At 62.2% G+C, this 56,297-nt stretch carries 59 protein-coding genes and 3 tRNA genes (2 of these 62 cut by a window edge); 35 read left to right on the plus strand and 27 right to left on the minus strand.

All coding sequences use genetic code 11. The annotated features are described in order from the left end of the window. The 4 genes in view from recO to FFI94_RS10630 are tightly spaced (at most 26 nt apart) and all read left to right on the plus strand, a layout consistent with a single transcriptional unit that may run on beyond the window. Positions 1-386, plus strand: the 3' portion of a protein-coding gene (gene recO, locus FFI94_RS10615) for a DNA repair protein RecO (RefSeq protein WP_138872912.1). 430 nt of this gene lie to the left of the window's left edge; the window shows 386 of its 816 coding nt (coding positions 431-816); its start codon lies off the left edge, out of view; its stop codon occupies positions 384-386. Next, the gene (locus FFI94_RS10620) at positions 343-1,161 is read left to right on the plus strand and encodes an isoprenyl transferase (protein WP_092808653.1); all 819 of its coding nucleotides are present in this window, start codon (positions 343-345) and stop codon (positions 1,159-1,161) included. The genes recO and FFI94_RS10620 overlap by 44 nt, the downstream gene beginning before the upstream one ends. A gap of 26 nt (positions 1,162-1,187) precedes the next feature. After that, positions 1,188-1,595 carry a YbjN domain-containing protein gene (locus FFI94_RS10625; RefSeq protein ID WP_138872913.1) on the plus strand — a complete coding sequence of 136 codons (408 nt, stop codon included), beginning with the start codon at positions 1,188-1,190 and terminating at the stop codon, positions 1,593-1,595. Then, positions 1,595-2,032 (plus strand): GNAT family N-acetyltransferase, encoded by a 438-nt coding sequence (locus FFI94_RS10630; protein WP_138872914.1) that lies wholly within the window; start codon positions 1,595-1,597, stop codon positions 2,030-2,032. Before FFI94_RS10625 ends, FFI94_RS10630 begins: the two co-directional genes overlap by 1 nt. Before the next feature lie 10 nt (positions 2,033-2,042). Here FFI94_RS10630 and FFI94_RS10635 read toward each other — a convergent pair whose 3' ends face one another. Together FFI94_RS10635 and FFI94_RS10640 are read right to left on the minus strand one after the other, a co-directional pair. Next, complete coding sequence (locus FFI94_RS10635) at positions 2,043-2,489, minus strand: Fur family transcriptional regulator (RefSeq protein WP_260683992.1); 447 nt, start codon at positions 2,487-2,489, stop codon at positions 2,043-2,045. Next, positions 2,486-2,869: a helix-turn-helix transcriptional regulator gene (locus FFI94_RS10640; protein ID WP_138872915.1), complete on the minus strand. Its 384-nt coding sequence runs from the start codon at positions 2,867-2,869 to the stop codon at positions 2,486-2,488. Before FFI94_RS10640 ends, FFI94_RS10635 begins: the two co-directional genes overlap by 4 nt. Positions 2,870-3,067: 198 nt before the next feature. Between FFI94_RS10640 and FFI94_RS10645 the strand changes: the two genes are divergently transcribed. Beyond that, the gene (locus FFI94_RS10645) at positions 3,068-4,459 is read left to right on the plus strand and encodes a glycine--tRNA ligase (RefSeq protein ID WP_138873721.1); all 1,392 of its coding nucleotides are present in this window, start codon (positions 3,068-3,070) and stop codon (positions 4,457-4,459) included. Positions 4,460-4,550: 91 nt separating this feature from the next. Continuing rightward, entirely contained in the window at positions 4,551-5,165 is a 615-nt protein-coding gene (locus FFI94_RS10650; RefSeq protein WP_138872916.1) for a dihydrofolate reductase family protein, read from the plus strand. Here the strand turns inward: FFI94_RS10650 and FFI94_RS10655 are convergent. Next, positions 5,120-5,497 carry a MepB family protein gene (locus FFI94_RS10655; RefSeq protein ID WP_260683993.1) on the minus strand — a complete coding sequence of 126 codons (378 nt, stop codon included), beginning with the start codon at positions 5,495-5,497 and terminating at the stop codon, positions 5,120-5,122. The two genes, FFI94_RS10650 and FFI94_RS10655, sit on opposite strands and share 46 nt — an antisense overlap. A gap of 80 nt (positions 5,498-5,577) precedes the next feature. Next, complete coding sequence (locus FFI94_RS10660) at positions 5,578-5,943, minus strand: nuclear transport factor 2 family protein (protein ID WP_138872918.1); 366 nt, start codon at positions 5,941-5,943, stop codon at positions 5,578-5,580. Between the two features lie 132 nt (positions 5,944-6,075). On the opposite strand from FFI94_RS10660, the gene FFI94_RS10665 reads away from it, so the two are divergent. Further along, on the plus strand, positions 6,076-6,855 hold the full coding sequence (locus FFI94_RS10665) for a helix-turn-helix domain-containing protein (RefSeq protein WP_138872919.1): 780 nt from the start codon (positions 6,076-6,078) through the stop codon (positions 6,853-6,855). Here the strand turns inward: FFI94_RS10665 and FFI94_RS10670 are convergent. Together FFI94_RS10670 and FFI94_RS10675 are read right to left on the minus strand one after the other, a co-directional pair. After that, entirely contained in the window at positions 6,847-7,584 is a 738-nt protein-coding gene (locus FFI94_RS10670; protein WP_138872920.1) for a polyprenol monophosphomannose synthase, read from the minus strand. The genes FFI94_RS10665 and FFI94_RS10670 overlap by 9 nt on opposite strands. 99 nt (positions 7,585-7,683) lie before the next feature. Continuing rightward, on the minus strand, positions 7,684-9,765 hold the full coding sequence (locus FFI94_RS10675) for a TPM domain-containing protein (protein WP_138872921.1): 2,082 nt from the start codon (positions 9,763-9,765) through the stop codon (positions 7,684-7,686). Between the two features lie 69 nt (positions 9,766-9,834). Between FFI94_RS10675 and FFI94_RS10680 the strand changes: the two genes are divergently transcribed. Beyond that, positions 9,835-10,527 carry a YdcF family protein gene (locus FFI94_RS10680; protein WP_138872922.1) on the plus strand — a complete coding sequence of 231 codons (693 nt, stop codon included), beginning with the start codon at positions 9,835-9,837 and terminating at the stop codon, positions 10,525-10,527. 11 nt (positions 10,528-10,538) lie between these two features. Then, positions 10,539-11,837 carry a deoxyguanosinetriphosphate triphosphohydrolase gene (locus tag FFI94_RS10685; RefSeq protein WP_138872923.1) on the plus strand — a complete coding sequence of 433 codons (1,299 nt, stop codon included), beginning with the start codon at positions 10,539-10,541 and terminating at the stop codon, positions 11,835-11,837. A 4-nt stretch (positions 11,838-11,841) separates the two neighbouring features. Here FFI94_RS10685 and FFI94_RS10690 read toward each other — a convergent pair whose 3' ends face one another. Further along, complete coding sequence (locus FFI94_RS10690) at positions 11,842-12,357, minus strand: glyoxalase/bleomycin resistance/extradiol dioxygenase family protein (RefSeq protein ID WP_138872924.1); 516 nt, start codon at positions 12,355-12,357, stop codon at positions 11,842-11,844. 73 nt (positions 12,358-12,430) lie between these two features. Here FFI94_RS10690 and FFI94_RS10695 point away from each other — a divergent pair, with 73 nt between their 5' ends. Together FFI94_RS10695 and dnaG are read left to right on the plus strand one after the other, a co-directional pair. Continuing rightward, the gene (locus FFI94_RS10695; RefSeq protein ID WP_138872925.1) at positions 12,431-13,219 is read left to right on the plus strand and encodes a helix-turn-helix domain-containing protein; all 789 of its coding nucleotides are present in this window, start codon (positions 12,431-12,433) and stop codon (positions 13,217-13,219) included. Positions 13,220-13,268: 49 nt separating this feature from the next. Continuing rightward, positions 13,269-15,188 (plus strand): DNA primase, encoded by a 1,920-nt coding sequence (dnaG, locus tag FFI94_RS10700; protein WP_138872926.1) that lies wholly within the window; start codon positions 13,269-13,271, stop codon positions 15,186-15,188. Between the two features lies 1 nt (position 15,189). Here dnaG and FFI94_RS10705 read toward each other — a convergent pair whose 3' ends face one another. Then, complete coding sequence (locus FFI94_RS10705; RefSeq protein ID WP_033233058.1) at positions 15,190-15,441, minus strand: hypothetical protein; 252 nt, start codon at positions 15,439-15,441, stop codon at positions 15,190-15,192. A gap of 136 nt (positions 15,442-15,577) precedes the next feature. Between FFI94_RS10705 and FFI94_RS10710 the strand changes: the two genes are divergently transcribed. Both FFI94_RS10710 and FFI94_RS10715 read left to right on the plus strand, forming a co-directional pair. Then, positions 15,578-15,650 (plus strand) — tRNA-Asn (locus FFI94_RS10710). Positions 15,651-15,917: 267 nt separating this feature from the next. Further along, positions 15,918-16,181 carry a cyclic-phosphate processing receiver domain-containing protein gene (locus FFI94_RS10715; RefSeq protein WP_138872927.1) on the plus strand — a complete coding sequence of 88 codons (264 nt, stop codon included), beginning with the start codon at positions 15,918-15,920 and terminating at the stop codon, positions 16,179-16,181. A 308-nt stretch (positions 16,182-16,489) separates the two neighbouring features. On the opposite strand, the gene FFI94_RS33620 is transcribed toward FFI94_RS10715, so the two are convergent. The 3 genes from FFI94_RS33620 to FFI94_RS34170 all read right to left on the minus strand — a co-directional run bounded on the left by FFI94_RS33620 (position 16,490) and on the right by FFI94_RS34170 (position 17,891). Then, positions 16,490-16,651, minus strand: coding sequence for a hypothetical protein (locus tag FFI94_RS33620; protein WP_185993174.1), 162 nt, complete (start codon positions 16,649-16,651; stop codon positions 16,490-16,492). Between the two features lie 726 nt (positions 16,652-17,377). Beyond that, on the minus strand, positions 17,378-17,590 hold the full coding sequence (locus FFI94_RS10720; RefSeq protein WP_138872929.1) for a transcriptional regulator: 213 nt from the start codon (positions 17,588-17,590) through the stop codon (positions 17,378-17,380). Between the two features lie 103 nt (positions 17,591-17,693). Further along, positions 17,694-17,891: a hypothetical protein gene (locus FFI94_RS34170; protein ID WP_258957221.1), complete on the minus strand. Its 198-nt coding sequence runs from the start codon at positions 17,889-17,891 to the stop codon at positions 17,694-17,696. 178 nt (positions 17,892-18,069) lie between these two features. On the opposite strand from FFI94_RS34170, the gene FFI94_RS10730 reads away from it, so the two are divergent. Then, positions 18,070-18,143: transfer RNA gene (locus tag FFI94_RS10730), tRNA-Ile, on the plus strand. Between the two features lie 1,392 nt (positions 18,144-19,535). Beyond that, positions 19,536-20,054 carry a DinB family protein gene (locus tag FFI94_RS10740; RefSeq protein WP_138872930.1) on the plus strand — a complete coding sequence of 173 codons (519 nt, stop codon included), beginning with the start codon at positions 19,536-19,538 and terminating at the stop codon, positions 20,052-20,054. Here FFI94_RS10740 and FFI94_RS10745 read toward each other — a convergent pair whose 3' ends face one another. Together FFI94_RS10745 and FFI94_RS10750 are read right to left on the minus strand one after the other, a co-directional pair. After that, positions 20,055-21,527 carry a mannitol dehydrogenase family protein gene (locus FFI94_RS10745; protein WP_138872931.1) on the minus strand — a complete coding sequence of 491 codons (1,473 nt, stop codon included), beginning with the start codon at positions 21,525-21,527 and terminating at the stop codon, positions 20,055-20,057. It abuts the gene before it with no gap. Between the two features lie 7 nt (positions 21,528-21,534). Further along, a complete protein-coding gene (locus FFI94_RS10750; RefSeq protein ID WP_138873723.1) occupies positions 21,535-22,545 on the minus strand; it encodes an NAD(P)-dependent alcohol dehydrogenase in 1,011 nt (336 codons plus the stop codon). 143 nt (positions 22,546-22,688) lie between these two features. Here FFI94_RS10750 and FFI94_RS10755 point away from each other — a divergent pair, with 143 nt between their 5' ends. The 9 genes from FFI94_RS10755 to FFI94_RS10795 all read left to right on the plus strand — a co-directional run bounded on the left by FFI94_RS10755 (position 22,689) and on the right by FFI94_RS10795 (position 31,848). Then, a complete protein-coding gene (locus FFI94_RS10755; protein WP_138872932.1) occupies positions 22,689-23,687 on the plus strand; it encodes a sugar-binding transcriptional regulator in 999 nt (332 codons plus the stop codon). A gap of 64 nt (positions 23,688-23,751) precedes the next feature. After that, complete coding sequence (locus FFI94_RS10760; RefSeq protein ID WP_138872933.1) at positions 23,752-25,104, plus strand: sugar ABC transporter substrate-binding protein; 1,353 nt, start codon at positions 23,752-23,754, stop codon at positions 25,102-25,104. After that, positions 25,101-26,051, plus strand: coding sequence for a carbohydrate ABC transporter permease (locus FFI94_RS10765; protein ID WP_138872934.1), 951 nt, complete (start codon positions 25,101-25,103; stop codon positions 26,049-26,051). The genes FFI94_RS10760 and FFI94_RS10765 overlap by 4 nt, the downstream gene beginning before the upstream one ends. Continuing rightward, positions 26,051-26,908 carry a carbohydrate ABC transporter permease gene (locus FFI94_RS10770; RefSeq protein WP_138872935.1) on the plus strand — a complete coding sequence of 286 codons (858 nt, stop codon included), beginning with the start codon at positions 26,051-26,053 and terminating at the stop codon, positions 26,906-26,908. Before FFI94_RS10765 ends, FFI94_RS10770 begins: the two co-directional genes overlap by 1 nt. 45 nt (positions 26,909-26,953) lie before the next feature. Continuing rightward, positions 26,954-28,048: an ABC transporter ATP-binding protein gene (locus tag FFI94_RS10775; protein WP_138872936.1), complete on the plus strand. Its 1,095-nt coding sequence runs from the start codon at positions 26,954-26,956 to the stop codon at positions 28,046-28,048. Between the two features lie 91 nt (positions 28,049-28,139). After that, positions 28,140-29,051, plus strand: a complete 912-nt coding sequence (locus FFI94_RS10780; protein ID WP_138872937.1) for a carbohydrate kinase — start codon at positions 28,140-28,142, stop codon at positions 29,049-29,051. A 175-nt stretch (positions 29,052-29,226) separates the two neighbouring features. Further along, positions 29,227-30,354, plus strand: a complete 1,128-nt coding sequence (locus tag FFI94_RS10785) for an NDMA-dependent alcohol dehydrogenase (protein ID WP_138872938.1) — start codon at positions 29,227-29,229, stop codon at positions 30,352-30,354. A 36-nt stretch (positions 30,355-30,390) separates the two neighbouring features. Next, entirely contained in the window at positions 30,391-31,218 is an 828-nt protein-coding gene (locus FFI94_RS10790) for a serine hydrolase (protein ID WP_138872939.1), read from the plus strand. Positions 31,219-31,341: 123 nt separating this feature from the next. After that, a complete protein-coding gene (locus FFI94_RS10795; protein WP_138872940.1) occupies positions 31,342-31,848 on the plus strand; it encodes a DUF3145 domain-containing protein in 507 nt (168 codons plus the stop codon). A gap of 70 nt (positions 31,849-31,918) precedes the next feature. Here FFI94_RS10795 and FFI94_RS10800 read toward each other — a convergent pair whose 3' ends face one another. The 6 genes from FFI94_RS10800 to aceE all read right to left on the minus strand — a co-directional run bounded on the left by FFI94_RS10800 (position 31,919) and on the right by aceE (position 40,379). Continuing rightward, on the minus strand, positions 31,919-33,352 hold the full coding sequence (locus FFI94_RS10800) for an acyl-CoA carboxylase subunit beta (protein WP_138872941.1): 1,434 nt from the start codon (positions 33,350-33,352) through the stop codon (positions 31,919-31,921). 108 nt (positions 33,353-33,460) lie between these two features. Further along, positions 33,461-34,711, minus strand: coding sequence for a KasA/KasB family beta-ketoacyl-ACP synthase (locus FFI94_RS10805; protein WP_138872942.1), 1,251 nt, complete (start codon positions 34,709-34,711; stop codon positions 33,461-33,463). Between the two features lie 7 nt (positions 34,712-34,718). After that, on the minus strand, positions 34,719-34,994 hold the full coding sequence (gene acpM / locus FFI94_RS10810; RefSeq protein WP_033233096.1) for a meromycolate extension acyl carrier protein AcpM: 276 nt from the start codon (positions 34,992-34,994) through the stop codon (positions 34,719-34,721). Between the two features lie 83 nt (positions 34,995-35,077). Continuing rightward, entirely contained in the window at positions 35,078-35,986 is a 909-nt protein-coding gene (locus FFI94_RS10815; protein WP_138872943.1) for an ACP S-malonyltransferase, read from the minus strand. 142 nt (positions 35,987-36,128) lie between these two features. Further along, a complete protein-coding gene (locus FFI94_RS10820) occupies positions 36,129-37,457 on the minus strand; it encodes a CdaR family transcriptional regulator (RefSeq protein WP_138872944.1) in 1,329 nt (442 codons plus the stop codon). 81 nt (positions 37,458-37,538) lie between these two features. Beyond that, positions 37,539-40,379, minus strand: coding sequence for a pyruvate dehydrogenase (acetyl-transferring), homodimeric type (gene aceE / locus FFI94_RS10830; RefSeq protein WP_138872946.1), 2,841 nt, complete (start codon positions 40,377-40,379; stop codon positions 37,539-37,541). Between the two features lie 232 nt (positions 40,380-40,611). Here aceE and FFI94_RS34175 point away from each other — a divergent pair, with 232 nt between their 5' ends. From FFI94_RS34175 to FFI94_RS10850, 4 genes are all read left to right on the plus strand, one after another. Further along, complete coding sequence (locus FFI94_RS34175; protein WP_260683995.1) at positions 40,612-41,172, plus strand: hypothetical protein; 561 nt, start codon at positions 40,612-40,614, stop codon at positions 41,170-41,172. A gap of 177 nt (positions 41,173-41,349) precedes the next feature. Beyond that, on the plus strand, positions 41,350-41,775 hold the full coding sequence (locus FFI94_RS10840) for a DUF3052 domain-containing protein (protein WP_033233108.1): 426 nt from the start codon (positions 41,350-41,352) through the stop codon (positions 41,773-41,775). A gap of 105 nt (positions 41,776-41,880) precedes the next feature. Then, a complete protein-coding gene (locus FFI94_RS10845; RefSeq protein WP_138872947.1) occupies positions 41,881-42,345 on the plus strand; it encodes a peroxiredoxin in 465 nt (154 codons plus the stop codon). Between the two features lie 32 nt (positions 42,346-42,377). Next, positions 42,378-42,449: transfer RNA gene (locus FFI94_RS10850), tRNA-Val, on the plus strand. Between the two features lie 55 nt (positions 42,450-42,504). Here the strand turns inward: FFI94_RS10850 and FFI94_RS10855 are convergent. Continuing rightward, the gene (locus tag FFI94_RS10855) at positions 42,505-42,825 is read right to left on the minus strand and encodes a hypothetical protein (protein ID WP_138872948.1); all 321 of its coding nucleotides are present in this window, start codon (positions 42,823-42,825) and stop codon (positions 42,505-42,507) included. 152 nt (positions 42,826-42,977) lie between these two features. On the opposite strand from FFI94_RS10855, the gene FFI94_RS10860 reads away from it, so the two are divergent. Next, the gene (locus FFI94_RS10860) at positions 42,978-44,540 is read left to right on the plus strand and encodes a bifunctional 3-(3-hydroxy-phenyl)propionate/3-hydroxycinnamic acid hydroxylase (protein ID WP_138872949.1); all 1,563 of its coding nucleotides are present in this window, start codon (positions 42,978-42,980) and stop codon (positions 44,538-44,540) included. Here the strand turns inward: FFI94_RS10860 and FFI94_RS10865 are convergent. Further along, positions 44,513-45,190 (minus strand): YceI family protein, encoded by a 678-nt coding sequence (locus FFI94_RS10865; protein ID WP_138872950.1) that lies wholly within the window; start codon positions 45,188-45,190, stop codon positions 44,513-44,515. The two genes, FFI94_RS10860 and FFI94_RS10865, sit on opposite strands and share 28 nt — an antisense overlap. 11 nt (positions 45,191-45,201) lie before the next feature. Next, on the minus strand, positions 45,202-46,515 hold the full coding sequence (locus FFI94_RS10870; RefSeq protein WP_138872951.1) for a glycosyltransferase: 1,314 nt from the start codon (positions 46,513-46,515) through the stop codon (positions 45,202-45,204). A 151-nt stretch (positions 46,516-46,666) separates the two neighbouring features. Here FFI94_RS10870 and FFI94_RS10875 point away from each other — a divergent pair, with 151 nt between their 5' ends. Both FFI94_RS10875 and FFI94_RS10880 read left to right on the plus strand, forming a co-directional pair. Further along, on the plus strand, positions 46,667-47,722 hold the full coding sequence (locus FFI94_RS10875; RefSeq protein ID WP_138872952.1) for a type III polyketide synthase: 1,056 nt from the start codon (positions 46,667-46,669) through the stop codon (positions 47,720-47,722). Between the two features lie 34 nt (positions 47,723-47,756). Beyond that, positions 47,757-48,761, plus strand: a complete 1,005-nt coding sequence (locus tag FFI94_RS10880) for a cobalamin biosynthesis protein (protein WP_138872953.1) — start codon at positions 47,757-47,759, stop codon at positions 48,759-48,761. On the opposite strand, the gene FFI94_RS10885 is transcribed toward FFI94_RS10880, so the two are convergent. From FFI94_RS10885 to FFI94_RS10895, 3 genes are read right to left on the minus strand one after another with little or no spacing between them, the layout of a single operon-like run. Further along, a complete protein-coding gene (locus FFI94_RS10885; protein WP_138872954.1) occupies positions 48,702-49,607 on the minus strand; it encodes an SURF1 family protein in 906 nt (301 codons plus the stop codon). The two genes, FFI94_RS10880 and FFI94_RS10885, sit on opposite strands and share 60 nt — an antisense overlap. Before the next feature lie 50 nt (positions 49,608-49,657). After that, positions 49,658-50,137 (minus strand): low molecular weight protein-tyrosine-phosphatase, encoded by a 480-nt coding sequence (locus FFI94_RS10890; RefSeq protein WP_138872955.1) that lies wholly within the window; start codon positions 50,135-50,137, stop codon positions 49,658-49,660. Further along, entirely contained in the window at positions 50,124-50,810 is a 687-nt protein-coding gene (locus FFI94_RS10895) for an HAD-IA family hydrolase (RefSeq protein ID WP_138872956.1), read from the minus strand. The genes FFI94_RS10890 and FFI94_RS10895 overlap by 14 nt, the downstream gene beginning before the upstream one ends. Before the next feature lie 56 nt (positions 50,811-50,866). Between FFI94_RS10895 and cobC the strand changes: the two genes are divergently transcribed. From cobC to FFI94_RS10915, 4 genes are all read left to right on the plus strand, one after another. Then, on the plus strand, positions 50,867-51,901 hold the full coding sequence (gene cobC, locus FFI94_RS10900; protein ID WP_138872957.1) for an Rv2231c family pyridoxal phosphate-dependent protein CobC: 1,035 nt from the start codon (positions 50,867-50,869) through the stop codon (positions 51,899-51,901). Next, positions 51,898-53,028 (plus strand): Nif3-like dinuclear metal center hexameric protein, encoded by a 1,131-nt coding sequence (locus FFI94_RS10905; RefSeq protein ID WP_138872958.1) that lies wholly within the window; start codon positions 51,898-51,900, stop codon positions 53,026-53,028. Before cobC ends, FFI94_RS10905 begins: the two co-directional genes overlap by 4 nt. A gap of 80 nt (positions 53,029-53,108) precedes the next feature. Then, positions 53,109-53,846 (plus strand): zinc ribbon domain-containing protein, encoded by a 738-nt coding sequence (locus FFI94_RS10910; RefSeq protein WP_138872959.1) that lies wholly within the window; start codon positions 53,109-53,111, stop codon positions 53,844-53,846. Continuing rightward, on the plus strand, positions 53,843-54,976 hold the full coding sequence (locus tag FFI94_RS10915) for a bifunctional RNase H/acid phosphatase (protein WP_138872960.1): 1,134 nt from the start codon (positions 53,843-53,845) through the stop codon (positions 54,974-54,976). The genes FFI94_RS10910 and FFI94_RS10915 overlap by 4 nt, the downstream gene beginning before the upstream one ends. Here FFI94_RS10915 and FFI94_RS10920 read toward each other — a convergent pair whose 3' ends face one another. After that, the gene (locus tag FFI94_RS10920; RefSeq protein ID WP_138872961.1) at positions 54,977-56,206 is read right to left on the minus strand and encodes an SLC13 family permease; all 1,230 of its coding nucleotides are present in this window, start codon (positions 56,204-56,206) and stop codon (positions 54,977-54,979) included. Next, positions 56,203-56,297, minus strand: the end of a protein-coding gene (locus tag FFI94_RS10925) for a DUF1697 domain-containing protein (RefSeq protein WP_138872962.1). The gene runs 433 nt beyond the window's last position; 95 of the gene's 528 nt are visible here — the last part of the coding sequence; its start codon lies beyond the right edge, outside the window; the stop codon is at positions 56,203-56,205. The genes FFI94_RS10920 and FFI94_RS10925 overlap by 4 nt, the downstream gene beginning before the upstream one ends.

Consider the following 56,297-nt stretch of genomic DNA (forward strand, 5'->3'; position numbering starts at 1 on the left):
TGGGTTACGCGGGTTGGGCGCCCGCACTCGGGGAATGCGCCAAGTGTTCGTCTCCCGGTCCGCATCGCGCTTTCCATGTCGCAGCCGGCGGGGCGGTCTGTACGTACTGCCGCCCGCCCGGATCTGCGACGCCGTCACCGGGTGTCCTGGATCTGATGGAAGCGTTGCTGCGGGGCGAGTGGGAAGGTACCGACGTGGTGCCGACCACTCTGCGCGCTCAGGCAAGTGGCCTGGTGGCAGCGCATTTGCAGTGGCATCTCGAGCGGCAATTGCGCACGCTACCGCTCATCGAACGGTCAAGGCCGCATGCGGTCGTCGAGGTCGCTGCTGCGGTGGGGCAGGATGGAACGCGTGATTCGACGACGCGAACCGCGCACCCCGCTTGACTCTGCTGCAGATCGGGTGATCCGGCCACCGGACCCCCACCCGTCCGGAGCAAAACCGCCGATCCTGCAAACCGAACTGATCCCGCGCCACGTTGCGCTGGTGATGGACGGCAACGGACGCTGGGCTCAGGAGCGTGGACTGCCGCGCACAGCCGGTCACGAGCGCGGCGAAGCCGTACTGATGGACACGGTGTGCGGCTGCATCGAAATGGGCGTCGAGTGGCTCTCCGCGTACGCATTCTCCACCGAGAACTGGAAGCGCAGCCCGGACGAGGTGCGCTTCCTCATGGGCTTCAACCGTGACGTGATTCGTCGTCGACGCGACGAGATGAACGAGATGGGCGTGCGGGTTCGCTGGGCCGGCCGGAAGCCCCGATTGTGGGCGAGTGTCATCAAGGAACTCGAGATCGCCGAGGAACTCACCAAGAACAACACGGTGATGAACCTGACGATGTGCGTCAACTACGGTGGGCGCGCCGAAATTGCGGATGCGGTCAAGGAAATTGCCAAGCGCGTTGCCGCCGGCGAGATCAATCCAGACAAGATCACCGAGGCGACCGTTGCCAAGTACCTCGACGAACCCGACATGCCGGACGTCGACTTGTTCCTGCGTCCGTCGGGGGAGCAGCGTACGTCCAACTTCTTGATCTGGCAGTCCGCGTACGCCGAAATGGTGTACCAGGAGAAGCTGTTTCCCGATTTCGACCGTCGTGACCTGTGGGCCGCGTGCGTCGAGTACGCCTCACGCGACCGCCGATTTGGCGGAGTGAAATGACAGAGCGTGAAACGACAGGTGAAAATATGACCGAGACCACCGACAACGCCGCGCGACTGCAAGAGCGTGCTGCCGAAGCGCTGGCACATTTTGTGACCGTCGACGTGGCCGAGGACGGTTCACTGGGCTTCCAGTACGCCGGGGCACTGTGCTCGGTTCAGGCGATGAATCTCTCCGAAGGTCTCGACGTTCTGTCGATGACGTGTGTGCTGGCGTGGGACCGTCCGGTCAGCGCCGCGCTGCACCGCAAGGTTGCCGAGCGCAACCGCACCATCCAGTTCGGATCCATTGCGGTGTTCGGGCACGGCAGTCTCGCGGATGTCATTCTGCGATACACGTTTCCGGCGGCGGGACTGGAAGACGAAGCGCTCACCACGATGCTGCTGCTGGCGCTCACCGGAGCCGATACGGCCAGGCAGGGACTACTTCCCTGATGGCGCTCGAGATCCACGAGGCCTCCGAAGTTACAGACGAGCTGATCGACGCCTGCGCGAGACTCATTCCGCAGCTGTCGAAGTCGGCACCACCAGTCACCGCGGCAATGCTCGAGACGGTGGTGGCCTGCACGACGAACACACTCTTCGTGGCCAGGCTCGACGGTCACATCGTCGGAATGTTGACTCTGGTCGTCTTTCCCACTCCGACCGGCCACCGAGCGTGGATCGAGGATGTCGTGGTCGACTCGGCGGCTCAGGGCAGGCAGGTCGGATCTGCGCTGACGACGGCAGCACTCGCCCGCGCCGGCGAACTCGGTGCCCGCACTGTGGATCTGACCTCTCGGAGCTCGCGGGTAGCCGCGAACAAGCTCTACCGGAAACTCGGCTTCGAGCCGCGCGAATCCAATCTGCTTCGGTACTCGATCGCCGACTGAACCGGGCCGACTAGACGGCCGCTGCGCAATCGCGGCAGGTACCGAAGATCTCCACGGTGTGGCTGACCTCGGTGAAACCGTTGTCGTCCGCAATGGTCTGCGACCACTGCTCGACCATCGCACCCTCCACCTCTACGGTGTATCCGCAATTGCGGCACACGAGGTGGTGATGATGGCCGGAAGAGCAACGGCGATAGACGGATTCACCGGTGTCGGTGCGCAGGACGTCGATGGTTCCGGCGTCGGCAAGAGCTTGCAAGGTGCGGTAGACGGTGGTCAGACCGATTGCTTCACCACGCTTGCGTAGTTCGTCGTGCAGCTCTTGCGCCGACTTGAACTCGCCGATGTCGTCGAGCAGCGCGGAAATCGCGCTGCGCTGTTTGGTCGACCGAATGCCGACAGTGGCGCTGCGTTTGAATGCAGACTGACCGGTGGTGTTCATGTTGGTGGTGATCATCCTTCTTCTGCGTGGGCGACAGCGTCCACGACTATGTGGGCTAGATGGTCGTCGGCCAGCCGATAGAGAACTTCGCGTCCGTGGCGTTCGCCGCGTACGACGCCCGCCGCCTTCAGGACACGAAGGTGCTGGCTGATGAGCGGTTGGGTGACGCCCAGGGCGCCGACAAGTTCGTGGACGCACCGCTGTGACTGGTGGAGTTGGAGCACGATCGCGATGCGGACCGGTGCGGCGAGTGCGCGCAGGATCTCGCCGGCCGCGGCCAGGGTTTCCTTGGGCGGAACCACCGCCGGGGGGACGGGTTCGAACGGGTCGTGGGTGTGATCGAGATCAGCGTGATCGTGGTGGTTGTGGAGATCGCCGGTATCCGCAATGCTCACAGCGAGGCTCCTTCGAGGGATCTGTCACAACGTTCCTGCGTAGCCATCTGACCACACTATTGCAAATCACATTCATTTTGATATGCACAAGTACGCATGTCAACCGTGGCGCGAAGTCCACTTCCGGGGCCGGTTAGTCTGGACATGCAAAAAGCGCAGGAAAACCGTGCATCTATTACCCAGATGGAGAGCAATCCAGTGGCACCCAAGTCCAAGATCGAAGCCGTCGTCAATCTCGCCAAGCGGCGAGGCCTGGTCTACCCGTGCGGTGAGATCTACGGAGGAACCAAGTCCGCATGGGACTACGGCCCATTGGGTGTCGAGCTCAAGGAGAACATCAAGCGTCAGTGGTGGCGGAACATGGTCACCAGCCGCGAGGACGTTGTCGGCCTCGACTCCTCGGTGATTCTGCCCCGCGAGGTGTGGGTTGCATCCGGACACGTCGGCGTCTTCAACGACCCGCTGGTCGAGTGCCTCAACTGTCACAAGCGTCACCGTCAGGATCACCTGCAGGAGGCGTACGCGGAGAAGAAGAAGCTCGACAACCCGGACGACGTCACGATGGACCTCATCGGTTGCCCCGACTGCGGCACCGTCGGCCAGTGGACCGAACCGCGCGACTTCAACATGATGCTCAAGACGTACCTCGGCCCCGTCGAGAGCGAAGAGGGCATGCACTACCTGCGTCCCGAAACCGCGCAGGGCATCTTCGTGAACTTCGCGAACGTACTCACCACGTCGCGTAAGAAGCCGCCGTTCGGCATCGGCCAGATCGGCAAGAGCTTCCGCAACGAGATCACACCGGGCAACTTCATCTTCCGCACCCGCGAGTTCGAGCAGATGGAGATGGAATTCTTCGTCAAGCCCGGCGAGGACGACGCGTGGCACAAGTACTGGATCGACTACCGCCTGGACTGGTACACCGGCCTCGGTATCAACAAGGACAACCTTCGCCTGTACGAGCACGCGAAGGAAAAGCTCTCGCACTACTCCAAGGGCACCACGGACATCGAGTACCGCTTCCACTTCCAGGGCAGTGAATGGGGTGAGCTCGAGGGCATCGCGAACCGCACCGACTTCGACCTCTCGACGCACTCCAAGCACTCGGGCACCGAGCTGAACTACTTCGACCAGACAACCGGCGAGCGCTACACGCCGTACGTCATCGAGCCCGCAGCCGGCCTCACCCGTTCGCTCATGGCCTTCCTCGTCGACGCCTACACCGAAGACGAAGCCCCCAACGCCAAGGGTGGTGTCGACAAGCGCACAGTGCTGCGCCTCGACCGTCGTCTGGCTCCGGTCAAGGCTGCTGTGCTGCCGCTCTCGCGTAATGCGGATCTCACGCCCAAGGCAAAGGATCTTGCAGCGCAACTGCGTCAGAACTGGAATGTCGAATTCGACGACGCCGGCGCCATCGGTCGTCGCTACCGTCGTCAGGACGAGATCGGCACCCCGTTCTGCATCACCGTCGACTTCGACACCCTCGAAGACCAGGCAGTCACCGTGCGCGAGCGCGACTCCATGGCGCAGGAACGTGTCGCACTCGACCAGGTCGAGGGCTACCTTGCCGCGCGCCTGATCGGTTCGTAAGCCGAATCTGTCACGGGCGGCCTTCCTCGATAACGGGGGAGGCCGCCCGTTTCTCTGTTCCCGAGCGCGTTCGAGGCGTAGGAACAGAGATATGAGAAACCTCAGCGTGACCAACAGCGTGACCCTCGACGGTGTCATGCAGGCACCGGGTGGGCCGGACGAAGACCGTCGCGGCGGCTTCGAACACGGTGGATGGGCGGCGCCGTTCAGCGACTCGGTCATGGCGCGAAAAATGGGGGAGGGGATGGCTGCGAGATCGCAGCTTCTCTTCGGGCGACGGACGTACGAGAGTTTTGCGTCGTACTGGCCGCACCAGACCGACAATCCCTTTACCGAAGTGCTCGACAACACGCAGAAATACGTTGCGTCACGGACATTGGCCGAGCCACTGCCGTGGAAGAACTCGACCCTGCTCCGCGGTGACGCCGCCGACGCGGTTGCGGAGTTGAAGGACTCCGAGGGGCCGGACCTGGTCATTCTCGGTAGCGGGGAACTGATCAATTCGCTGGCGAGGCGCCGATTGATCGACACCTACATTCTGCTCGTTCACCCTGTGGTCCTCGGCACGGGACGCAGATTGTTTCCCGACGGTGCCACACTCTCCCGGTTCACGCTCGCCGAAACAGTATCCACCACAACGGGAGTCATCATCGCGACGTATCAGTTGCAGAGAGTGGGGCGGAAAAATTCCAGTTGCCAGCTCTGAGTTTTCAGTGCCTGGGCGCTGGTCGGCGTCACCCACGGCGGGTAGACGCGAATGGCACGTTTACCGCCTGCGAAATCAGTAGACACGACGCCGCGTCGAACCAGGGCGTCGACGGGAAAAATGAAGTGCCCCAGCTGTTCTTCGTTGTATACCTCCACGACGAACAATTCGACGCCGTCGGAAACATCGAATGGGCGGATGGGCCCGGCATCCGAGCGTTGCCACAATGTCACGAACTGCCCGAGTTTGGTGGGCGTCGTTTTTGCGCGCCGGTACACGGTGCCCTCGGGTTCGGGAATCGGTGTGGACCAGGTACATCCGTCAGCGTTCATCGGCAACGATGATGACACAGGCCACCGACAGCGCTGACGGTGCAGCGCTGTCGGTCGGCCCGAGATTCAGGCTGGGGGTTTCAAGCAGAGGGCACCTTGTCGAGGAACCCGAGAACAAGCGTCAACCGGCCGTCGTCATTGCGCTCGATCACGTCGAATCCGTCGATGAGGGAGTCCGCGCCGGCCGGACCGAGTTTCCAGCCGAAACGAGCTTGACTGTGGTGTGCGTCCACCGGTCCGGCAAGGGTGAAGATCATGCCCGGAAACTGCTGCTGCACAGCGCTGATCATCGCGTCGATCTGGCTGTGTCCGGTCACGTCTGCCAGCGGATCGGTGTACCGGCCGTTGGGCGCGAACAACTGCTCGATTCGTTCCTGACGTGCTGAGGCATCGGTTTCGTTCCACAGATCGATGTAAGCGTGTGCGATTGCGTCGAAGTCACTCATGACAGATCCTCCTGGTTGTCGAGGTCCGGGGGTCGGTTTCCCGGCTGAGATCACTGTGCCAAGAGGATGTGACGTCAGTCGATTACCTCGGAGGTCATGGCGCTGGTTACACCGTGTCGCTACGTTGAGTGGATGACCCAGAGCGCGCAGGTGGGAGCCCAACTGAAATCGTGGCGTGAGAGGCGGCGGCTCACTCAGATGGGGCTTTCGTCAGCTGCGGGAGTCTCGACGAGGCACCTGAGTTTCATCGAAACCGGTCGATCGAAACCCAGCAAGGACATGATCATCCTCTTGTCGGAGTGTTTGGAAGTGCCACTGCGGCAGCGGAATACGCTGTTGTTGGCGGGCGGTCACGCGCCGGCCTATTCGGAAAGTGCGTTAGCGGAAACGCCGATGTCCGCGGTCAGTGACGCCATCAACCGCATCGTCGACGCCCATGACCCGTACCCGGCTGTGGTGGTCGATCACCAGTGGGATCTGATCGTCGGCAATCGGGCGGTAAGCATTCTGACGGAAGGGTCAGCGGCGTTTCTTCTGGAACCGCCGGTCAACGTGCTGCGACTGAGTCTGCACCCCGAAGGTATGGCGCCGCGCATCGCGAACTTGGCGCAGTGGCGAACTCACGTGATCGCCCGGTTGCGCCGCGAAGTCGAGGTAACCGCCGACGCGCAATTGGGCGCTCTGCTGGAAGAACTGCGGACATACCCCAGTGGCGGGGAGTGGCACGAGGACGAAACGAGTTCTCTGTTGGTGCCCTTGCGGATTCGCGCGGGCGAGACCGAACTGGCGATGTTCAGTACCACCACCGTGTTCGGTACGCCGCGCGATGTCACCTTGGCCGAGATCGCGATCGAATGTTTTTATCCGTCCGACCGCGAGACTGCGGAGTTCTTCCGAGCGAAATTACAGTGACTTCTTGCCGAACTTCAGCTTCCAGGGAACCAGGGCCGATTCCAGTTGAACGGACAGGCTCATCTTCGAGACGCCGTCGGTGCGCTCCTCGAAACGGATCGGGGTTTCGGCAATCTTCATGCCGCGCTGCACAACTCGGTAGTTCATCTCGACCTGGAAGGCGTAACCGTTGCTCTGCACCGATTCGACGTCGATGGCGCGCAACGTCTTTGCGTGCCACGCCTTGAATCCGGCGGTGGCGTCCTTGACGTGCAGCCGCAGGATTGCGTTGACGTAGAAGTTGGCCCACGCCGACAGTGCCTTGCGGTGCCACGGCCAGTCGCCGGCCACGGCGCCGCCCTCGACGTAACGCGAACCGAGCACCACCGCGGCATCGGTTGTGGTGAGGATCTCGATCATGGCGGGGATCACTTCGGACGGGTGGGAGAGATCCGCGTCCATCTGAATGACGATGTCGGCATTCTCGGCGAGGGCCCGCGTCATACCGGCGACGTACGCGCGGCCGAGTCCGTCCTTGGCGGTGCGATGCAGAACACCCACCGGGATGGGGCCGTCGATGCCGAGTTTGTCCGCGACCTCGCCGGTTCCGTCGGGGGAGTTGTCGTCGACGACCAGGACAGCCAGGTTCGGGATCTTCAACGCGGCGAGACGATCGACGAGCTTGGGCAGGTTTTCACGCTCGTTGTACGTGGGTACCACGACGGTAATCTGCGGAGCGACGTTGTTCATAACACCTTCGTATGATCTGTGATCCCGACTTGCCGGATGAAGCGTACGACGAGGTCGGTCGCGAACAAAGTCAGAATTTTACTACCTCGGGTAGTTGACTCAGAACCGGCCGCCGCCGCCACCTCCGCGACTGCCGCGGCCTCCGCCGCCGCCACCGAACCCGCCGCCGCCGAATCCGCCGCCCCGTCCGCTGCTGCTCGGACCGCCGTACGAGCGCGGTCCACCGCCGCCGCCACGGAGAACACTGTTGATCAGGATGCCGCCGAGAATGGCGCCGGCCGCATTGTTGCCACCACCGCCACCGCCGCGGGGACGCTGGTTTGCCTCCCATGTGCTGACGTCGCTCTGCGCCGCCCGCAGAGCATGGGTGGCCAGCGTTGTTGCGGCTTGCGCGTGTTGCAGGGCCGTCGACGGATCGGTGCCCTGCAACTGCTGAGCGGCCTGCAGATGGCGCTGGGCTTCGGCGTAGCGAGTGCGAGCCTCGGCGCCGATGACGCCACGTCGGGTATTGAGGAAGTCGCCGGCAGCGGTGACCTGTGCCTGGGCCGCCAGAATGTCCTGCGCGAGGCGTTGCTGCGCCCGTTCGAGCTGTTGCTTCTGCTCCTGAGCCTCCGCGAGCAACGCGTCGAGCTGTGCGTCGGCGGCCACGATCTGATTGAACGCGCCGAGAGGATCGCTGTCCTTCGATGTCTGCGCGTGAGCCAACGCGGCTTGCGCGCCGGCCTTGGCTGCGGCCAATCGATCGCCGCCCTGGGCCAGGTAGGCGTCGGCAGCGGTGATGCCCTGCTGAACGTCGTCCATCGCGGCGGGGAGGGTAGCGATGGCGTTGCGGATATCGTCTGCCGCGTGATCCACGGCGTCGAGAAGTTTGCGAGCCTGATCGAGTGCGGCCTCGGCGGTTCGAATCGCTGTGACGGCGGCGCCCTGCTTGCCGGCGGGCAAGGCAACTGCGTCGCGGCCCTGCTCGATGGACTGCTCGGCCAGTGTCAACCGTTCACCGGCCATCGTGACGTTGCCTGCCACCGGCGCCAACGTCGGAGCGGGGAACTGGTTCTTCAGCTCGTTGAGGATTTTCTCGGACTCCGGCAGGCGGACGCTGACAGCCACAACGGCCTGCGTCAGAGCATCGAGGCGGGCAGGCGCATTGATGAGAAGGTCACGCATATTGTCGAACTCTTCGACTCGCGCTTCCAGTTCCTGATCGGCACGGCCGCACGAGGAAATGATGTCGATGAGCATCTGGCGTCGCTGCTCGGGTGACTCCGGGATGGCGTCGTCGAGCTTCTGCCTGATGCCGAAGGCGCCGGCGAGCGTCGCCTTGGCCTTGTCGAAGGCCTGGGCAAACGGCGCGACTGCCGCATCGCCGAATTCGCTTCGCGCGAGTTCGAGTTCTTCCTGGCTCGACGCGATTGCGTTGTCGGTCTCGACGAGAATGGCCTGAGCTCGATCGTCGAGCGTCGGCAACGGAAGTGCATTCAGACCGGCGATGTCGTCGGGTGCGATGTTCTTTGCGGCCTCGAGGCTGGCCTTGTCCCGATCGCTCTTCCGTTTGCGTGAATACAGAACCACTCCGCCGGTTCCGACGATGACCGCGCCGCCGCCGATGAGGAGTGTGCTCACCGACATACCGCCACTCTTGGCGTTTGCGTCACCGAGCGCGCCGGCAGTAGCAATCGCGGCCCCTGCCCAATCGCCGTCGGCGAGAGCTGGTTCCGTCGCGTCGGACTTGATGGAGTCGATGTCGGACTGTGTGATGTTGGTCAGTCCGGGCGGCACGTCGAGGTAGTAAGCCTCCTCCGTGGTCGCGACGGCAAGCAGGACGTCGGTGCCGCTGAGTGTCGACTTCGTTGCCGTCTGATCGGCCCACGCTTGGCCGCCCATCTCGTTGAAGTCGGGGACAAACGCAACCCACAGATCGATCTGATGGTCTTCTTTGAGTTGGTCGAGCGCGGCTTGAATGTCGTCCTTCTGTCCATTGCTCAGAACGCCCGACGTATCGGTGATCTGGTTGGGAAGGACCAACGGCGGATCCGCCGACGCTGCGGCGGGGCTGAAGATCAATGCCAGGATCGCGAGGATCGCCGCTACGGCGCTCGCGCTTCCCCAACGCCGGATCAGCCGGACGGATGCGCGGCCGTGGTCTGCTGGAGACGACTGCTCGATGTGTGCTGCGAAGGCCATGACGCAAATCTAACCGCTAGGGCGCGTCGGCAGCGCGGGGGAGCGATCCGGGCTGGCACAATTGCGGGAGTGAAACCAGCTTTCGGCAACCGCTCCCGCAACTCTGCGCCCTCCGGGGCTGGTGGCGGCTTCGGCGAAGGTCTGGCGCGATGGACCCGACGGTTTATCGCCGGGGCTCTACTGATGACATTCGTCTTGATCGGCGGAACGGCGGTCCGGGTCTGGCAGGTTGCGCGGATCGACGACACGACACCCGCCGACGCGATTGTGGTTCTCGGCGCTGCTCAGTACTCGGGAACTCCGTCGTCGGTATTCGAGGCGAGGCTCGAGCAGGCGTACAAGCTGTACAAGCGCGGGGTGGCGCCGCAGATCATCACGGTCGGCGGCAAGCAAGAAGGTGACGAGTACACCGAAGCCGCGTCGGGAAAGATGTATCTCACCGACCGCGGGATTCCGTCGAGTGCGATCACTGCCGTCGAAACCGGTTCGGACACCCTGCTGAGCATTGATGCTGTCAGTGACGAAATGGCCTCGCAGGGAATTAATTCCGCAGTTCTGGTCAGTGACCCGTGGCATTCCCTGCGCACCCGAACCATGGCCCGCGACACCGGCCTCGAAGCCTGGACTGCGCCCACTAGGCAAGGGCCGGCGGTGTTCACCCGCGAGTCCCAACTTCATGGCATCGCCCGTGAAACCGGCGCTCTGCTCTGGTACCAACTGACACACTTTTCCGCTGACTTCCCCTACACGGCAGGGCAATAGGAACAACCGAGATGACGGCACACACCACGTACGGCGGCGGAACCTACTCCGAGCACGATCTGGAGCGCTTTGTTGTCGAGGCGCCCAAGCGAGCGGGATTGCCGGGTACACAAATTGCCGCCGCCCAACATCGGTCCGACTTTTCGCGGGATCGTGCTCGCGTGCAGCACTCCGCGGCGCTACGACGCCTCGCCGACAAAACCCAGGTAGTCGGTCCTCGCGACGGCGACACCCCGCGTACTCGGCTCACACACTCGATGGAAGTTGCGCAGATCGGTCGCGGTATCGCCGACGGCCTCGGCTGTGATCCCGATCTCGTGGACCTTGCCGGCCTCGCCCACGACATCGGGCATCCCCCATACGGTCACAACGGCGAGAAAGCTCTCGACGAAGTCGCGAAGGACTGCGGTGGATTCGAAGGCAACGCCCAGAACCTTCGTATCCTCACCAGCCTCGAACCCAAAATTCTTGGTCCGGACGGCCGCAGCGCCGGGCTCAACCTGACCCGAGCTTCCCTCGACGCCGCAATCAAGTACCCGTGGACCCGGCCGGAACCTGGAGCCAAGTTCGGAGCCTACGACGACGACGCCGATGTGCTGGCCTGGGTCCGCGACGGTGCGCCAGGGCGTCGGCAAGCGTTGGAAGCTCAGGTCATGGACTGGGCCGACGACGTCGCCTACTCGGTACACGACGTCGAGGACGGCGTGATCGCCGGCCGGATCGACCTGCGGTCACTGGCCGACCCGAGTGAGCAGCGCGCACTCGCCGAGTTGGGGGCCTCGGAGTTCCGTGGCCTGGTGATCGATGATCTGATCGACGCGGCGCAGCGGTTGTCTGAACTGCCCGTAGTTCAGGGCGTCGGCAGCTACGACGGGACGCTGAACAGTTCCGTGGCGCTGAAGAACCTGACCAGTGAATTGGTCGGACGCTTTGCGACGGCAGCTATCGCCCGCACCCGACTGACCAACGGCGACCGGCCGCTCTCGCGATACCAAGCAGACCTCGACATCCCCGAAGCTGTGGCGTCCGAAGTCGCGCTGCTCAAAACCGTTGCGCTGTATTACGTGATGTCCGACACCGGGCACAAAGCGCGCCAAGATCGTCAACGTGACCGAGTTCATCGCGTCGCGGAATGGCTGCTCGCAACGGCGCCCGCCGGATTGGACCCCATTCTGCTGCCGGCCTGGGAGCGAGCGGAAAACGACGCGGCCCGCACCCGCGTCGTCGTGGATCAGATCGCGTCGTACACCGAGAGTCGCCTTGAGCGGGTCGACAAAGCGAGCCTCGGCGCGCAGGCCAGTTGGGGCTGACTGTTCAACTCGAGGGCGTTTGCGTCAGCGCCCATTCTGCGACGCGCCGCGCACTCTCGGCTTCGCTGAGGTCTTCGACACGCGTCATGATGGACCAACGCACGCCGAAGGGATCGCGGATCGAGGCAAACCGGTCGCCCGAGACGAACGTGCTCACCGATTCACGAACGGTCGCGCCGGCTTTTACTGCTCGCTCGACGACCGCGTCGACATCCGAGCAGTACAGCCCCATCGAGTAGGAGTCGGCATCGCCGGCAGGTGCCTCGACGAGGCCGTAATCGGCGTTGGGTTCGCCGAGTTGGAGCCGACCGTTTCCGAAATCGAGGTCGGCGTGGACGACGACGCCGCTGAACTCGGTTATGTCGACCACGCGTGCGCCGTATACAGACCGGTAAAATTCAATCGCGTCGGCGGCTCCCTTGATCGCCAGAAACGGGGTCAGGCTGGTCGAGCCGTGTGGGATGCCGTCTGTTGTGTGTTCGCCGGTCACACCCTGCTGGGAAATGCTGTCTGGGTTCATGAACCGAAGGTAACGCCGTCAGCTGGGTCGTGGCTTGAAGATTCGCGACGAATGAGGAGGACGACAGTTGGTCATGCCCGGTGACAGTCGTGGGATTCTGTACCCCACCAAGCTCCCGACGTTCCACCGCGAACCGGCCGACGCCTCGTTGGAAGGGCGCATCCGCTGGTTCTGGATTCCGCGATGGCAGCTGGCGCCCGGCCGAACGGTTCGCCAGGAAGTGCTGCCGTTCCCCGCTTCCAATCTGGTGGTCGAACCCGGCGGAGTGTCTCTGGTCGGCCCGTCGACGGGGGCGTCATACCGTGACCTGTGCGGTAGTGGATGGGCGGTGGGCGCGCTGCTGCGGCCGGCGGGCCTCGCGTCGTTGCGAGCTGATCCGCAGACCATCCAGAACACCGAAGTGCGTATCTCCGCGCCGGACTTGCATGAGGCAGTCATGTCGGCGATGGGTGAGGCTGACCATGAGGTGGGAAGGCAGCGTGCGATTGCGGTTTTCTCCGAGTGGGCGGCCGAGCACATTGCGCCGGACGACGAGACTGGTCGACTGGCAAATGCCATGGAAGACCTGATCGCTTCGGATCGGACAGTGATCCGTGTCGGTGATATCGCCGAACTTCTGGGCACCTCCATGCGTGGTGTCCAGCGCCTCGCCCAGCGATACGTCGGATTGCCGCCCTTGGCGATCATTCGACGCTACCGACTTCAGGAAGCCGCGCAGCGACTACGCGAGGATCCGTCGGTGAAGATCGCGCAGGTGGCGGCCGATCTCGGTTACGCAGACCACGCCCACCTGTCCGCCGACTTCCGCAACGTCCTCGGTTTCACGCCGAACTCCTACCGCCGACATCCAGACCGCCCGTGACGAACTTGCCGTGTCAGGCGCAGTTCGTGGACCGCCTAGACTGACATACGTGGCGGGCCGAATTTCTGACAGAGACATCGCGGCCATTCGCGAACGCACACGCATCGAAGACATCGTCGGTGAGTACGTCTCGCTCAAGCGCGCGGGTGGCGACTCCATCAAGGGGCTGTGCCCGTTCCACGACGAGAAGTCGCCGTCGTTCCACGTTCGCCCCAACCACGGGCTGTATCACTGCTTCGGTTGCGGTGAGGGCGGCGACGTCTACTCCTTCCTGCAGAAGATGGACCACATCAGTTTCGTCGAGGCCGTCGAACAGTTGGCCGACCGGCTGAACTACTCGATTTCCTACGAGGGCGGGGGCCCCTCGGTACAGCGGGATCGTGGCACGCGAGCGCGCTTGATCGCGGCCAACGCGGCTGCGCAGGAGTTCTATGCGGCGCGCCTGCGGGAGCCAGACGCCCAAGCTGCGCGCGACTACCTCACCGAGCGCAATTTCGACGGCGCTGCGGCATTGCAGTTCGGCTGCGGCTACGCCCCCGAAGGCTGGGACACACTCACAAAGCACTTGATGGCCAAGGGATTCGAGTTCAAGGAACTCGAAGCTGCCGGCCTGTCCAAGGAGGGTCGACGCGGCCCGATCGACCGTTTTCATCGTCGACTCCTGTGGCCCATCCGGAGCGTCGCCGGTGACGTGATCGGCTTCGGCGCCCGCAAACTTTTCGACGACGACACCATGCCGGGCAAGTACGTCAACACCCCGGAAACCATCCTGTACAAGAAGTCTCAGGTTCTGTTCGGGCTCGATCTCGCGAAACGCGATATCGCCAAGGGACATCAGGCCGTGGTGGTCGAGGGATACACCGACGTCATGGCGATGCATCTGGCCGGCGTCAAAACTGCCGTCGCGTCGTGCGGCACCGCATTCGGTGAGGAACACCTCGCGATGCTGCGCCGACTCCTGATGGACGACAGCTACTTTCGCGGCGAGATCATCTACACCTTCGACGGTGACGCCGCGGGGCAAGCCGCCGCGATGAAGGCTTTCGAAGGTGACCAGAAGATGGCCGGACAGACGTTTGTTGCCGTCGCACCCGACGGCATGGACCCGTGCGACCTGAGGCTGGCATCGGGCGATGCCGCAGTCCGCGACCTCGTGGCCCGTCGAACTCCGATGTTCGAGTTCGTGGTCAAGTCGATACTCACCGAGCACGATCTCGACACCGCGGAAGGCCGCGTCGAGGCCTTGCGCCGAACCGTCCCCGTCGTCGCGCAGATCAAGGAATCGACTCTGCGTGACAGCTACGCGAACCTGCTGTGTGGGTGGGTCGGTTGGGACGACCTCCCGTCCGTGCGTCGACGCGTCCGTGACGAAGCTCGCAAACGTGCCTCCACCCGAGGTTCCTCACCGGCGCCGAAGCGTCGTCAGGTCATTCCAGAGCCGAGCGACGACGCGCTTGCACTGCCGATCGGCATCTCACGGCCCCGGCCCAACGACCCAGGGCTGTCCACGCAGCGAGCAGTGCTCAAAGCGGCCCTGCAGTACCCAGGGATCGCGGGAACGGTCTTCGACTCACTGCCGGTCGAGACGTTCACCCATCCCGCCTACGTGGCAATCAGGCAGTCGATGTCCGACGCCGGAGGCACAAGCAAGGGCTACGGCGGCGCCGAATGGATCGAGGTCGTGACCAAGGGCGTCGAAGATGTGACAGTCGCCTCAGTGATCTCCGAACTGGCCGTCGAACCGATGCCGTGCGACGAGGACACAGTTCCTCGCTACATCAGTGGCGTGCTCGCGCGGCTGCAGGAGGCATGGGTCGGCGAGCAGGTCGCAGACCTCAAATCGAAACTGCAGCGCATCTCACCCGCCGCAGCACCCGAGGAGTACAACTCGCTGTTCGGTGACCTCGTAGCGCTAGAGCAGTACCGCCGACAGCTGCGTGAGCAAGCCGTCGGCGACAACAGCGTCTGACCTAGCGGTTCTTCTTCAACTGGTCATGGGGGATCAGGATCGTGGTTTCCTCGTTGATCGGCTTCATGGGCTCGAGTTTCGGTTGCGTGCTGAGCGAGTCGGCCAGCTTCTGGCGTGACGCGTCGAGCACCTTCTTCGTGGCAGGACTGGTCGCCACCGCCTTCGCGGCCCGACTGATCTGTTCGTACCGGGCGCGGCCTGCCTTCGTCCCCAGGACGTACCCAGCGGCAACACCGATCAACAAACGCATCATTCCTGCTTCCCTCCAGCACCGATCGTCCTGCCTCCATCCTGCCTGATGACTCGCTGGGCAGGCGATTTGGTACTTCGGCGGTGGATTCGCTACAGTTTCTCAGGCAACGCCGGAACGGGCGAAGCGAGCAAGACAATCCCCTGTAGCTCAATTGGCAGAGCTTCCGACTGTTAATCGGACGGTTGCTGGTTCGAGTCCAGCCGGGGGAGCGTTCAGAGAAGTCCCTGATCCGCAACAGCGGGTCAGGGACTTTTTTGTTTCAAGACAATTCGATCCCGAACTTGGCAGAAGCGCAGGTTCTGTCACTCGGCCAAGCTGACTGTCCTACTCGTCCGAATTGCTCACATTAGGACCGAACGTCCTCCCCGGGGTGGACTAACTGCTTCCGAGGGGCGAGACTGACATAACTTGAGCGGGACCGTTCGGTCCAGAAGTGCTCACCGGAAGACCGAGTTGAACGAACAAAGGACTTGAGCATGAACCTTTGGGTCGACAACTCATGCAGGCCGCCCGATGGCTGGGTATGGGCGCAGACGAGCTCAGGGGCTATCGACGCACTCTGTTTCGGCATGGTGGAACGCCTCTCGCTCGGTGACGAATTGGGCGGAGGTGACACCACGCGTCCAATTATCCGCTGGATGCGTGAAAACAGTGTGTGGCCAAAAGATATTCGAGTACATTGCGCCAGCCGAGTAGGTGCCGAGTGGCTCACCGGAATGATCGACCGATACCGCAAGTAACCTGCCAGGAATTGCCGTGATGCCCCGCCCCCGACGAATCGGGGACGGGACACGCCAGCCGGCACGTCAACATCCCGGAGGCGTCAACAGCCCGTTGCTGGACGTACTGGCAGAGCCGCGCTCAGTCCTTCACAACAATTATGTAACCAATGGGTCCGAAATCGAAACCCTCATTGCGGACAATCAGGCCATAGTCGACGGATTCGTTCCGGACCGCCGGTCGATGAAAAACGACGGTGTGCTGATTGTGGCGCGCTCTCGGTCCGTAGCCCGTTGATCGCCGGCCTTTGTATTGGGCTGTTCCAGCACTATTCGTGGAGATGATTCGTCTGCTGTTCGTGCCTCTCTGCACGTCGCAGTTCGGCGGCGGATTCCTCGAGTTCGGTGTGGCTGATTGCTTGTCCGATCCAGAGTGCGGCAAACATGGCCACGAGGATCCAGATAGCGACAATTCCGGCAATCCACCACATAGCTGAAAGTGTGCCACAGCGAGGACGGAGGTCTAGGCACAGTCGTTGGGTTACCTCAGATTTCACCCATCCGGAATTGCTCACGTGTGGTTGGTGGGCGAGGCTGCCTATGTCTCGTTTCGATCACGACCAGGTGGGTACACGGTTCGCAGGCCGCGACGGTCGGGGTAAGCATGCGGTCTCGCAACCTTGCGGTTCAGGTTCTTGTCGGTTGAGCACACAGCCCTCGAGAGCCGCTGTCGTTTTGGGACTTCCTCTTCGGATTACCTCCCGCAAGATGAACGACGCCCCCGCTCTCATCGCTGAGAGTGGGGGCCTTTGTCGTCATCCACGTTGAGCACACAACGCGGGGACCCTCTATCCGTGCCGAGCTGACCCCTCATGTCTGGCCGCATGTCCACCGTAGGCCTGCGCCCACAATCGTGTCAGCTTTCTGCGCAAGATCATTGGACCGAACGACAGTCTCAGGCTCTCGTTGCCGGCCGAAGTCTTCAGCGCGAGAAGCGCTCCTCCAGTTCGGCGTTGTTGATGGCGCGGCCGAGCCAGATCGCAACATAGGCGCCGGCAGCAGTCCACCCGACAATAATTTCGGCTATCCACCACATGGCAGGAGCTTCGCACGTAACGTGCTGACGCACTGGACTTTTGTCCCGCGATGCGTGAATGAAAGGTCCCTGCAACGCAATTGTGACCCCACCTACACGGGTCGAATTGGCCGACTGCAGGCTACTCGAATTGCGCGCCAGGGCCGTGGGTTTGGTTGATGTCGAGCGTGACCTCGACATCCTCGGCGGGCACACCCGCGAGAAGGTGCACGGCGTCTGCGACCATTTCGGGAATCTGATCGAGACGGCGCGCTTGGGTGAATACTCCCTCGACCTCGGGCACTTCGACGGCCCACCAATCGCCGGATCTTGTGACTTCGGCGGTGACCTTCATGGAATGCCTTTCTGGTCGGTCGTCGTTCGAAGCTGATGGTTGTTCGAAACGAAAGCCCGGCGCAGGATTCTGCGCCGGGCCTCGGTGTTCGTGGTGCGAGCGACTACTTCGCTGCGCGGTCCGAAGGCTCGAACAGGCGAACGATGTGGGCCGGGTTGATGTAGTAGACCCCATTGGGGGAGTTGAGAACCAACGTGTCCTCGGTGAAGTCTTTGACGGTGCCGTTGAGCTTCGCGCCGTCGGACATGATGATCCGGATCGTGGCCTTGGAGTTCTTGAATTCAGAGAGTGCAAGCTTCATGTGATGATCCTGTTCAGTGGGGTGTGCTCTCCAACGTTATCGGGTTCCGGCACCCGTGCGAACCAAGTCGAGCTACCTGCTTCGATATGAGTTGAACCAGTCACACCCTGCCCGGTTGTGATTCGCGTCAGCGGTGCCGGTAACATTCGGACTCGCCGAGATGTCATGCAACTCGGATGGGGCGGTAGCTCAGTCGGTTAGAGCCGTGGACTCATAATCCATTGGTCGCGGGTTCGAGCCCCGCCCGCCCCACGTCAGATGCCCTGTCTCGTAGGTCGAGGCAGGGTCTTCATCGTTTATGGCAACGGCTTTGTCCAGCAAGTCCGCGACTTCGGAGTACCGACCGCGTGTCTCCGATCGTAGAAGAGCGTGGCCACTAGCTTTCGGAACGCGTGAGTCGTGCTGGTCGCTACGCCCAGTCCCTCGAAGACCTTGCCCCATATGTTTACCAAAACTGTTCGGGTCGCTCAGCGTCCAATCATTAAACGATTTGGTCAGAGCCTTCAGGAAATTCGAAAGGCCGGCGGCGCAATGCCTTTCGGGCTCTTTTGAGGGGTTAATATTGAATTGCCTGACTTTTGCCAAATGTGCTCCAGCTGGATCTGGTATTCAAAAGTGGAAGCTACCACCCTCTAATTCGACCGCATGGGATCATCTCGGCATGAGAACAGGACTTATGCCCGCTGTCGCTGTCATTACAATATCGGCATTGTCATTGATCGGATGCAGTAGCGATGCTGATCCATCCATATCTGCGTCGACTTCAACCGCCTCGGTAGTTACCAAACCGCCGACATCTGCCCCTTCGGTTCCTCCCGTCGCAGTCAAGACATCGATAACCTCAGTAGTTGCGCCTGACATTCCAGGCAAGATTGTTGTGCGAGAAGACGCCAGTTCGTGCGTCAATCCCAGTCCAGCTTCGCCCGTTTCTCTGGTCTCTACATCGACCGAAGTGGGAGTCGCGGGGTATGCAGGGAACGCAGTTCGAGTCACCTGGACCTACTCTGGTGATTTGCCGGCTGCTGGCACGGTCTTATTCTCTCTGACTGGCGCCAATCAAGCGGGTACCGTTGTCAAGCAATTGGGATACAAGACGTTGGACGGACAGCAGATTGCATACTTTGTATTCGATTCGTCGAGTAAACAGCTCAACTTGGCTGGCTTTCCAGACACAAGCGTTCCCGGCGAGATATCAGCTGTCATGCCCAGCGCTGCAGTCGACGCGCTAGGGCAGAATTGGCATTGGTCATCTTCGCTCAATGTAAACGGCCATGATGTGGACATCTGCCCGAATTAGGCACTCACGATCACTTGTCAAGATGTAAATCCTTCTGGCCTGAACGTGTGCGTGCGCTGCTAAGTCGCTTCGCTGGCACCTCCGATCTTGAGCAGCTGGCGGCGCAGGCTGGATAGGGATTTTTCGAGATCGCAATTGTTTCTCGGCATCGCTGTTGCCTCTTGTGAGTAGGGGTACCTCTTTGGACTGCCGGTCAGCCTCTGGTTTTCGTGAATCGCCTCAGGCTTTCGCCTTGCGTCGTGATCGATCGCGGAGCGGTCTGCCTAAGCTGCCCAGTCATCTCTGTCTAGGAAAGGTCTCCACAAAGAGTTGCGAACGTTCAATCCGGTTGGCACTACTGTCGAACTATGCCGATCACGCCGGACACGAAGAACTGGACCTGGGTGCTTGAACGCCCCTGCGCGGAGTGTGGGTTCGACTCGAGCACCATCACCTTCGCAGATGTTCCCGACCTGGTCCGCAGGAATGCGGCGGCCTGGGGTGAGGTGCTTCAGCGCGAGGACGTGACGATACGGCCGAACAGCGAAACCTGGTCCGCGTTGGAGTATGCCGCCCACGTACGTGACGTGTTCAGGATCTTCAAGGTTCGGCTCGAACAGATGCTTGAATTCGACGATCCGCATTTCGAGAACTGGGACCAGGATGCGACAGCAATTGCCGATCGCTACAACGAGCAGGATCCGGGAAAAGTCGCTTCGGAATTGGCTGAGGCAGCCGAAGCCGTCGCGAGCGCATTCGAATCAGTTGCCGACGACCAGCTGGATAGGCGTGGGCTCCGCAGTGACGGATCGGCGTTCACCGTCGAATCGTTGGCGATGTACTTCGTCCATGACCCGATCCATCACTTGCACGACGTTTCGGAGTAGTCAGAGCCCGCGCACCTCCTCGAGAGTTTTCCGGGCACCGACGGAGTGCAAGGAGTCGAGTGTTGTTCGGAAGCTCGCGACAAATCGTCGATTGTCGACCAGGTCGCCGAAAACGGCGCGGTTGCCGATGAAGGCGAGTGGGTCGACCGACTGCTTCTGAGCAAGTGGCACCAGCGTGTCTGCCATTTGATCGACAACGGTGATCGGATTGCCGTGCTCGTCGACACCCTCGGCGTAGCGAGCCCAGCTGGCCACGATTGCGGTGGACAGATTGATGGGCCCCCCGCTGTCGAGTTGCTTTCGAATGACCGGCAAGAGCCACTTGGGAATTCGATCGGACGACTCGGCGCACAGACGCGCAATCGTGTCGCGGACCTGCGGGTTCGAGAATCGTTCGATGAGAGTCTTCTTGTACTGGTCAAGATCGACGCCTGGCACCGGGTCGAGGGTGGGGGTCGCTTCGAGGTTCATGTAGTCGAGCAGGAAACCGGACAGGAGTTCGTCCTGGCATGCCTCGTGAACGAGACGGTATCCGGCGAGGTAGCCGAAGTACGCAATGCCCTGATGGCTGGAATTGAGAAGGCGTAGCTTCATGAGTTCGTACGGGCGAACGTCCGGCACCATGTTCACGCCGGCATTTTCCAAAGGTGGCCTGCCCACGGTGAACTCGTCTTCGAGAAACCACGCGGTAAACGGTTCCGCCGCGACGGGCCATTGATCGTCGACGCCGAACGCCTGCGCGATCTCGGTGGTCACCTCGGCTGTCGTGACGGGTGTGATCCGGTCGACCATGGAGTTGGGGAACGCGCCGTTCTGCTTGATCCACTCGGCAAGTTCGGGATCCTTCAGGGCGGCAAATGCTCCGAAAGCTGTTCGTGCGACGGCACCGTTCCCTTCGATGTTGTCGCAGCTCATGATGGTGAAGGGTGCGAGGCCGCGTTCTCGGCGAAGGGCGAGGGCGTCGCAGACCAGTCCGAAAGTCGTGCGGGGGAGGGCGCCGGGCCGAAGATCATGTACGACATCAGGATTGGTCACGTCGAACTCGCCGCTCGTGTGCGAGATGTTGTAACCGCCCTCGGTGATGGTGAGGGACACGATCTTTGTGGACTCCGACGCCATCTTCTCGATGACCGCGCGTGGATCGTCCGGAGCAAACAGGTACTCGACGATAGACCCGATGACCCGGCCCTCGAGCGTTCCGTCAGCGTGCTTGAGCGCCAAGGTGTACAGACCGTCCTGGGCGCCGAGCGCATCCTTCATCCGCTTGTCCGACGGCATCACTCCCACACCGCAGATGCCCCAGTCGAAGCCTTCGCCGCGACGCAGGAGGGTGTCGATGTACATCGCCTGATGTGCTCGGTGAAAGCCGCCGACGCCAAAATGCACTATGCCGGTGGTGACTTTGCTCCGGTCGTAGTTCGGCACTTCGAGTGAAGCATCGAAGTCGCGCAGGGTCTTCGTGTTGAGTTCCATGAAAGTTCTAGTCTCCTTCGGCGACGATGACAACGGCTTTGATGCTGCCTGGGACGCGATCAGCCACCAGGGCCTCTTGCGACTGTTCGAGTGAAAAGCGGGCTGTGACCATGGAATCCAGATCGACACGGCCGGCAGCGACCAGTGCGGCGGCGATCGGCCACGTGTTGGCGTATCGGAACACGCCGGTCAGGATCAGTTCGCGGTTCTGAATGATTGGGACCGGCAAAGGGATTTCGTCGGCGCCCATTCCTACCAAAACGACTGTGCCCGCAGGCCGAACGGCGTGAATACCGTCGATCACGGCGGCCGTGGCACCCGACGCGTCGATGAACGCGTCGACGCCGAGGGAACGCACATCGCTCTCGCGGGGATCCACCACGGTGGTCGCGCCGAATCTCAGTGCCATCTCGCGCCGTGCCGCATCGATGTCCGAGACGATGACCTCGGTGGCACCAAAAGCCTTGGCTACCTGCGCGGTCACGATTCCGACGGGTCCGGCGCCGGCGATGAGGACTCGAGACCCTGCGGTGATGCCCGCCTTCTGGACAGACGCAATGCCTACGGAGAGGGGTTCGAACAGCGCCGCGGCTTCATAGGACACGGAATCAGCGATGGGATGCGCGAAGTCGGCACCGATCGTGACGTAGTCCGTCAACGCACCGTCGATGGGAGGCGTCGCAAAGAACTCCATGTGTGGGCAGAGGTTGTACCTGCCTGCCTTCGATTCCGAACTGGTCGGATCGGGCTTCTGCGGTTCGATGGAAACCCGTTGTCCGATGCGACTGGGATCAACACCGTCCCCGACGGCTGCGATCCGGCCTGACGCCTCGTGCCCGAGAACGAGGGGAGCGTCGACCGCATAGGGGCCGATACGGCCTTCACGAAAATAGTGCGCGTCGGATCCACACACGCCGACTGCGTGGACGCGGACGAGGACTTCGCCGGGTCCAGGCGATGGTCGCGGTCTTTCCTCCATCTGCATCTTTCCGACTTCAATCAGGACATTTGCCCGAATTGTTGCAGGTAGATCGATTGATTCACCGGAAACTGTTGTGTGGGTCACAACGTAGATGTTAGCTTAATGAGCATAAGAACATCTAGTGAGCATTTGCTCACGATCAAATGAATCAACGTCAAATGAATCAACAAGGAGAACGCGTGAACCAGTCGGCACAGCCAACAGGACTCAAGACGTCGAAGACGCCGGCGTCCGAGGATGTCCGACTCGCGTTGCGGGCCGCAACGATGTATCACCTCGAAGGTGCTACTCAGGCGGAAATCGCTGCAAAACTCGGTGTCTCGAGGCCGACGGCGGGTCGCCTGCTGGCTCGGGCACGGTCACAAGGTTTGGTCAGGGTCGAAATTTTGGTTCCGCCGGAGCTGGAAGGTTCGGTGAACACGGAACTGGAGTCCGAACTCGAGAAGCTTTTCGGGCTGGCTGAAGTTCTGGTTGTCCCCGAAGCAAATTCGGATTCAGATGATCCTGACTACGATGCGTTGGGCCGTCGCGCTGCTGACGTGTTGGTTCGGCGTCTGCAGCCGTCGAGCGTTCTCGGATTCACGTGGGGACCGGAAACCGTTGCGGTGGCCGGTTCTTTGCCGGATCGGGCCGCAAAGTGCTCGGCTGTGGTACAACTTGACGGCTCCATGACGGTGACCGACTATCAAACCGGCGTTGACTTCACTATCGGCCGATGTGCACAACAGTTGCAGGCCAATCCGATTCGCCTCAATGCTCCGTTGTACGCCGATCCGGCGACTGTGGAGTCGATGCGAAACGATTCGGTCATATCGAAGGCCCTGCGAGCCGGAACTGATTCCGACATCATGGTTTTCGGTGTTGGCGCCGTATCGACGGCTACCACGTTGTTTGCCGGTAGCTTTGTCGATTCGACCATGCTCGACGAGTTGGAAAGTCGTGGCGCGGTCGGTGAAATCGGGGGCCGTTTCTACACGATCGACGGAACTCCAGTGGAGGGGCCACTGCCCGAGCGCACGGTCTCCGTATCGCTCGAAGCAGTGAAATCCTGTGATCAGACCATTCTGATTTCGGGGGGAACACACAAACGCCAGGCCGTTCTGGGCGCATTGCGCGGAGGTTTGGCACACGTACTCGTCACCGATGTCGAGTGCGCCCAGTGGCTGCTCGACAGCTAGCACTCTTACGAGTTCTGCCGGCCGAGCGTGCAACTGACACGTGAGTGTGAAGGAAGGTAAATCCGTGAAAACAGGAAGACGAGTGTGGGGCGCTGCTACTGCAGCTCTCTGCCTCCTGGTGTCGGGATGTGCGGGTGCGGGCGCACTCGGTGGTTCCGGCGAACGAACCGTCACCATTGCGATGGTGTCGAACTCGCAAATGCAGGACGCCATCAAATTGGCGCCCGCTTTCGAAGCCGAGAACCCTGGGATCGACCTCAAGTTCGTCAGCCTTTCCGAGAATCAGGCGCGCGCCAAGATCACGGCATCAACGGCCACCGGTGGCGGTGAATTCGATGTAGTCATGATCAGCAACTACGAGACGCCGCAATGGGCTGCCAACGGTTGGCTCGTGAATCTGTCCGAGTATTCCGATGCGACAACGGGTTACGACGAAAACGATTTCATTCCGTCGATCAAGACGTCGCTGTCCTACGAGGACAGCATGTACGCCGTCCCGTTCTACGGTGAGTCCTCGTTCCTGATGTATCGCAAAGACCTGTTCGACCAGGCCGGCATCACGGTTCCCGAAGATCCGACCTGGCAGGAAGTTGCCGGGTGGGCAGAGAAGTTCGACAACCCCGACGCAAAGATGTCGGGTATCTGCCTTCGTGGAAAGCCAGGTTGGGGTGAGGTGCTTGCACCACTGAACACCGTGATCAACACCTTCGGCGGTCGCTGGTACGACGAAGACTGGAATGCGCAGCTGACCAGTCCGCAGGTGGAAGAAGCCGTCCAATTCTACGTCGATACCGTCACAGAACACGGTCAGCCGGGTCCGGCGACCAGTGGATTCGGTGAGTGTGCAACACAATTCGCGCAAGGCAACACGGCGATGTGGTACGACGCCACATCGGCTGTCTCGGTGCTGGAAGATCCCGCGTCGTCGAAGGTTCACGGAAACATCGGCTACGCGAAGGCTCCGAAGGTCGAGAAATCCGATCCAGGATGGTTGTACACATGGGCGCTCGGTATTCCGGAGTCGGCCAAGAACAAAGACGACGCGTGGAAGTTCGTTTCGTGGATGACAAACAAGGATTACATCCAGAGGGTCGGTACGGAGCTCGGGTGGTCGAGGGTACCGCCGGGAAGTCGACTTTCGACATATGAGATTCCGGAGTACCAGGAAGCAGCCAAGGCGTTCGGTGAGATCACACTCGAATCGATCAACAACGCAGATCCGAAAAATCCTACAGTGCAACCGGTTCCGTATACCGGCGTCCAGTTCCTCACCATTCCTGAGTTTCAGGACCTGGGCACTCGCGTCAGCCAGCAGATCAGCGCTGCCATCGCGGGTCAGAAGAGTGTGAAAGAAGCACTCGAACAATCGCAGCAGTATGCCGAGGTGGTCGGCAAGACCTATCAGGAGAACCGATGACTACGGTTGCTGAGCCCAGAACTGCGGTGGACGACGCGCCGCCGGTCCGAATCGACAAGAAGATCTCTCGCGCCGAGGGGTGGCGTCGGCGAGGTCCGTTGCTGCCGGCGTTGATCTTCTCGATCGTCGTCACTCAGATCCCCTTCCTGTTCACGCTGTACTACTCCACGCAGTCGTGGAACCTCGTGCGGCCGGGATCACGGCAATTCAACGGTCTGGACAACTACATCGAGGTGTTCAAGGACAGTCAGTTCCGTGAGGTGGCTGTCAACACGGTCATCATGATCGTGGGTACGGTCATCGTGTCCGTGATCCTCGGACTGGCGTTGGCACTGCTTCTCGACCGAGCGTTCCTGGGCCGTGGAATTGTGCGAACGCTACTGATCACGCCGTTCCTCATCACCCCGGTTGCCGGCGCATTGCTCTGGAAGACAACAATGTTCGACCCCGTGTTCGGCATCGTGAACTTCGTTCTCCAGCCGTTCGGCGTCGGCCAGGTGGACTGGGTGAGCAAGTTCCCGCTCGCCGCGGTCATGATCAATCTGATCTGGCAGTGGACCCCTTTCATGATGTTGCTGATCCTGGCCGGGCTGCAGTCCATGCCCCGCGACATTCTCGAAGCCGCACGGGTCGACGGCGCCAAGCCGTTCGCGATGTTCCGCGAATTGACGTTGCCGCATCTGCGCCGCTTCATCGAACTCGGCGCGGTACTCGGTGCGATCTACCTCGTGAACACCTTCGACGCGGTGTACATGATGACGTCGGGAGGGCCGGGAGTGGCCAGCTCGAACCTGCCGTTCTACATCTACCAGCGTGCGTTCCTCGGCTTCGACGTCGGTCAAGCCGCGGCGATGGGCGTCGTGACAGTGATCGCGACCATCATCGTGTCGACACTCGCGCTCCGATTGATCTTCAAGAGCTTCACCGGTAATGAGGAGGCTGCGTGATGACTACCGCACACACGACAACCGACAAGCCGATTGTCAAGAAGAAGAAAAGCGGCAAGTTCAGCCCATGGTCGGTGGTGGCGTGGATTGTCGCCCTCGGCTTCTTCTTTCCGGTCTTCTGGATGGTTCTGACGGCCTTCAAAACCGAGGCCGACGCGTACACGGATCCACCGAAGTTGTTCTTCACCCCGACGCTCGAGCAGTTCCGTGCCGTTCTCGATTCGGGTCTTGGTACCACGCTGGCGAACTCGGCATTCGCCACCGGAATGTCCACGATTCTTGTTCTGCTACTGGGTGTTCCGGCAGCGTTTGCGCTCTCTCTTCGCCCCGTGAAGAAGACGCAGGATGTGCTGTTCTTCTTCATCAGCACCAAGATGCTCCCCGTCGTGGCAGCGATCGTGCCGCTGTACGTGATCGTCAACGACATCGGATTGCTCGACAACATCTGGGCGCTGGTCATCTTGTACACGTCGATGAATCTGCCGATCGCGGTGTGGATGATGCGCTCGTTCTTCCTCGAAGTGCCCGGAGAACTCCTCGAGGCCGCCAGTATGGACGGCGCGAGCTTGTGGACCTCGGTTCGTGAAGTCATCCTGCCGCTGATCTCGCCCGGAATCGCTGCCACAGCGCTGATCTGCGTGATCTTCTCGTGGAACGAGTTCTTCTTCGCAGTCAACCTGACGGCTGTTCAAGCGCAGACGATTCCAGTGTTCCTGGTGGGATTCATCACCGGTGAGGGCCTCTACTGGGCCCGGCTGTCCGCAGCGGCAACCATGGCGGCGCTTCCCGTCATCCTGGCCGGGTGGTTCGCCCAGAACAAGCTCGTGCGCGGTCTGTCCTTCGGCGCCATCAAATGACCCGGTGCAATCCACTACCTCGCCTCACACTTTCAGGAGTTCGTCATGGCTGAAATCTCGTACCAGAAAGCGTCTTGCATCTACGAAGGTGCCGGGACCCTCGCTGTCGATTCGCTCGATCTCGATATCAAGGACGGCGAGTTCATCGTCCTCGTCGGACCGTCAGGATCGGGAAAGTCCACTGCGCTACGCATGTTGGCTGGGCTCGAGGACATCGACTCGGGTGCAATCACCATCAACGGCAAGGACATGACCGATGTCCCGTCGAAGGATCGCGACATCGCGATGGTCTTCCAGAACTACGCGCTGTACCCCAACAAGACCGTCGGCGAGAACATGGGCTTTGCGCTGAAGATGCGTGGGGTTCCCCTGGAGGAACGAAAGAAGAAGGTTGCCGAAGCGGCAAAGCTCCTCGACCTGACGGAGTACCTGGACCGCAAACCCGCCAAACTGTCCGGTGGCCAGCGTCAGCGAGTTGCCATGGGACGCGCTATCGTTCGTGAACCTCAGGTGTTCTGCATGGACGAGCCGCTGTCCAACCTCGACGCCAAACTGCGGGTCCAGACGCGTACGCAAATCGCGGCGCTGCAGCGTCGGCTCGGAACCACCACCGTGTACGTCACCCACGATCAGGTGGAAGCGATGACGATGGGCGATCGCGTCGCAGTGCTCAAAGGTGGCAAGTTGCAACAGTTTGCGTCACCGACCGAACTCTACGATCGTCCCGCAAACGCGTTTGTCGCCGGTTTCATCGGTTCGCCGGGCATGAATCTGGTGACGGCCCCGGTCACTTCAGGTGGCGTTCGGTTCGGGTCCGTCGACGTTCCGCTCGACCGCGAGCAGATGACGGCAATTGCGGCCGCCGGCTTGGACTCCGTCACCGTCGGAATCCGGCCGGAACAATTCCAGGTGGTTCCCGCGGGAACCGGTATCGCCGCTCAGATCGATCTGGTCGAAGAACTGGGCAACGAGTCGTACATCTACGCGCACGTGCCGGGAACGGATGCCGATCCCATTTCACTCGTCGCACGTACGGGTGGACGATCACAACTGCAGTACGGCCAGACGCTCGGATTCGAGCGGGTAGAAGGACCGGTTCATCTCTTCGACCCCACGACCGGTGAGCGCGTGGGTAACTGAGCCCCATCCGAAATCGTGCCCTGCTCGGCGCTCGAACTCGATCGCGCCGAGCAGGGCATTACCATGATCGCCTGAAAGTTAAGGTCTATCGATGAGTGATACCCGAAATCTATCCGTCGTGGTGTGTGGTGAGGGACTGGTCGATCTGGTGCCGGTGGGGGAGAACTTCTCACCCAAGCTGGGCGGCGGACCGTTCAACGTCGCACTCGCTTTGGGCAGACTCGGGTCGGCTGTAGGGTTCGTCTCCCGGTTGTCGGCCGACGCGTTTGGTGATCGCATGATCGCCTCCCTGACCGCGTCGGGCGTCGACACCAGTGGAGTCGACCGTGGGCCGGAGCCGACCACACTCGCCGTCGTCAATCTTTCCGGCGACGGTAGCGCCCGGTACAGCTTCTATCTGGAGGGGACGGCGGATCGGCTCTTCAGTGCGCCGGAACTTCCCGACGCCCGCGCATTCTCCTTCGGGACCCTCTCGCTGGTGTTGGAACCCGGGGCGTCGGCATATGAAGCTCTGCTGATCGAGGCGCACGCACGCGGACGACTCACCATGGTGGACCCCAATATTCGCCCGGCCGTCATCGCTGACCCCGACGCGTACCGTCGACGCTTCCGCACGTGGTTGCCGTCCGTCGACATCCTCAAAGTGAGCGACGACGACGCGATGTGGCTGGGCTCGGTCGACGGCCGTGAGTGGCTGGACGAAGGTGTGGGGGCGATCTTGTTGACGCGCGGCGGCGATGGATTGACAGTGCTGACACCGGGATTCGAGGTGTCGGTACCGGCGCCGACGGTCCGGGTCGCAGACACCATCGGAGCGGGAGACACGGTGCACGGCGCGCTGTTGGCTTACCTGGAGCGTCACGACGCACTTGATCCCGCCGCTGTTCGCAGCTTTACGGCACCGCAATGGGAGGCGGCGCTGGAGTTCGCGGCGCGGGCGGCGGCCGTCACGGTGTCACGACCAGGTGCTGACCCGCCGTGGTCGGCGGAGTTGTCCCACTGAGAGTTTGTCCCACTGAGCGGGTCGTTTCCGAAATGCCGGGCACGTGTTTTCCCAGCTCAATTGGACGTCTGACCTGCGGCACGAAAACTTTCGTTAGAACACGTTCCAATTTCCGCTATTTGTGGCTATGGTCACAGTGATAGATGCGGGTGTGCGAATGAAAGGGTGAACTGACGTGAAGACCAAGGGTGCAATCCTGTGGGGCCTGGGCGAGAAATGGTCCGTCGAGGAGATCGAGATCGGCGATCCGGTAGCCGGCGAAGTCCAGATCCGCATGGAAGCGGCCGGAATGTGCCACTCCGATCACCACATCGTCACCGGCGCCACGCCGATGCCGTCGTTCCCCGTGATGGGTGGCCACGAAGGCTCGGGCGTCATCACCAAACTCGGCCCCGAGGTCTCCGGTCTCGAGGTCGGCGACCACGTCGTGCTGTCCTTCATTCCGGCCTGTGGAACCTGTCCGGCGTGTTCGGCCGGACATCAGAATCTCTGTGATCTCGGCATGGGACTGCTCAGCGGCCAGGCAATCAGTGACGGCACGTACCGAATTCAGGCTCGCGGCGAGAACGTGATCCCGATGTGCCTGCTCGGAACGTTTGCCCCGTACATGGTTGTGAACCAGTCCTCGGTGGTGAAGATCGACAAGGACATCCCGTTCGAGGTGGCCGCGCTTGTCGGTTGCGGCGTTCCTACCGGTTGGGGTTCGGCGACGCACATTGCCGACGTCAAGCCAGGCGAAGACGTCGTGATCATGGGCGTCGGCGGCGTCGGCATCAGCGCGCTGCAGGGTGCTGTCGCATCCGGTGCGCGGTACATCTTTGCCATCGATCCGGTGCCGTGGAAGCGAGAGCAGGCCCTGAAGTTCGGTGCCACCCACGCGTTCGAGAGTGCCGCTGCGGCAATTCAACCCATCATCGAGGTGACGCACGGACGCATGGCACAGAAGACCATCATCACCGTCGGTGAGATGAAGGGCGAGTACGTCGAAGAAGCGATGATCCTCACGGCCAAGGCCGGACGTTGCGTTGTCACCGCAATGGGTCACCTGACGGACATGGATGTCAAGCTCAATCTGTTCCTGATGTCGATGCTGCAGAAGGACCTTCAGGGCAACATTTTCGGCGGCGGCAACGCCCGCCAGGATGTTCCGAACCTGCTCGCGATGTACAAGGCGGGCAAACTCAACCTCGACGACATGGTCACTCGCACGTACACCCTCGAAGGTGTCAACGACGGCTACCAGGACATGCTGGACGGCAAGAATATCCGCGGCGTGATCCGTTACACCGAAGCGGACTGGTGATCCATCGCTGAACTCACGGGCCAGTAGTCTGATCGAGTGCACAGTCTTGACGTCATCGATCAGTGGCCCGTCGACAACGCGGCAGCGGTCGTCCTCACGGGAGAATCTTCCGGCGGGGGCGGCCGCATTTCTGCGTCGCACGGCGACCAGAGCCGAGTATTTCCGTTGGCGTCGGTAACAAAACTCCTGTGCGCCTATGCAATTCTCGTTGCGGCGGAAGAGGGTGCCGTCGAACTCGATCAGCCGGCCGGCCCCGAAGGTTCCACGGTGCGCCATCTGCTGGCGCACGCGTCGGGACTGGCCTTCGGAGAGCGAGTCGTCCAAGCGCCCGTCGCGTCGAAGCGGATCTATTCGAGTGCGGGGTTCGAGGTGCTCGCCGAATTGATCGAACACGAAACCTCGATTCCTTTTGCCGACTATCTGGCCGAGGCGGTGTTCGAACCGTTGCAGATGACGACTGCGGCATTGGTCGGCCCCGCAGGTCACGGAGCGCAGGCATCGGCGGCCGACCTGTCCCGGTTCGCGGCTGAGCTACTCGCCCCGACGCTGATTTCGCCGCAGACGTACAAAACCGCGATTTCGGTACAATTCCCCGGACTCAATGGCATTTTGCCGGGATACGGCTCCAAGCGGCCTAATGATTGGGGATTGGGCTTCGAAATACGTGGACAAAAGAATCCACATTGGACCGGACTCGAGAATTCTGCGTCGACGTTCGGCCATTTCGGTCAATCCGGAACCTTCCTCTGGGTGGATCCCAGCATCGACGCTGCCTGCGTCGTTCTGACCGATCGCGCCTTCGGTGATTGGGCAAAGCCGCTATGGACTGAATTGTCCGATCGCGTAATAACGGACATTCGGTAACAATTTTCTCTTGTTCCACTGGCGCAACACGAGTAACACAGGCACACTATTCAATCGAGCCTGCTCCACACATTCGACAGAGGTCGTTGGGGAAGACGTCCCTCGTCGAAGCAGGAGGCTCGAGTGCAACCGAATCACCTCGCGGAACTGACGACTGGTGTGGTCTTCATCCACTCGTCACCCGCAGCGCTATGCCCGCACGTGGATTGGGCTTTGTCCGCCGCGTTGGGTTGTCCTGCCAAACTGCGGTGGACATCGCAGTTGGCAGACAATGGACTGCTGCGTGCAACAACGGATTGGTCGGGGCCCGTCGGAACCGGTGCCCGACTGGTGGATTCACTACGTGCGTGGCCGAAGCTGCGATTCGAGGTTACCGAGAACCCCAGCGACGGCGTCGACGGTGAGCGCTACAGTCACGTGCCGGGTCTCGGACTGTGGCGCGGTTCCACCAGTGCCAACGGGGACGTTGTCGTCGGCGAACTGCGGCTGCGATCCATCATCAACGCGGGCGGCGACATCGTCGGAGAAATCGACCGGGCGATGGGCGCGCCGTGGGACGAAGAGCTGGAACCGTATCGATGCTCCGGCGAGGGTGCCGAAGTGATGTGGTTGCACCGCCGCGTCAGCTGATACACAAACATGAATGAAAAAGGTGAGCCTCGCCGTTGTCGGCGGGGCTCACCTTGCATTCGTAGAGTTCTTACAGCGGAATATTCTTGTGCTGCCCACGCACATTCGGAGCGGCGGCGAGGGCGGCGGTGACGATACTGCGAGTCTTCGCCGGATCGATTTCCTGATCCACCACACCCATCTCGACTGCCCGGTCAACGCCGCCGGCGATGGCTTCGTGCTCAGCAGCCAACCGGTCGTGGAGGGCTTCACGCTCATCGTCGGGGGCAGCGGCAAGGGCGCGCTTGTGCAGGATTCCCACCGCGGCCTTTGCGCCCATGACTGCAACCTCGGAATTCGGCCACGCGAACACCGCCGTGGCGCCGAGCGCCCGTGAATTCATGGCAATGTACGCGCCGCCGTAGATCTTTCGAGTAACCACGGTGACACGGGGGACGCTCGCTTCGGCAAAGGCATGCAACAGCTTTGCCCCGCGTCGGACGACGCCTTCCCACTCCATCGACACACCGGGGAGATATCCGGGGACGTCGACGACCACAACGAGCGGCACGCCGAAGGCATTGCACAGGCGAACGAATCGTGCGGCCTTCTCGGCGCTCTCGGAGTTGAGGCAGCCGCCGAGTCGCAGCGGATTGTTGGCAATGACACCGACAGTGCGGCCGGCCATGCGGCCGAACCCTGTGACGATGCTGCGTGCGTAGTTACCTTGCAGCTCTTCGAAACTCGACTCGCCTTCGACGTTGTCGAGCAGTTCGTGAACGATCGGACGCACGTCGTACGCGCGCTTCGCCGACGCCGGCATCATGGCCCGCAAATCGGAATCACCGAGTTCGGCGGCGCGCTGATCGAACGTGCCTTGATCGCAGAGCATGGAGACGAGGCGGCGTGCCCGATGCAGGGCGTCGGACTCGTCGTGCGCGGCGATATGCGCGACGCCTGACTTCTTGCTGTGGGTGTCCGGTCCGCCGAGCGAGACCATGTCGACCTGCTCGCCCGTCACACTGCGTACGACGTCGGGTCCGGTGACGAACACTCGACCTTCGGGCGCCATGATGACGACGTCGGTCAGGGCCGGTCCGTACGCGGCGCCGCCGGCGGCAAATCCGAGGACAACGGAAATCTGTGGGACAAGGCCTGATGCGCGGACCATTGCCTCGAAGACAAGTCCGACAGCGTGCAGAGCTTCGACGCCCTCAGCGAGGCGGGCGCCACCGGAATGCCAGAGCCCCACGATGGGGGTCTGCTCGTCGATGGCGGTGTTGATGGCGTCGACAAGATGCTTGCACCCGTCGAGGCCCATAGCGCCGCCCATGACGGTGGCATCGGAACAGTAGGCGATGGTGCGGACACCGTCGATCTTTCCGGAAGCGGCGAGCACACCTGACTTGTCGCGGGGGTGGAGCGGAACCGTGGTTCCCGGATCGAACAGATTCTCCAGGCGCGCTAGGGGATCACGCGGATCTGTCGACGATTCGGACTTAGTCACGGGGGCCAGGATGGTCATCGCGTCCTCCTTCAATACGTGCCTTCGGCAGAAATGCCGATCGGTGTGCCCGCGGGTGGTGTTGTCGAATGCGTTCCAACATCACCCGCGGACAAGGTCAACGACTGGCTATGCCCGGCCGAAAGCGAGCGCAACATTGTGCCCACCGAAACCGAACGAGTTGTTCAGTGCGAAATCGAAACTGCCGGTTCGGGCTTCGCCCTTGACGACGTCGAGATCGATCTCTGGATCCTGGTTTTCGAGATTGAGCGTCGGCGGAATGATCCCGTCGCGCACAGCCAGAACCGTCAGAACGGACTCGAGGGCGCCGACAGCGCCGATCGAGTGTCCCAGTGCGGATTTCGGTCCGTACACCGCCGCGTGGTTTCCCACGGCGGCATTGATTGCCGTTGCCTCCGCGATGTCGCCGATCGGCGTCGCGGTGGCGTGAGCATTGATGTGCTTGATGTCGGCCTTCGACAGGCCGGCCATCTCGATTGCCCGCGTCATGGCTCGCGCCGCGCCCAGACCCTCGGGATGCGGTGCCACGATGTGGTAACCGTCGGACGTGATTCCCGCGCCCAACAAACGTGCGTGAATCGTCGCGCCACGTGCCTTCGCGTGCTCCTCGGTTTCGAGGATCATCAGCGCGCCGGCTTCACCGAACACAAATCCGTCGCGGTCCTTGTCGAACGGACGCGAAGCCGCAGTCGGATTGTCGTTGTTGGTGCTCATCGCACGCATCATGGCAAAACTTGCGATGGGAACGGCGTCGATGAAGCTCTCGACCCCGCCGGCCACCACCATGTCCACGTCACCCATGACAAGCATGCGGTGCGCGTGAGCAATCGCTTCGGAACCGGACGAACAGGCCGAGACAGGAGTAATGACGCCACCACGGGCGCCGAGCTCGAGTCCCACTGTTGCCGCCGGCCCGTTCGGCATGACCATCTGCACCGAGAACGGGGACACCTTGCGGTATCCACCCCCGCGAAGCTTGTCGACTGCGTCGATCAAGGTGTCGCCGCCGCCCAGTCCGGTGCCGATGACAACCGCGAGGCGGTCCTGATCGACCTCGGGACTGCCGGCATTGCTCCACACAGTCCGGCCGAGGGTCAGTGCGAGTCGCTCGACCCAACTCATCCGTCGGATTTCCACTCGCGACAGACCCTCGTCCGGTGAAACCTTGAGGTGCCCGCCGATGCGAATCGGAAGGTCGAATTCGTCGATGAACGGGTCGTCGAGGACTCCGATGCCGCTTTCGCCGGCGAGCAAAGCCTTCCACGTGCCATCCACATCACCAGCCACCGACGTCGTCGTCGCGAGGCTCGTGACAACGATGTCGGGAAATTTCCCCCTGCGGGTAGAAGCGGAAGTCACGGTCGGCTCACTCTGCGTTCTTGGCTTCGGCGCCTTCGGCTTCGAGCTTCTGGATGTACGCGACGATGTCGCCGACGGTGCGCAGGCCGGCCAGATCCTCGTCCGGAACCTTCACGCCGTACTTGTCTTCCGTCTGAACTGCGATCTCGACCATGGACAGCGAGTCGATATCGAGGTCGTCGACGAACGACTTGTCAGCGGTGACCTCGGAAGGCTCGATTCCGGTGACCTCCTCGACGATCTGGCCGAGTTCCGCGATGATTTCTTCCTGAGTGTGGGCCACTGTTGTGGCTCCCTTCTTGATCGATTGAGGTGGTAAACCGAGTCCAGCTTCTGGGCAGCTGAATTCGGGGTGAAGCGCCCGGGCTAGATCAGTCCGGACAGAGCGGAGATATCCTCCGGGTTCTTGAGGGCCACCGTCGGCGTGCCACGCATTTCGCGCTTGGCAATACCGACGAGGGTTCCGGCCGGCGGGAGTTCCACGATCGCCGTGACTTCTGCGGTCCGCAGTGAAGCGGAGCAGAGGTCCCAGCGGACGGGACGAGTTACCTGCGCGGCAAGTTTGGTGAGGGCGTCGGCACCAGAGGTGACCGGCGCGCCATCTGAATTGGACAGCAGCGTGCGCGTGGGATCACTCGGGGTGATCTTGGCGGCAGCAGCTGCGACGGCATCCTGAGCCGGAGCCATGAATCGGGTGTGGAAGGCGCCGGCGACGGGCAGTGCCCGAACACGAGCCTTCTCGGGTGCATTGGCAGCAAGCTCTTCGAGAGCGCTGAGTAAACCAGCTGCAACAATTTGACCAGCAGCATTTCGGTTGGCGGCTTCGAGGCCGAGTTCCTCGATGCGTGCCAGTACCTCGGCTTCGTCGCCGCCGAGTACTGCGGACATTCCGGTGGGCTCGAGTGCGCACGCCTTGGCCATCTCCGCGCCGCGCAGTGCAGCGAGTGCGACAGCTTCGTCAGCAGTGATGACGCCGGCGATAGCCGCGGCAGCGAGTTCACCGACCGAGTGACCGGCGGCAATGACATCAGCTCCGAGGAGGCCTTGTGATTCGATTTCCTCGTAAGCAAGCAGTGCTGCAGCGACGACCAGGGGCTGCGTCACGGAGGTGTCCGTGATTTCTTCCGCGGTCGCCGTGGTTCCGAGGCGGACGAGGTCGAGACCTGCGGCTTTCGACCACATTTCCAAGCGGTCTTGCGCTCCGGGCAATGCCAGCCAGGGGCTGAGCATGCCGGGTGTCTGAGAGCCCTGTCCGGGGGCAAGCAAGGAAATCACTTATTAAGAGAACACTGGCAGCGGTGTAGTTCGAGATGTCGGTGACCATGAACTCTGGTCGTGTGTTTTGTAGGTTTCCCACAAATTCCCACGTCGGGTTTCCGCATCGGAATTGGACGCCAAAGGGTTACAAGGCAATTTGTCACACTGTGAACGGTGTGACTGGAGTGAACGTTGTGTCCGATTTGTTATCGATTTCGCTTAATCGGCCCACCGTAGCGGCTATACGCAACACGTACGCGTCGCGCGGATTGGTTGGATCCCGACCGGTCACTTCGGTAATTCGCTTCAAGCGGTACCGCACAGTATTTGGATGAACAAACAGCTGACGTGCACAAGTCTCAACCGCACCTCCACAGTCGAGATATGTGTCCAAAGTGTCGGTCAAAACCGAGCCGCTTTCGGCCAACGGAGTGACGAGATGGTCCTGGAGAGCGTCGACGGCAGCTTGATCGCCGAGTAGTGCGCGTTCGGGAAGGAGTTCCGTTGCAAACACCGGACGCGGAGCTCCCCGCCACCCCGCGACCGCCTTGATTCCGGCAAAAGCCTCAGACGCACTGAAATGTGCGGCGCTCAGACTCGGTGTCGTCGGGCCGATTACTACTGGGCCGCCTGCAAAGCTCCGCAGCAGATCCTGCATGAACTCGCTCTCCGCGGACTTGCTGGTCACGTCGCCGCTGACAACCATCACGAGACGGCTGCCCTGAACGACTGCCAGTACCGGTCGGCCATGGGCCGCTGCCGTGGCATGGACCGTTCCTGCGACCGAGACGCGTTCGTCCGGCGGCGGTGATCCGACGATGACGGTTGCGGGCGCAGTTGCATCCCAATTCAATGTGGCTGCGCGAGAGAGCATGTCGGAGCCGGTGTCGCCGCGCACCACTGCGTCGACCACCAGTGCCTCGAGCCGGCTGTCCAAGGCGCCACGGGATTCGGCGGCACTGGCGTACACCGAGGCGGCCGCAAATCCGAGTTCACGTCCGTACCGGAGGACGGCCTCGGTCAACGCGATGAGCTGTTGATCGTTACGGGCCAATGCCGGCAGCCACTTCTCGAAGAACTCCATGGCAACGCGAACCATGTCGACCGTCTGCCGCAGGGTCAGCCGCCGCGCCAACTCCTGGGGAATGACCGGAAACGACTCGTATCCGAAGCTGATCTCCGAATCCAACTGCCGGAGCCATTCGAGGAAGTTCACCACTGACGTCTGCACCAGCAGCTGAACGTCGGCGCGGTGGGACGCGTCGAGACTGTCGAAAAAGGGGAGTTGTTCCTCCATGACCGTCACGGCTTCCGTGGCCAACCGCCCGGAGAACTGCTTGACCCGCCGCAGCAAAGCCTCGGGGAGTGGATCACGAACCTGACGCCGCCGCGACAGCGACGCCTGCAACCCGGAAGTCGACGACCGGATGCGTCGTACTCCTACCGGAGGTACCCCGGCTGCAGGTACATCAGAATCAGGATCAGGCATGACAAAAACCTACGCCCATCGCTGCGGATGTCGTGATGACACCCGCAGCAATGGGCGGAAGGAGCGGTGGAGCGGCAATACTTACGCGCTACCGGTGTCCCCGGTCTGCTCGGGAGCAGCGTTCACATCGTCGATGCGGTACCGAGCGGCTGCCTCGACGGCCTTGCTGCGGTCGATCGAGCCTTCCTTGGCCAGGCCGTTGAGCACGGCGACGGTGATCGACTCGGCATCGACGTTGAAGTAACGACGAGCGGCCGTTCGGGTATCGGAGAATCCGAAACCGTCGGTGCCCAGCGTGATGTAGTCGCCCGGGACCCACTGGCGGATCTGATCCGGGACAGCGCGCATCCAGTCCGATGCCGCAACAACGGGACCCTGCGCCGACGCCAAGGCGTTGGTGACGAAGGGAACCGGAGCGTCCACAGCCGGGTTGAGCAGAGCCTGACGCTCGCACTCGACACCCTCGCGGCGCAGTTCGCCCCACGACGTGACGGACCAGATGTCAGCCGAGACACCCCAGTCGTCCGCGAGCATCTGCTGAGCCCGCAGGCCTTCCGGCATGGCAACACCGGAAACGAGGATCTGAGCCTTCGGGCCCTGCACGTCGGACGCCTTGTAGAGGTAGATGCCCTTGAGCAGTCCCTCGACATCGAGATCAGCAGGCTCCGCCGGCTGCACGTACGGCTCGTTGTAGATGGTGAGGTAGTAGAAGATGTTCTCGCCGCCGAAGCCGGCGACACCCTCGGTACCGCCGTACATACGACGCAGACCGTCCTTGACGATGTGCGCCAACTCGTACGAGAACGCCGCGTCGTAGGTGACCGCGGCCGGGTTGGTGGACGCCAGGAGCAGCGAATGTCCGTCGGCGTGCTGCAAGCCTTCACCGGTCAGCGTGGTGCGACCGGCCGTTGCGCCGAGAACGAATCCGCGGGCCATCTGGTCGGCTGCTGCCCACAGGCCGTCGCCGGTGCGCTGGAAACCGAACATCGAGTAGAAGATGTACAGCGGAATCATCGGTTCGCCGTGCGTCGCGTACGACGTGCCGACCGCGGTGAACGACGCCGTCGAACCGGCTTCGTTGATGCCCTCGTGCAGAATCTGGCCGACCGGGCTCTCCTTGTAGGCGAGCATGAGTTCGGCGTCGACGGACGTGTAGAGCTGTCCGTTGCGGTTGTAGATCTTCAGCGACGGGAACCACGAGTCCATACCGAAGGTACGAGCCTCGTCCGGGATGATCGGCACGATGCGCTTGCCGATCTCCTTGTCGCGAAGAAGTTCCTTGAGGATGCGGACGATGGCCATCGTCGTGGCCACTTCCTGCTTACCCGAACCCTTGCGGATGACGTCGTACGTCTTGTCCTCGGGAAGCTTCAGCGGTGCAGCGTCCGTGTTGCGGGACGGCAGGAAACCACCGAGCGCCTTGCGGCGATCGAGCATGTACTGGATCTCGGGAGCGTCGTTGCCTGGGTGGTAGTACGGAGGCAGGTACGGATCCTTCTCGAGCTCGGCATCCGAGATCGGGATGTGCTGCATGTCGCGGAACGCCTTCAGGTCGTCCAGCGTCAGCTTCTTCATCTGGTGCGTAGCGTTGCGGCCCTCGAAGTGCTTGCCGAGCGTGTAGCCCTTGATGGTGTGCGCGAGGATGACCGTCGGCTGGCCCTTGTGAGCCATCGCGGCGGCGTACGCGGCGTGAACCTTGCGGTAGTCGTGGCCACCACGCTTGAGGTTCCAGATTTCGGGATCCGTGAGGTCCTTGACCAGTTCCTTCGTGCGCGGGTCGCGACCGAAGAAGTGATCACGCACGAACGCGCCGTCGTTGGCCTTGTACGTCTGGAAATCGCCGTCCGGGGTCACGTTCATCAGGTTGACGAGCGCGCCGTCCTTGTCGGCATGCAGCAGCGAATCCCACTCACGGCCCCAGACGACCTTGATGACATTCCAGCCTGCGCCGCGGAAGAACGACTCCAGTTCCTGGATGATCTTGCCGTTACCGCGAACCGGGCCGTCGAGGCGCTGCAAGTTGCAGTTGACGACGAACGTCAGATTGTCGAGGCCTTCGGTCGCAGCCACGTGCGCGAGACCGCGCGACTCCGGCTCGTCCATCTCGCCGTCGCCGAGGAAGGCCCACACATGCTGATCGGTGGTGTCCTTGATGCCGCGATCATTGAGGTAATGGTTGTATCGCGCCTGGTAGATGGCATTCATCGGGCCGAGGCCCATGGATACCGTCGGGAACTCCCAGAAATCGGGGAGCAGGCGCGGGTGCGGGTACGACGGGAGTCCGCCGCCCTTGTCGGCGTGGCTCTGCTCCTGGCGGAAGCCGTCCATCTGCTCGGCCGGGATGCGGCCTTCGAGGAATGCTCGCGCGTAGATGCCGGGGGAGGCGTGGCCCTGGATGAAGATGTGGTCGCCGCCGCCCGGATGATCCTTGCCGCGGAAGAAGTGGTTGAAGCCCACCTCGTACAAAGCGGCGGAGGACGCGTACGTGGAGATGTGGCCACCGACTCCGACGCCGGGACGCTGCGCGCGGTGCACCATGATGGCCGCGTTCCAGCGGATCCAGGCGCGGTAGCGACGCTCGACCTCTTCGTCGCCCGGGAACCACGGTTCGTTCTCGGTCGGGATCGTGTTGACGTAATCGGTGGACGTCAGAGCGGGCAGTGCGACGTGCTTCTCGCCGGCGCGTTCGAGCATGCGCAGCATCAGGTAGCGGGCGCGGGTCGGGCCTGATCGATCAAGAAGCCCGTCGAACGATTCGAGCCATTCAGTGGTCTCATCCGGGTCGATGTCCGGTAGGTACGACGCGACGCCTTCGCGAATGACGCGGACACGGCCGTCCGCTCCAGGGGGTGAACCTGGCACTCCCGTGCCGCCTGACTCGGCGTTCGGCTCGGACGAAGGACCCTGGATCAGGTCAGACAACGTGTGCTCCTCAGAGGGGTTTGGGACGCGTGGTTGGGCGTCCTTACGTAGGTGATCGGGACCTTGTTAGGCCCGATCCACTTCCATGACGAATATGGCGCGTACCTCATCTTTCACCATCCCGGTCGGCCTGGCACACTGTGGCCCCGGTTACCGTCGGGTAGCGTTCTCGAGTTCGGCTGCAGGCTGCAAATAGTTGCCGGTGGCAACGCGATGTGAGGGGGATTTGTCGGTGACGAAGGGGAAGCCGGTCAGGGGATCGGAAAAGAGCGCGGACCGGTATCGACGTCGTGGATTTGTTGTCGCGATCGGCGCGTTGACGGTGGGGTCGGTGGTAATCGCAGGGTGTTCGGGTGCCGTCGAGGGGTCGCCGACTCCGAACAGGTTGCAGGCTGCCGCCTATCAGGCCGAGGTGACGGCTTCCGTTGCGGCGTCGTCGTCGAAAGCTGCGGCCGAGACCGCATTCCAGGCTTGTGAACAGCTGCTGCTCCGATCGAAGGACGACGTGGCCGTCTTCAACGACTACATCGACGCCAACAACAACGACGCGTCCGACGTGACGAGCAAAGCGCAGGCGGCTGCGTCCTCGGCAGACGAATTCGCCGGGTGGCTCGACACCGCGACTGCAGACGTCCCCGCCTCGCTGTCCGGACTGTTCGGCGATCTGGCCGACAACCTGCGGTCGATTGCCCGCGTCGTCGAACGTGATCATTCGGCCGACGAAATCAATTCGATCACCGATACGACCAACTCAATTCGAGATTCGATCCGTACCGAATGCGGAGCCCTGTGACCTGCGGATTTTCGGGGGCGTAAGGTTCCGGGCGTGTCTGCGGACACAAATCTGGAAAAGTTTTCGGCGTGGTCGGCTTGCGCTAACGCCTTCGACCATGTTCGCTTTCCCTAATCGAACGTTAAACGGTCGGTGCGCGGGGACTCCGTGCACCATCAACAAAAGGAGGACCCCACCGTGGTCGCCGCGGCGGATGCCCAGAACTACGCTCAGAAACTCGGGATTACTGCCGATATGGTGGTGCAGGAACTGGGCTGGGATGAGGATACCGACGACGGCATTCGTGCCGCGGTTGAGGAAACCATCGGCGGGGAAATGCTCGACGAGGATTCGGACGAAGTCATTGACGTCGTGCTGCTGTGGTGGCGCGACGAAGACGGAGACCTTGTCGACGCTCTGATGGATGCCATCGGTCCTCTCGCAGACGAAGGTTTTGTCTGGGTTCTCACACCTAAGACAGGGCGAGACGGACACGTCGAGCCCAGCGAGATCGCTGAATCTGCCCCTACAGCAGGACTTACTCAGACGTCTGCTGCGAACCTCGGTGACTGGTCGGCAAGCCGACTCGTTCAGCCGAAGGCTCGCCCGGCCGGCAAGCGCTGATCAAGCCAGCAATAAGCAACAGTGCATCGGATGACGCAATCGCGACGTCCGATGCATTGTCGTATTTTCCGAACCTTTTCCTATCGTCAGTGAAGGATGAAATCCATGCCTCTCGAAGTTGGTGCTCAGGCACCGGAATTTACGTTGAAGGATCAGAACAACCAGGAAGTCTCGCTCGCAGATTTCCGCGGTAAGAAGAACGTTCTGCTTGTCTTCTACCCGTTGGCTTTCACCGGAACCTGCCAGGGCGAACTCTGCAAGGTCCGCGACGAGCTTCCGACGTTCGAAAACGACGACACGGCAATCCTCGCCATCTCCGTCGGCGCTTCGCCGACGCACAAGATCTGGTCCGCCGAGCAGGGTTACACCTTCCCGCTGCTGGCCGATTTCTGGCCGCACGGTGAGGTTGCCCAGAAGTACGGCGTGTTCAACGACAAGCTGGGCTTCGCAAACCGTGGAACCTTTGTCATCGACAAGGACGGAATCATCCGTTTTGCCGAGATGAATGGTCCCGGAGAGGCCCGTGACCACGCGCTTTGGGCAAATGCGATTGCCGCGCTAGAGTCTTAGAGCACTCCCGGTGAGGTTCTCGCCGGGAGTTCGGGCGTGTAGCTCAGTGGTAGAGCTCTGGTTTTACACACCAGCGGTCGGGGGTTCGAAACCCTCCGCGCCCACCGAATAACAAAAACCCTGATCTGCGCTTCGGCGAGGTCAGGGTTTTTGTTGTTTCTAGTCGCCGATGTATCCGGTGTCCGGGTTGATCTGGCTGAGAAAATCGCGGATCGACTCACGATGCTCGTCGACTGTGTTCGGCTCGGGCGGCGTGGAGGGCGTCTCCGCGCGATCTAGAACGCTGTAAAAGGCAACGTGTCGAGAGCTGGAAAATCCATAGCCCTCGTTCGGCCCGGATTTCCAGTCGTAATCGTATGTACCTGGGTTTCCTGCACGGGGCTTCACTGTGAAAGTCTCCCCATCGACCGTCAAGGTAAACGGCCCGTCCTCGGCGGCCGGACGGCTGTCACCAGTCGGCTCACGATCCTCGGTATTCATGAGACGAGACTGTCATAAGGATGCTCATCTGCGCGCCTGATATTTCGGTGCGTGATCGCGAACGGCTGCGGTGAGTCGGCCGACGAACCCCTTGACGTAGCGGGCCGGCCCACAGATGATCGAACTCTTGCACGTCGAACTCTGGAGCATCGGTGCCAACGCACGCCCAACATGTAGCTGTACTGATCATCGGAGCCGGGCCGACTGGCATTGTCGCCGCGACGTTGCTCGCCCAACGTGGTGTCGAGACCGTCGTCGCGGAACGCCACCGCGGCATCTACCCGCTACCTCGTGCGGTGCACCTCGACGACGAGGTCCATCGGATTCTCCAAAAGATCGGTGTCGCTGACGAATTCGCTGCAATCAGCAAGGCCGCCCGAGGGATGCGGTTGGTGGACGGCGATTTGGACACACTGCTGGAGTTGCGCCGTGAAGGCGTCGGAGAACACGGCTGGCCCCAGGCGAATATGTTCGATCAGCCTGACCTCGAAAACTTGCTCAGGCGCAATCTTGCAGGCTTTCCCGCGGCCACTGTGATCACCGGGGTGGAGGCGACTATCACGCGGTCCGTGGGGTCCGTCGTCGAAGTTGAACTCGTGGAACAGGATTCCGGAGATCGGCGCATGGTCACCGCCGACTTTGTGCTCGGGTGCGACGGCGCGAACAGCCGGACCCGCGAGTTCATCGGCACGAAGATGCGTGATCTCCATTTCGAAGAACCTTGGTTGGTCGTCGATGTCCGATGCGGCATCTCTCTCGACGTGTGGGACGGCGTCTACCAAGTGTGTAACCCGGCGCGCCCGTCGACGTTCATGCAGATCGGCCCCGACCGCTACCGGTGGGAGTTCCGGATCAATCCCGGCGAGAACGTCGACGACCTCGCATCTGAAGATTCACTGCGCGTATTGCTGGCGCCGTGGTTCCGTGACGTGCCCTGGGAGGCAGCGGAAGTGCTGCGTCATACCGGATACACGTTTCGGGCCGCTGTAGCGGACGTATGGGGGCGCGACGGCGTCTTCCTGCTCGGTGATGCCGCGCATTTGACGCCGCCCTTCATCGGGCAAGGCATGGGCGCAGGTTTGCGTGACGCGGCCAATCTTGCGTGGAAGATGGCGGCGGTGGTCGACGGAACTGCTGAGCGGTCGATACTCGACAGCTATCAGGAGGAGCGGAAACCGCATGTGACGCAGATCATCCGAGCGGCTGTGGCAATCGGCTGGGTGATGGCAGGCGGAAAGGGATTCATTTCGCAGGCGCGTCAGACAATCCTGACTGCGGTGTGCAGACTGCCGGGGTTCAGTGGCCCGGCAATGAAGTCGATTTCTCCGAGGTTGCGGGCAGGACTGCTGGCCCGGCATCGGGTGCTGGCGAGAAACCCTGTCGGATTGATGTTTCCGCAACCACAACCCGGCGACGACGATCGTTTGGGTACTGGTTTTGCGCTGGTGTATCGCGGCGAGATGGACTCTCGGCTGCGGACTCTCGCGTCGACGCTCGGAGCGACGGAAGTGCGTGTCGGTAGCGACGGGTCCGGGCGCGCGGTGTCGTCGTGGATGGATCGGCACCGCGCACGGGTGGTTCTCGTGCGTCCGGACCGGGTGGTGGCAGACTACGTCGGGCTCGGGAACGGACCCACACGCGAATCCACGTGGGCGCGTGCGCTGGTCGGTTCCCGAGCCGCGGCGAACTACTTGGACAGGATGATCGAGAACTGAATCTGGCCGGCGTCTTCGACGATGATGTTGGCGAACATGGTGGGCTTGTCGATCTTGTAATCGGTCCACGTGACATCGATGGCGCCGGCAGCTTCGATTCCTGCTGCTGACCTGCGGATTTCGAAATCGGTTGTCACCGGCCGGGTTTCACCCTTGAGTGTGAGCTCGCCGGTGATCGGGATGGTGGTGATGGTGCCGTCGGCGGGGACGGTGCTCAAATCGACGGGTTCGGTGATCGTGAACGTCGCCTTGGGGAACTTGCTGGCGTTCATCACGGCGTTGCTGAACTGCAAGTCGCGTCGGCCGTCGTCGGTGGCGATGGTGGCAACGGCGACCTCGACGGTTCCCTCGGTCAGCTTCTCGGATTCGACGGTCGCGCTGCCGCTGAGTTTCTCGGTCTGTCCTCGGACGAAGACCCGTTGGCCCTGGAGTGTTTCCCAGACTTCGTAGCCGGCTTTCGATCCGGGACCGACAGTCCACGTGCCGTCGATCTCTGCTGCCGGGTCAGCGGGAGCAGCGTCGTCGCTGAGTCCGAGCGCGTCCGGCTGATCGCCATGGATGAAATTTGCGTACACCCAGGGTCCGGCCAGTACGACTGCCAGCACTACGGCCACCGCGGAGCCGATCACCCACCACCATCGTTTGTTCATGAGGGCGAAGATTAATGCAATTGTGAACCAGATGGGGGAGTTACGTTTTCGGACGCCTGCGCAATGGTCGCCGCAATGCTCGTGCCGGCTGATAGCTCGGAGAGGTCTCGTTGCAATTCCTGCGCGCGCGTGCGGAATGAGTTGTCGCCCAGGACACGGCGAACGGCCTTGGTGATGGATTGTGAACGCGGGGTGCCGCGTCGCAGGTTGATGCCGGTTCCGGAGATTTCCACGCGGCGGCAGATTTCGGCTTTGTCCTCGGTGGTTCCGGCAACTACCAAGGGGACACCGTGTGCGAGGGCGTAGTGAACACCGCCCCAGCCTCCGTTGGTGACCATGACGTCGACCTTGGGAAGTAGTTGATCGTAGGGGAGGAACTCTGCGACGCGGAGATTGTCGGCGCTGGTGGATACGTCGGAGATCGGGCGGCCACCCGTTGTGGCGACCACGAGTACGTCCTGATCGGCTAGGCCTCGAATTGTTGGTTCGATCAATCGATTCAGGTTGTCGTTGTCGAGGGTCCCTTGGGTGACCAGCACTACGGGGCGGTCGCCGTCGAGGTCGTCCCACCAGGTGGGCGGCGTGAAATCGCTGTTCGATGTCGACTGGATCGGGCCGCTGAACGTCAATCGGTGGTCACGATCGCTGCGCGAATACTCGAACGCTTGGGTGGTCAGCACGAAGGTCTTGTCGGCGAGTAGCGGCCAGTTCAGAACAAAATCCGGGATCGGCGTGCCGGTCAGTTGTCGGTGCACACGGTTGGCGGACGATTGTGCGGTGCGCAGAATTCCATGCTCGAAAATCTTGTTGAGCGCTTGGTTCCGGACGCGTCCTGCGCGGGTCGAGGACGGCGCGAACCCTGGCCCGAAGGGTGCGGTGTCGACGCTGGTGCACATGAGTGGCGATGTGCAGATCGCGAATACGCGTGGCCGGTCAGTGGGTGATCCGCTCAGGAGCGGGATCAGACCCATGAACAAATTCTCGCCGACGACAGCATCGACTGATGTGGATTCGATGATGCGTTGAACTGCCCTGAACTGCGCGGACATCGCTGCGACAAACATCTTGTCGAGATCGAAGCGGGCACGGAGTGGGCCGGGCCACCGTGAGCGTCCCGGGAATGCGGCGTCCATGTTGTGCTCGTCGTAATCACATTCGGAAGGTAGGGGGATGTGTGTGATGCCCACTGCTCCGGCGCGCTGCGCGAACTTCCGGCCGGTCAGTATCGATACGGTGTGGCCAAGGTCGACCAGTGATTTCCCGACCGCGAGCATCGGCATCACGTGGCCGGTCAGGGGTGCACTGCAGAGCAGTATCGAACTCATCGGTCTCCTTTTTCTTCACGCAGGGTGTCGGATCCGTTGTGAGACTGGACAGTCCGCCAACTGACGTAGGTCCCCATTTTGTTCTCCGATGTGATTTCATCTGACTTCTGCACACTGTAGAAGCTTCAACCAAGTGCCTCGGAGGCTCGACATGACTACCGCCTACATCAACAAGATCTCGACGGTCGTGCCAGAGCATGACATACACGACGCCTTCGTGGAGTTCGCAGATAATTCCTTCACGCTTCGGCGGAAGCAGTTGCTGTTCCGTCGGATGGCCGATCGGGCGCAGATCTCGCACCGATACTCCGGGATCAGTTCGGTTGATGCCTTTTACAGCGGTGATCCCAACGGAATCAACACAGAAACTCGCATGATCGAGTTCGAACGCACCGCGCCGGCACTGGCCGTGCGCGCCGTGAACGGTCTGAATCTCGGTGACCGCGCCTCCGAGATCACCCACTTGATCGTCATCACGTGTACCGGATTCTATTCTCCCGGAATCGACTTCGAAATCATCAAACAGTGCGGGATCAGCCCGTCCGTCGAGCGAACGCAGATCGGCTTCATGGGATGCTTCGCGGGTATCAACGGACTCAAGCTGGCGCATCACATCGTTCGTTCGGAGCCGAACGCGCGGGTTCTGGTCGTCAGCACGGAACTCTGCTCGCTGCATCTGCAGAAGTCCGAGGATCTCGAGACGATGCTCTCGTTCCTCGTGTTCGGTGACGGCTGTGCTGCCGTCCTGATCTCCGCAGAGTCCGAAGGGCTGGCGATGAATTCGTTCCAGGCAGTGATGGTTCCCGATTCCGCAGAACTGATCACGTGGAGAATCGGTGAGCTCGGCTTCGACATGGTGCTGTCCGGCAAGGTGCCCGGAACTCTCTCGCGTGCTTTGGATGACGAAAGCATGAAGCTGATTCTTGCCGGTGCGGACAAGAGCGACATCGGCCTGTGGGCAGTGCATCCCGGCGGTCGGTCCGTTCTCGACGCCGTCGAAACGTCGCTGGAGCTGGCGCCGACTGATCTGGCCGCATCACGAAAGATCCTCAACGACTACGGAAACATGTCCTCGGCCACCGTGCTCTTCGTTCTCGCCGAGATGATGGAACAGAACAAGAACGGTGAGCACAGCGGGAAGGCCGGTTGTGCGATGGCGTTCGGTCCGGGACTGACCGCGGAAACCATGCGTTTCCAGGCCGTCTGAACCTGACGGCAGCGGGCGCGGGTAGAACTGTTCTGTGCTCAACGCGTCCAAGAACTGTTCTCCTGCCACTGCTCGCGCCGCGGGTCTGCTGCTCGGCTTTGCCGCTGATCGGTACTTTGCCGATCCGGCCAGATTTCATCCCGTCGCCGGTTTCGGCACGAGTGCGATTGCTCTGCAGCGGGTTTCCTATTCCGACAGCAAGGCCGCTGGCACTGGGCACGTGACCGTGTTGCTCACCGGCGTGGGGGTACTCGGACTGGTCTCCGAGAACGTTGCTCGCCGCGGCGGGTGGCTCGCACACACGAGCGTCATGGCTGCATCGACATGGGCAGTGCTCGGTGGGACATCACTCGCGCGGACCGGGAACGACATGGCGGTGCGCCTCGAGGAGTCCAGACGAAGTGGCGACCTCACCGCCGCGCGCGATCTCCTCCCATCACTGTGTGGACGCGATCCATCGGTTCTGGACGAGGAAGGTCTCACCCGAGCGGCCCTCGAATCGGTGGCCGAGAACACGTCAGACGCCACAGTTGGGGCACTGCTGTGGGGCGCCGTGCTCGGTATCCCCGGCCTGTTCGTCTACCGCGCCGCGAACACCTTGGACGCGATGATCGGTTACCGCTCCGAGAAGTACCGGAACTTCGGATGGGCCGCAGCCAAGTTCGACGATCTGGTCAATCTTGCGCCTGCCCGATTGACGGGCGTCATCACGGCCGCGTCGGCACCGCTGGTCGGCGGTTCGCCGCGCGAGTCGCTCGCGGCCTGGCGACGCGACGCGTCGGCGCATCCCAGTCCGAATGCGGGCGTGGCCGAGGCCACCGCTGCGGGAGCCTTGGGTATCTCACTTGGTGGACGCACGCAGTACGCGCACGGCGTCGAAATGCGTCCCGTGCTCGGAAACGGGCCAGCCCCGACGCCGACGGATTTGCGTCGGGCGTCGAGGCTGTCCTCGGTAGTTCAGATCGGGGCGGCGGTGACGTCAGCGGGAATTGCCGTAGCGGTCGGCAAGTTTGACTTCCTTGGCCGTCCGCGGCACTGATTCGGGCTCGGGCTTTTTGCGACGCCCCATGGTGCGGGCCGGGGTCGGAGTCGGCGCTGGAGTTGTGTCATCGCCCGGTTCGTCATCGAGCAGTTCGGCGGACTCTTCCTTCTCCTTGCGTCGTTCCCGCCATTCCGCGCGGATGAAGTACGCCAGTCCGAGCGGCGCCATGATGCCGAACGCGAGCCACTGGAATCCGTAGGAAAGATACGGACCGGCGTCGAGTTGGGGGAGCGGAATGGTGCCGAGCCCACCGGGCTGGTCGGGCTCGAGCTGGATGTAGGCATTGACAAGGTCGGTACCGATGAACTCGCCGATGGGACCCGCGTCGATGGAGTAGACCTGCGTCGCGCCGTCTTCGAACATCGGTATTCGGCCCGGAGCTGTGCCTTCCGACAAGCGAACCCGGCCGTTCAAGGTGACGGGATCGGTGGGCGGCGCGGCAATCGGAGGCGCCTCGGCGCCCGTGATCGGGCGAACGTAGCCGCGATTGACGAGAATGGTTCGACCATCCTCGAGGGCGAACGGAGTCAAGACCTCGTAGGCCGGTGCACCTTCGACGGACTGAAGGCGGACAAGAATGTCGGCATTCGGCACATAGGACCCGGTGGCTGTGATGTTTCGCCACTCGTCGGCCGGCGCGATGGTGTCGTCGGCGATGACGTTGCCGATGGGCACAGTCTCGGCGTTGATGGAGTTGGAGATCAGATCGTTGCGGTACTCGGTGGACGTGTTCTTTCCGAGCTGCCATGGCGCCAGCACGGTGAAACACATGTAGGCGAAGACGCCGACCACAGCTGCCAATACCAACCAACCGGGCCGCAACAAGAATCTGAGTCTCCGCACGACTACTACGGTATCCGTTCTTCCGAACTGAGTGAATTCAGCTCCGCGTCCTACAGCCGTTCGCGGATCCAGACCAGGATGTCCGGAATTGCCGCTTCGATCTGATCCTGGACCAGTTCGAATCCGGAGAAGTCACCGTAGTAAGGGTCCGGTACGGAATCCCCGTCTGCGTCGGGGTCGAAGGAACGCAGCAGCCGACGACGCTCCGTCGGAACGCCGAGGTGAGCGAGCTCACGATCGTGGCCGGTGTCGAGGGCTACAACGAGGTCTGCCGACAGATGGTCGTCGTTGACCTGGGCCGCGCTGTGGCCGGTCGGATAGTTCGCGGCGACGAGAATCTTGTTGGTGCGCGAGTCGGCTTCCTCGCCGCTGTGCCAGCCGTCGATGCCGGCGCTGGTCACCCGAACCTGATCGCCGAGACCTTCGCGTTGCAGATGGCCGAGCAGGATCTTCTCCGCCATCGGCGACCGGCAGATATTACCGGTGCAGACAAATGTCACGTGCAGTGCTGGCGAGTCAGTGCCGGCCATCGAGTAGTCCTCCCAATTCGTGGGTCGACGCAACCGAGTGATGAGCGCCGTCCGATTCGGATGCGTGACCGTAACCCCATTCGACGAACAGCGCCGGGATTCCGAACTTTGCTGCTCCCAGAATGTCGTGATCACGATCGCCCACCATGATCACATCCGCGGTGCCGCCGTCGGTTGCGCTCACCGGGGTCAGCCCGAGTGAGGTCAACGAATGTGCAATGACGTCCGGCTTGGCGCGCCGGGAACCGTCGTCGCTCGCGCCGCCGATGAACTCGAAATAGTGGGCGAGGCCGAAATGCTCGAGGATGCGGATCGCGAACCGCTCCGACTTCGACGTCGCGACCGCCAACCGGGTGCCGTGCGCGCTGGCCCGGGCCAGTACGTCGTCCATACCGTCGAAGACCGAGTTTTCACTCCACCCGACGGCGTCGTAGCGCTCGATGTACGCGCTGATCGCTACGTCGACCTCGTCAGCGGGCATGTCCATCGAGCGAAACGTGTCGATCATTGGAGGGCCGATGACTGCGGCGAGCATCTCTTCAGTGGGTTCGGGCCGGCCGACGGTGGCCAGTGCATGACGGAACCCGCGGTGAATTCCGGGGGCCGAATCGGTGATGGTTCCGTCGAGGTCGAAGAGGACTACGGGAAATCTATCGAGGGGAAGTGAGCTCACAGAAGCTCATTATCCCGCACGTGGGGAGCCCTGTCCGCGCCCGTAGTCTCGTCACCGTGAGTATCGCAGCGGACGACCTGGACAGTTTGCGTCACCACGGAGACGTCGACGCGCAGCCGGGGCTTCTCGATTTTGCCGTCAACGTCCAAGGCAGCGGACCCCCGGCGTGGCTGCGGGAGCGCCTGGCGCACGAGTTGTCGACGCTCGGTGCGTACCCCTCTGCGGCAGCGGAACTACGGGCCAGGGAAACCGTCGCGGCGCGGCACGGCCGCCGGCCTGACGAGGTGTTGTTGCTCTCCGGTGGGGCCGAGGGATTCGCGATGCTGCCGCGGCTCGGCTCGATAGCGGCGGCGCTGATCCATCCGTCGTTCACGGAACCCGAGCTGGCTCTGCGGGAAGCCGGCGTGCCAGTGACGCAAGTGGTCTTGGAACTGCCGTATCTGTTGCGCGGCGCGAAGGTGCCTGAATCGGCAGATCTTGTGGTTTTGGGTAACCCCACCAATCCGACGTCGGTGCTGCATCCGAAAGTCGACGTGTTGGCGCTGCGTCGGCCGGGCCGAATTCTGGTCGTGGACGAGGCCTTCGGCGACGCGGTACCGGGAGAATCGGAGAGCGTTGCCGATCAGTCTCTGCCGGATGTGCTGGTGCTGCGCAGTCTGACAAAGACATGGGCGCTGGCGGGTTTGCGATGCGGTTACGCGCTCGGAGCACCCGACGTGCTGGCGCGGCTCACCGAAGGTCGGGCGCATTGGCCGCTCGGAAGCTTGCAGATCGAAGCGATCAGGGCGTGTTGCGAACCGTCAGCGGTGCGACAGTCGCAAGAGAAAGCAATGGAGATTGCCCGCGATCGGGAATCGCTGTGCCGCGAGCTTCGCGGTATCGGAATTTCGGTCCACGAACCTGCTTCGGCGCCCTTCGTACTTCTCGAGCTTGCCGACGGCGAAGCGATGCGTCTGCACCTTCGTGAGCGCGGAATCGCTGTTCGTCGGTGCGATACGTTTCCCGGACTCGGCCCCGATCATCTACGTCTGGCAGTTCGCCCGCCGCATCAGGTGTCGATCCTGATCGACGCAATGAAGGAGATCTTGTGAGCACAACCCTCGCCGACGTCATAGCGATACTCGAGGCCGCGTACCCACCGGCACTCGCAGAGTCGTGGGACTCCGTCGGATTGGTGTGCGGCGACCCGGCCGATTCGGTAAACCGGATGGTCTTTGCCGTGGACCCCACCGAATCCGTAGTCGACGACGCTATCGCCTCGGGCGCGGACCTGCTGGTCGTGCACCATCCGCTTCTGCTGCGCGGAGTCGATACCGTCGGCGCGCACACGCCGAAAGGCGCCCTGGTGCACAAGCTGATCAAAGCGGGATGCGCCTTGTTCTCGGCGCACACCAACGCCGATTCGGCCGACCCCGGAGTCTCCGACGCTCTGGCAGATGCCCTCGGTCTGACGGTGCTTCGCCCGATCGAACCGAAGCCGTCGCAGCCCCTGGATAAATGGGTGGTCATGGTTCCGATCGAGAGCGCCGCCGCAGTGCAGGACGCGTTGTTCGAGGCAGGCGCCGGCCGCATCGGCGACTACAGCGAGTGCAGTTGGACTGTCACGGGCACCGGACAATTCCGTCCCGGCGACAATGCAACTCCGGCCATCGGAAGCGTCGGAGCACTGGAGCAGGTCTCGGAAGATCGGATCGAGGTCATCGCGCCGCGCACCACGCGCGCGGCGGTACTCGACGCTCTGCGCACCGCACACCCCTACGAAGAACCAGCCTTCGACGTGTTCGAGTTGGCCACCTTCGCGAGCTCGCTGGGCCTCGGCCGCATCGGTGAGCTTCCGCACGCCGAATCGCTGCGCGAGTTCACCGCGCGAGTCGCGGGCGGCTTGCCGTCGACGGAATGGGGTGTTCGAGCCGCCGGTGACCCCGACGCGATGGTGCGTACCGTCGCGGTCTGCGGCGGTTCCGGCGATTCGTATCTCGGCGTGGTGTCCGCGCTGGGCGTCGACGTCTACGTGACGTCCGACCTGCGGCATCACCCGGCTGACGAGCACCTGCGCGCTGGTGGACCGGCGCTCGTCGACGTTGCACACTGGGCCAGTGAATATCCGTGGTGCGCCCAGGCGAAGTCGGTGGTCGACGCCGCATTCGGGTCCGTTCCCGAGTGGCACAGCCGAGTCAGCACCATCCGCACCGATCCGTGGTGCCTGAGTGCGTCGTAGGTGGCCACCGATCAAGGTACGGTTGCACGAACATTTCAACAGCAGACCCGTCACCGGACATACAGCAGGAGTTACACAGCGTGAACGTCCAACCACAGGTGCAAGCCAAGCTTCTCGACCTCGCCGGCGTGGATGCGGAGCTCACCCGGATCGCACATCGACGCGGTGCGCTTCCCGAGCAGCAGGAAGTTGACCGTCTCGAGGCTGAGCGCGTCAGCCGCAAGGATGCGTCCGTCGGCGTCGAAATCCAGATCGATGACATCGATCGCGATATCCGCAAGCTCGAAGGTGAGATCGACGCTGTTCGTCAGCGTGAAGACAAAGACCGCACTCTCTTGCAGAGCGGCAATGTGGCTGCCAAGCAGCTCACCGAACTCGAACACGAACTCGGCAGCCTTGTCCGTAGGCAGGGCCTTCTCGAAGACGAGTTGCTCGAGGTCATGGAACAGCGTGAGGCGCTGCAGGCAGATTACGATCACGCCGGCGCGCAGCTGTCGCAGGCAGAAGAAGAATTGGTTGACGCCAAGCGTCGTCGCGACGACGCGGTCGCCGATCTGAACAAGGCGCAGGAGCGTTGCGTCGCGGACCGTGAGCGTCTGGTTGTCGAGTTCCCCGCCGATTTCCTGGCGGTCTACGAGAAGCAGCGCACACTCGGCGGCCCCGGCGCGGCCCTGCTTCAGGCCCGCCGTTGTGGTGCCTGCCGAATCGAAATCGACCGCGGCGAGATCTCGCGCATTGCGGGCACGGCGTCCGATGTTGTTGTCCGTTGCCCTGAATGCGGCGCAATCATGGTGCGTACCAAGGAGTCCGGTCTGTGAGTTTGTCACGAGTCATCGTCGAGGCTGACGGTGGATCGCGGGGAAACCCAGGTCCGGCTGGCTACGGCGCCGCCGTGTTCGACAGCTCCCGCAGCGTGCTGGCCGAACGCAAGGAAAGCATCGGCACCGCCACCAACAATGTTGCGGAGTACCGCGGGTTGATTGCGGGTTTGACCGCTGCGGGTGAACTCGGCGCCTCCGATGTCGACGTCCGGATGGATTCCAAACTGGTTGTCGAGCAGATGTCCGGGCGCTGGAAGGTCAAGCACCCGGACATGATTCCGCTGCAGCGGAAGGCCGCGGAGTTGGCGGCGCAGTTCGCGAGCGTGACGTACACCTGGATTCCGCGCGCCGAGAACTCGCACGCGGATCGCCTGGCCAACGAGGCTATGGACGCGGCCGCCGGTGTGGACACCGCAAGCGAATCCGTCCCGGTGTCGACACCGCGAACCGCGCCCGCCGAGACCTCGTCCGAGCCGCAGATCGCCGGTTCGCCCGGGTGGACGGCCAGCGTGGGTAAGCCGACGCGCATGTTGCTGCTGCGCCACGGCCAGACAGCGATGTCGGTCGATCGTCGGTATTCGGGCCGGGGTAATCCCATCCTCACGGCTCTGGGGCGCGCCCAGGCTGCCGGTGCAGCAGCACGATTCGGCAGTCGCGGTGGCATCGACGCCATCGTCTCGTCTCCGTTGGGCCGTACGCGCGAAACAGCCGACGAATCGGCGCGGGTTCTCGGCCTGCCGGTGATCGAGCACAAAGGTCTGATCGAAACCGATTTCGGCGAGTGGGACGGGCTCACGTTTCGTGAAGCGGCGCAGCGTGATCCGGAACTGCATACGGCGTGGTTGTCCGACACGTCGGTGAAGCCGCCCGGCGGTGAGAGCTTCGACGAGGTTCGTGAGCGGGTGATTGCCGCCCGTGACGATCTGCTCGCAACTTACGGTGGGTCGACCCTGCTCGTGGTCTCGCACGTGACACCGATCAAGACCCTGGTGCAACTGGCGCTCGATGCCGGTCCGTCGTTGCTGTATCGCCTGCACCTGGATTTGGCGTCGTTGAGTATCGCCGAGTTCTACCCGGACGGGGGAGCGTCGGTGCGACTGGTGAACGACACGTCGCATTTGCGCTAGCTACAGGACGAGCCAGAGCGCGCTGACCGCTCCGAGCAGGGTCAGCGGCGTGGTTGACAGACCGAGCAGTGTGAAGGTTGCCAGCGTGGGCGCAGCGTCCACGCTGGTGGCCACTCGCCGCCACAGCATCGTGGCCAGTGAGCCGACGTAGGTGAGGTTGGGGCCGAGGTTCACCCCGATGAGCATCGCCAGGAGCAGGCCGGTCGGGGCCGAGGGGCCGAGGGCCGCGATCATCAGCAAGGTGGCCGGCAGGTTGTTCACGAGATTCGACGCGATTGCCGCCACCGCTGCCACCACGAGCAGTGAGACGTAGCTGGTATCGGACGGCAGAATCCGTGCCACAGCATCCCCGACGGGACCGTTCGCGACGCCCGCCACCACAATTCCGAGCACCAGAACAAACGCGCAGAACCACAGATCGGCCGCGTAGACGATCCGCTTGAAGTCGGTTCTGTGGCGACGAAGGGCGATCGCAGACAGCACTGCGGCCCCGGCAACGGCCACCCACGCCGGTTCGATGCCGACGAATCCCGAAGCGGCAAAGCCCAACAGCGTTGCCCCGATGACGACCAACGGCAGGACGGGAGCCGGTGCGAGGTGAACTTCTCGAACCGGGGCAGCCACAGGACCGAGCTCCGATCGGAAGAACCATCGAAAGACGAGATACTCGATCACGATCGTCACGATCCACGGCAGTGCCATCAGTGCGGTGAAGTGCAGGAAGGTCAGCCCCGTTGCCGAAAACGCAATGAGGTTGGTCAGATTGGAGACGGGGAGAAGCGTCGACGCCGAATTCGAGAGGTGCGCAGCGGCATACGAGTGCGGCTGCGGGCTGACGCTGATGGATCGGGCAGCGACGATCACTGCTGGGGTGAGCAGCACCACCGTCGCGTCGAGGCTCAGTACGGCCGTTGTCAGGGCCGCTGCGCCGAAGACGTAGGTGAGCAGGCGCCGCGGATCGCGGCGCGAGCCTTGCCGCAGTATCTGACTGACCCAGTGGAAAACACCCAGTGCGTCGGCGGCATGAGCGAGGATCAGCACCGCCACCAGGAACACGACGGTCGGCGCCATCGCCGTCACTTCGCCGCGTGCCTCGCCGAGCGTGACCGCGCCGGTCAGAACCACAGCCAGGGCGGCGGGGCCGGCCACGACGATCTCGGGCAGTCCGCGCGGGCGAACGATCGCGAACACGAGCACCAGCCCGACCAGAACGATCGGAAGCAGATTCACTTCAGAAGTTTGTGGAGAGTGTTCAGATTGCGGGTGGTGGTGTACGCCTTGAACTTCGGTTTGCCGGTGTTCTTGCCGAATGCGCTCTTGA

The sequence above is a fragment of the Rhodococcus sp. KBS0724 genome (assembly GCF_005938745.2).
GTDB lineage: Bacteria > Actinomycetota > Actinomycetes > Mycobacteriales > Mycobacteriaceae > Rhodococcus_F.

Bases quoted from the DNA above. Each gene is read 5' to 3' on its own strand.
- FFI94_RS10620 (WP_092808653.1), top strand. From the start codon at position 343: ATGGAACGCGTGATTCGACGACGCGAACCGCGCACCCCGCTTGACTCT.
- FFI94_RS10625 (WP_138872913.1), top strand. From the start codon at position 1,188: ATGACCGAGACCACCGACAACGCCGCGCGACTGCAAGAGCGTGCTGCC.
- FFI94_RS10630 (WP_138872914.1), top strand. From the start codon at position 1,595: ATGGCGCTCGAGATCCACGAGGCCTCCGAAGTTACAGACGAGCTGATC.
- FFI94_RS10635 (WP_260683992.1), bottom strand. From the start codon at position 2,489: ATGATCACCACCAACATGAACACCACCGGTCAGTCTGCATTCAAACGC.
- FFI94_RS10650 (WP_138872916.1), top strand. From the start codon at position 4,551: ATGAGAAACCTCAGCGTGACCAACAGCGTGACCCTCGACGGTGTCATG.
- FFI94_RS10655 (WP_260683993.1), bottom strand. From the start codon at position 5,497: ATGAACGCTGACGGATGTACCTGGTCCACACCGATTCCCGAACCCGAG.
- FFI94_RS10660 (WP_138872918.1), bottom strand. From the start codon at position 5,943: ATGAGTGACTTCGACGCAATCGCACACGCTTACATCGATCTGTGGAAC.
- FFI94_RS10665 (WP_138872919.1), top strand. From the start codon at position 6,076: ATGACCCAGAGCGCGCAGGTGGGAGCCCAACTGAAATCGTGGCGTGAG.
- FFI94_RS10670 (WP_138872920.1), bottom strand. From the start codon at position 7,584: ATGAACAACGTCGCTCCGCAGATTACCGTCGTGGTACCCACGTACAAC.
- FFI94_RS10675 (WP_138872921.1), bottom strand. From the start codon at position 9,765: ATGGCCTTCGCAGCACACATCGAGCAGTCGTCTCCAGCAGACCACGGC.
- FFI94_RS10685 (WP_138872923.1), top strand. From the start codon at position 10,539: ATGACGGCACACACCACGTACGGCGGCGGAACCTACTCCGAGCACGAT.
- FFI94_RS10690 (WP_138872924.1), bottom strand. From the start codon at position 12,357: ATGAACCCAGACAGCATTTCCCAGCAGGGTGTGACCGGCGAACACACA.
- FFI94_RS10695 (WP_138872925.1), top strand. From the start codon at position 12,431: ATGCCCGGTGACAGTCGTGGGATTCTGTACCCCACCAAGCTCCCGACG.
- FFI94_RS10705 (WP_033233058.1), bottom strand. From the start codon at position 15,441: ATGATGCGTTTGTTGATCGGTGTTGCCGCTGGGTACGTCCTGGGGACG.
- FFI94_RS10715 (WP_138872927.1), top strand. From the start codon at position 15,918: ATGAACCTTTGGGTCGACAACTCATGCAGGCCGCCCGATGGCTGGGTA.
- FFI94_RS33620 (WP_185993174.1), bottom strand. From the start codon at position 16,651: ATGTGGTGGATTGCCGGAATTGTCGCTATCTGGATCCTCGTGGCCATG.
- FFI94_RS10720 (WP_138872929.1), bottom strand. From the start codon at position 17,590: ATGAAGGTCACCGCCGAAGTCACAAGATCCGGCGATTGGTGGGCCGTC.
- FFI94_RS34170 (WP_258957221.1), bottom strand. From the start codon at position 17,891: ATGAAGCTTGCACTCTCTGAATTCAAGAACTCCAAGGCCACGATCCGG.
- FFI94_RS10740 (WP_138872930.1), top strand. From the start codon at position 19,536: ATGCCGATCACGCCGGACACGAAGAACTGGACCTGGGTGCTTGAACGC.
- FFI94_RS10745 (WP_138872931.1), bottom strand. From the start codon at position 21,527: ATGGAACTCAACACGAAGACCCTGCGCGACTTCGATGCTTCACTCGAA.
- FFI94_RS10765 (WP_138872934.1), top strand. From the start codon at position 25,101: ATGACTACGGTTGCTGAGCCCAGAACTGCGGTGGACGACGCGCCGCCG.
- FFI94_RS10770 (WP_138872935.1), top strand. From the start codon at position 26,051: ATGACTACCGCACACACGACAACCGACAAGCCGATTGTCAAGAAGAAG.
- FFI94_RS10775 (WP_138872936.1), top strand. From the start codon at position 26,954: ATGGCTGAAATCTCGTACCAGAAAGCGTCTTGCATCTACGAAGGTGCC.
- FFI94_RS10780 (WP_138872937.1), top strand. From the start codon at position 28,140: ATGAGTGATACCCGAAATCTATCCGTCGTGGTGTGTGGTGAGGGACTG.
- FFI94_RS10800 (WP_138872941.1), bottom strand. From the start codon at position 33,352: ATGACCATCCTGGCCCCCGTGACTAAGTCCGAATCGTCGACAGATCCG.
- FFI94_RS10820 (WP_138872944.1), bottom strand. From the start codon at position 37,457: ATGCCTGATCCTGATTCTGATGTACCTGCAGCCGGGGTACCTCCGGTA.
- FFI94_RS10845 (WP_138872947.1), top strand. From the start codon at position 41,881: ATGCCTCTCGAAGTTGGTGCTCAGGCACCGGAATTTACGTTGAAGGAT.
- FFI94_RS10855 (WP_138872948.1), bottom strand. From the start codon at position 42,825: ATGAATACCGAGGATCGTGAGCCGACTGGTGACAGCCGTCCGGCCGCC.
- FFI94_RS10865 (WP_138872950.1), bottom strand. From the start codon at position 45,190: ATGAACAAACGATGGTGGTGGGTGATCGGCTCCGCGGTGGCCGTAGTG.
- FFI94_RS10870 (WP_138872951.1), bottom strand. From the start codon at position 46,515: ATGAGTTCGATACTGCTCTGCAGTGCACCCCTGACCGGCCACGTGATG.
- FFI94_RS10875 (WP_138872952.1), top strand. From the start codon at position 46,667: ATGACTACCGCCTACATCAACAAGATCTCGACGGTCGTGCCAGAGCAT.
- FFI94_RS10890 (WP_138872955.1), bottom strand. From the start codon at position 50,137: ATGGCCGGCACTGACTCGCCAGCACTGCACGTGACATTTGTCTGCACC.